At 43.9% G+C, this 55,981-nt stretch carries 55 protein-coding genes, 21 tRNA genes, 1 rRNA gene, 1 pseudogene, 4 riboswitches and 1 other annotated feature (1 of these 83 cut by a window edge); of the genes and pseudogenes, 16 read left to right on the top strand and 62 right to left on the bottom strand.

The window, feature by feature from the left end; translation table 11 throughout:
- Positions 1-823 carry the 3' portion of a BaiN/RdsA family NAD(P)/FAD-dependent oxidoreductase gene (locus ACFSCZ_RS08555; RefSeq protein WP_380773462.1) on the top strand. 446 nt of this gene lie to the left of the window's left edge, so the window shows 823 of its 1,269 coding nt (coding positions 447-1,269); its start codon lies off the left edge, out of view; the stop codon is at positions 821-823.
- 23 nt (positions 824-846) lie between these two features.
- Here ACFSCZ_RS08555 and ACFSCZ_RS08550 read toward each other — a convergent pair whose 3' ends face one another.
- The 4 genes from ACFSCZ_RS08550 to ACFSCZ_RS08535 form a co-directional block, all read right to left on the bottom strand.
- Complete coding sequence (locus ACFSCZ_RS08550; protein ID WP_380773461.1) at positions 847-1,029, bottom strand: sporulation protein Cse60; 183 nt, start codon at positions 1,027-1,029, stop codon at positions 847-849.
- 76 nt (positions 1,030-1,105) lie between these two features.
- On the bottom strand, positions 1,106-1,420 hold the full coding sequence (locus ACFSCZ_RS08545) for a rhodanese-like domain-containing protein (protein ID WP_380773537.1): 315 nt from the start codon (positions 1,418-1,420) through the stop codon (positions 1,106-1,108).
- A gap of 253 nt (positions 1,421-1,673) precedes the next feature.
- Positions 1,674-4,088, bottom strand: a complete 2,415-nt coding sequence (leuS, locus tag ACFSCZ_RS08540) for a leucine--tRNA ligase (RefSeq protein ID WP_380773460.1) — start codon at positions 4,086-4,088, stop codon at positions 1,674-1,676.
- A 51-nt stretch (positions 4,089-4,139) separates the two neighbouring features.
- Positions 4,140-4,378, bottom strand: a binding site (T-box leader).
- A 137-nt stretch (positions 4,379-4,515) separates the two neighbouring features.
- Positions 4,516-4,806: a YtzC family protein gene (locus tag ACFSCZ_RS08535; protein WP_380773459.1), complete on the bottom strand. Its 291-nt coding sequence runs from the start codon at positions 4,804-4,806 to the stop codon at positions 4,516-4,518.
- Positions 4,807-4,919: 113 nt separating this feature from the next.
- Between ACFSCZ_RS08535 and mnmM the strand changes: the two genes are divergently transcribed.
- A complete protein-coding gene (gene mnmM, locus ACFSCZ_RS08530; RefSeq protein WP_380773458.1) occupies positions 4,920-5,492 on the top strand; it encodes a tRNA 5-(aminomethyl)-2-thiouridylate-methyltransferase MnmM in 573 nt (190 codons plus the stop codon).
- A 239-nt stretch (positions 5,493-5,731) separates the two neighbouring features.
- On the opposite strand, the gene ACFSCZ_RS08525 is transcribed toward mnmM, so the two are convergent.
- Positions 5,732-6,841 carry a tetraprenyl-beta-curcumene synthase family protein gene (locus ACFSCZ_RS08525; protein WP_380773457.1) on the bottom strand — a complete coding sequence of 370 codons (1,110 nt, stop codon included), beginning with the start codon at positions 6,839-6,841 and terminating at the stop codon, positions 5,732-5,734.
- Entirely contained in the window at positions 6,798-7,649 is an 852-nt protein-coding gene (locus ACFSCZ_RS08520) for an alpha/beta hydrolase (protein ID WP_380773456.1), read from the bottom strand. Before ACFSCZ_RS08520 ends, ACFSCZ_RS08525 begins: the two co-directional genes overlap by 44 nt.
- A gap of 206 nt (positions 7,650-7,855) precedes the next feature.
- On the opposite strand from ACFSCZ_RS08520, the gene ACFSCZ_RS08515 reads away from it, so the two are divergent.
- The gene (locus ACFSCZ_RS08515) at positions 7,856-8,392 is read left to right on the top strand and encodes a gamma carbonic anhydrase (protein ID WP_380773455.1); all 537 of its coding nucleotides are present in this window, start codon (positions 7,856-7,858) and stop codon (positions 8,390-8,392) included.
- 63 nt (positions 8,393-8,455) lie between these two features.
- A complete protein-coding gene (locus ACFSCZ_RS08510; protein WP_380773454.1) occupies positions 8,456-9,283 on the top strand; it encodes a C39 family peptidase in 828 nt (275 codons plus the stop codon).
- Here ACFSCZ_RS08510 and asnB read toward each other — a convergent pair.
- Positions 9,274-11,166, bottom strand: a complete 1,893-nt coding sequence (asnB, locus tag ACFSCZ_RS08505) for an asparagine synthase (glutamine-hydrolyzing) (RefSeq protein WP_380773453.1) — start codon at positions 11,164-11,166, stop codon at positions 9,274-9,276. The genes ACFSCZ_RS08510 and asnB overlap by 10 nt on opposite strands.
- A 173-nt stretch (positions 11,167-11,339) precedes the next feature.
- Complete coding sequence (gene metK / locus ACFSCZ_RS08500; protein WP_380773451.1) at positions 11,340-12,545, bottom strand: methionine adenosyltransferase; 1,206 nt, start codon at positions 12,543-12,545, stop codon at positions 11,340-11,342.
- 322 nt (positions 12,546-12,867) lie between these two features.
- Positions 12,868-12,989: riboswitch (SAM riboswitch) on the bottom strand.
- 261 nt (positions 12,990-13,250) lie between these two features.
- On the opposite strand from metK, the gene pckA reads away from it, so the two are divergent.
- Both pckA and ACFSCZ_RS08490 read left to right on the top strand, forming a co-directional pair.
- The gene (gene pckA, locus ACFSCZ_RS08495; RefSeq protein ID WP_380773450.1) at positions 13,251-14,840 is read left to right on the top strand and encodes a phosphoenolpyruvate carboxykinase (ATP); all 1,590 of its coding nucleotides are present in this window, start codon (positions 13,251-13,253) and stop codon (positions 14,838-14,840) included.
- A gap of 199 nt (positions 14,841-15,039) precedes the next feature.
- Complete coding sequence (locus ACFSCZ_RS08490) at positions 15,040-16,041, top strand: aromatic ring-hydroxylating dioxygenase subunit alpha (protein ID WP_380773449.1); 1,002 nt, start codon at positions 15,040-15,042, stop codon at positions 16,039-16,041.
- A gap of 243 nt (positions 16,042-16,284) precedes the next feature.
- Here the strand turns inward: ACFSCZ_RS08490 and ACFSCZ_RS08485 are convergent, their stop codons facing one another.
- The 24 genes from ACFSCZ_RS08485 to ACFSCZ_RS08370 all read right to left on the bottom strand — a co-directional run bounded on the left by ACFSCZ_RS08485 (position 16,285) and on the right by ACFSCZ_RS08370 (position 39,155).
- On the bottom strand, positions 16,285-17,637 hold the full coding sequence (locus ACFSCZ_RS08485; RefSeq protein ID WP_380773448.1) for a uracil-xanthine permease family protein: 1,353 nt from the start codon (positions 17,635-17,637) through the stop codon (positions 16,285-16,287).
- 540 nt (positions 17,638-18,177) lie between these two features.
- Complete coding sequence (gene purU / locus ACFSCZ_RS08480) at positions 18,178-19,047, bottom strand: formyltetrahydrofolate deformylase (protein ID WP_380773535.1); 870 nt, start codon at positions 19,045-19,047, stop codon at positions 18,178-18,180.
- A 208-nt stretch (positions 19,048-19,255) separates the two neighbouring features.
- Positions 19,256-19,606, bottom strand: a complete 351-nt coding sequence (locus ACFSCZ_RS08475; protein WP_380773447.1) for an iron-sulfur cluster biosynthesis family protein — start codon at positions 19,604-19,606, stop codon at positions 19,256-19,258.
- 299 nt (positions 19,607-19,905) lie between these two features.
- A riboswitch (glycine riboswitch) is annotated at positions 19,906-20,006 on the bottom strand.
- 41 nt (positions 20,007-20,047) lie between these two features.
- Complete coding sequence (sdaAA, locus tag ACFSCZ_RS08470) at positions 20,048-20,953, bottom strand: L-serine ammonia-lyase, iron-sulfur-dependent, subunit alpha (RefSeq protein WP_380773446.1); 906 nt, start codon at positions 20,951-20,953, stop codon at positions 20,048-20,050.
- A 5-nt stretch (positions 20,954-20,958) separates the two neighbouring features.
- Complete coding sequence (locus ACFSCZ_RS08465) at positions 20,959-21,453, bottom strand: serine dehydratase beta chain (RefSeq protein WP_380773444.1); 495 nt, start codon at positions 21,451-21,453, stop codon at positions 20,959-20,961.
- A gap of 27 nt (positions 21,454-21,480) precedes the next feature.
- The gene (gene glyA, locus ACFSCZ_RS08460; RefSeq protein ID WP_380773442.1) at positions 21,481-22,731 is read right to left on the bottom strand and encodes a serine hydroxymethyltransferase; all 1,251 of its coding nucleotides are present in this window, start codon (positions 22,729-22,731) and stop codon (positions 21,481-21,483) included.
- 90 nt (positions 22,732-22,821) lie between these two features.
- A riboswitch (glycine riboswitch) is annotated at positions 22,822-22,900 on the bottom strand.
- A 3-nt stretch (positions 22,901-22,903) separates the two neighbouring features.
- A riboswitch (glycine riboswitch) is annotated at positions 22,904-23,008 on the bottom strand.
- 103 nt (positions 23,009-23,111) lie between these two features.
- Positions 23,112-24,050, bottom strand: a complete 939-nt coding sequence (locus tag ACFSCZ_RS08455) for a DMT family transporter (protein ID WP_380773440.1) — start codon at positions 24,048-24,050, stop codon at positions 23,112-23,114.
- A 232-nt stretch (positions 24,051-24,282) separates the two neighbouring features.
- Positions 24,283-25,629 carry a 5'-deoxyadenosine deaminase gene (locus ACFSCZ_RS08450; RefSeq protein ID WP_380773438.1) on the bottom strand — a complete coding sequence of 449 codons (1,347 nt, stop codon included), beginning with the start codon at positions 25,627-25,629 and terminating at the stop codon, positions 24,283-24,285.
- 18 nt (positions 25,630-25,647) lie between these two features.
- On the bottom strand, positions 25,648-26,796 hold the full coding sequence (locus tag ACFSCZ_RS08445; protein ID WP_380773436.1) for a M20 family metallopeptidase: 1,149 nt from the start codon (positions 26,794-26,796) through the stop codon (positions 25,648-25,650).
- Positions 26,797-27,417 carry a DUF1989 domain-containing protein gene (locus ACFSCZ_RS08440; RefSeq protein WP_380773434.1) on the bottom strand — a complete coding sequence of 207 codons (621 nt, stop codon included), beginning with the start codon at positions 27,415-27,417 and terminating at the stop codon, positions 26,797-26,799.
- 28 nt (positions 27,418-27,445) lie between these two features.
- On the bottom strand, positions 27,446-28,129 hold the full coding sequence (locus tag ACFSCZ_RS08435; protein ID WP_380773432.1) for a cyclase family protein: 684 nt from the start codon (positions 28,127-28,129) through the stop codon (positions 27,446-27,448).
- 16 nt (positions 28,130-28,145) lie between these two features.
- Positions 28,146-29,957, bottom strand: coding sequence for an adenine deaminase (locus tag ACFSCZ_RS08430; protein ID WP_380773430.1), 1,812 nt, complete (start codon positions 29,955-29,957; stop codon positions 28,146-28,148).
- A gap of 22 nt (positions 29,958-29,979) precedes the next feature.
- Entirely contained in the window at positions 29,980-30,243 is a 264-nt protein-coding gene (locus ACFSCZ_RS08425; protein WP_380773428.1) for a EutN/CcmL family microcompartment protein, read from the bottom strand.
- The gene (locus ACFSCZ_RS08420) at positions 30,194-31,012 is read right to left on the bottom strand and encodes a hypothetical protein (RefSeq protein ID WP_380773426.1); all 819 of its coding nucleotides are present in this window, start codon (positions 31,010-31,012) and stop codon (positions 30,194-30,196) included. Before ACFSCZ_RS08420 ends, ACFSCZ_RS08425 begins: the two co-directional genes overlap by 50 nt.
- Positions 31,013-31,014: 2 nt before the next feature.
- The gene (locus ACFSCZ_RS08415) at positions 31,015-31,296 is read right to left on the bottom strand and encodes a BMC domain-containing protein (protein WP_120118712.1); all 282 of its coding nucleotides are present in this window, start codon (positions 31,294-31,296) and stop codon (positions 31,015-31,017) included.
- A 43-nt stretch (positions 31,297-31,339) separates the two neighbouring features.
- Positions 31,340-31,840 (bottom strand): BMC domain-containing protein, encoded by a 501-nt coding sequence (locus ACFSCZ_RS08410; protein ID WP_380773424.1) that lies wholly within the window; start codon positions 31,838-31,840, stop codon positions 31,340-31,342.
- A 21-nt stretch (positions 31,841-31,861) separates the two neighbouring features.
- On the bottom strand, positions 31,862-32,827 hold the full coding sequence (locus ACFSCZ_RS08405; protein WP_380773423.1) for a hypothetical protein: 966 nt from the start codon (positions 32,825-32,827) through the stop codon (positions 31,862-31,864).
- A 16-nt stretch (positions 32,828-32,843) separates the two neighbouring features.
- Positions 32,844-33,107, bottom strand: coding sequence for a BMC domain-containing protein (locus ACFSCZ_RS08400; RefSeq protein ID WP_380773422.1), 264 nt, complete (start codon positions 33,105-33,107; stop codon positions 32,844-32,846).
- Positions 33,108-33,136: 29 nt separating this feature from the next.
- A complete protein-coding gene (locus tag ACFSCZ_RS08395) occupies positions 33,137-34,474 on the bottom strand; it encodes a UbiD family decarboxylase (protein ID WP_380773420.1) in 1,338 nt (445 codons plus the stop codon).
- Positions 34,461-35,027, bottom strand: coding sequence for a UbiX family flavin prenyltransferase (locus ACFSCZ_RS08390; RefSeq protein WP_380773419.1), 567 nt, complete (start codon positions 35,025-35,027; stop codon positions 34,461-34,463). The genes ACFSCZ_RS08395 and ACFSCZ_RS08390 overlap by 14 nt, the downstream gene beginning before the upstream one ends.
- Before the next feature lie 24 nt (positions 35,028-35,051).
- On the bottom strand, positions 35,052-35,645 hold the full coding sequence (locus ACFSCZ_RS08385; RefSeq protein ID WP_380773418.1) for a cysteine hydrolase family protein: 594 nt from the start codon (positions 35,643-35,645) through the stop codon (positions 35,052-35,054).
- A gap of 17 nt (positions 35,646-35,662) precedes the next feature.
- The gene (gene allB, locus ACFSCZ_RS08380) at positions 35,663-37,156 is read right to left on the bottom strand and encodes an allantoinase AllB (RefSeq protein ID WP_380773417.1); all 1,494 of its coding nucleotides are present in this window, start codon (positions 37,154-37,156) and stop codon (positions 35,663-35,665) included.
- A gap of 267 nt (positions 37,157-37,423) precedes the next feature.
- Positions 37,424-37,786 carry a Na-translocating system protein MpsC family protein gene (locus ACFSCZ_RS08375; protein WP_380773415.1) on the bottom strand — a complete coding sequence of 121 codons (363 nt, stop codon included), beginning with the start codon at positions 37,784-37,786 and terminating at the stop codon, positions 37,424-37,426.
- Between the two features lie 577 nt (positions 37,787-38,363).
- Entirely contained in the window at positions 38,364-39,155 is a 792-nt protein-coding gene (locus tag ACFSCZ_RS08370) for an alpha/beta hydrolase family protein (protein WP_380773414.1), read from the bottom strand.
- A 105-nt stretch (positions 39,156-39,260) separates the two neighbouring features.
- Here ACFSCZ_RS08370 and ACFSCZ_RS08365 point away from each other — a divergent pair, with 105 nt between their 5' ends.
- The 3 genes from ACFSCZ_RS08365 to ACFSCZ_RS08355 all read left to right on the top strand — a co-directional run bounded on the left by ACFSCZ_RS08365 (position 39,261) and on the right by ACFSCZ_RS08355 (position 41,977).
- Entirely contained in the window at positions 39,261-40,259 is a 999-nt protein-coding gene (locus tag ACFSCZ_RS08365) for an ABC transporter substrate-binding protein (protein ID WP_380773413.1), read from the top strand.
- Between the two features lie 151 nt (positions 40,260-40,410).
- Positions 40,411-41,184 carry an ABC transporter ATP-binding protein gene (locus ACFSCZ_RS08360; protein ID WP_380773411.1) on the top strand — a complete coding sequence of 258 codons (774 nt, stop codon included), beginning with the start codon at positions 40,411-40,413 and terminating at the stop codon, positions 41,182-41,184.
- On the top strand, positions 41,168-41,977 hold the full coding sequence (locus ACFSCZ_RS08355) for an ABC transporter permease (RefSeq protein ID WP_380773409.1): 810 nt from the start codon (positions 41,168-41,170) through the stop codon (positions 41,975-41,977). The genes ACFSCZ_RS08360 and ACFSCZ_RS08355 overlap by 17 nt, the downstream gene beginning before the upstream one ends.
- A 398-nt stretch (positions 41,978-42,375) precedes the next feature.
- On the opposite strand, the gene ytkD is transcribed toward ACFSCZ_RS08355, so the two are convergent.
- Positions 42,376-42,852 carry an RNA deprotection pyrophosphohydrolase gene (ytkD, locus tag ACFSCZ_RS08350; RefSeq protein WP_380773407.1) on the bottom strand — a complete coding sequence of 159 codons (477 nt, stop codon included), beginning with the start codon at positions 42,850-42,852 and terminating at the stop codon, positions 42,376-42,378.
- A 96-nt stretch (positions 42,853-42,948) separates the two neighbouring features.
- On the bottom strand, positions 42,949-43,278 hold the full coding sequence (locus ACFSCZ_RS08345) for a hydrolase (protein WP_380773405.1): 330 nt from the start codon (positions 43,276-43,278) through the stop codon (positions 42,949-42,951).
- A gap of 154 nt (positions 43,279-43,432) precedes the next feature.
- Between ACFSCZ_RS08345 and ACFSCZ_RS08340 the strand changes: the two genes are divergently transcribed.
- Positions 43,433-43,687 carry a DUF6154 family protein gene (locus ACFSCZ_RS08340; RefSeq protein WP_380773404.1) on the top strand — a complete coding sequence of 85 codons (255 nt, stop codon included), beginning with the start codon at positions 43,433-43,435 and terminating at the stop codon, positions 43,685-43,687.
- A gap of 145 nt (positions 43,688-43,832) precedes the next feature.
- Here ACFSCZ_RS08340 and ACFSCZ_RS08335 read toward each other — a convergent pair whose 3' ends face one another.
- On the bottom strand, positions 43,833-44,291 hold the full coding sequence (locus ACFSCZ_RS08335; protein WP_380773403.1) for a Dps family protein: 459 nt from the start codon (positions 44,289-44,291) through the stop codon (positions 43,833-43,835).
- 121 nt (positions 44,292-44,412) lie between these two features.
- Between ACFSCZ_RS08335 and ytzI the strand changes: the two genes are divergently transcribed.
- The 3 genes from ytzI (at position 44,413) to ACFSCZ_RS08320 (ending at position 45,059) form a co-directional block, all read left to right on the top strand.
- Complete coding sequence (gene ytzI, locus ACFSCZ_RS08330) at positions 44,413-44,577, top strand: YtzI protein (RefSeq protein WP_380773400.1); 165 nt, start codon at positions 44,413-44,415, stop codon at positions 44,575-44,577.
- Positions 44,578-44,592: 15 nt separating this feature from the next.
- Positions 44,593-44,823 carry a membrane protein insertion efficiency factor YidD gene (gene yidD / locus ACFSCZ_RS08325; RefSeq protein ID WP_380773399.1) on the top strand — a complete coding sequence of 77 codons (231 nt, stop codon included), beginning with the start codon at positions 44,593-44,595 and terminating at the stop codon, positions 44,821-44,823.
- Between the two features lie 74 nt (positions 44,824-44,897).
- Positions 44,898-45,059, top strand: coding sequence for a DUF1540 domain-containing protein (locus tag ACFSCZ_RS08320; RefSeq protein WP_380773397.1), 162 nt, complete (start codon positions 44,898-44,900; stop codon positions 45,057-45,059).
- 43 nt (positions 45,060-45,102) lie between these two features.
- On the opposite strand, the gene ACFSCZ_RS08315 is transcribed toward ACFSCZ_RS08320, so the two are convergent.
- The 5 genes from ACFSCZ_RS08315 to ACFSCZ_RS08295 form a co-directional block, all read right to left on the bottom strand.
- Positions 45,103-46,569: an o-succinylbenzoate--CoA ligase gene (locus tag ACFSCZ_RS08315; RefSeq protein WP_380773395.1), complete on the bottom strand. Its 1,467-nt coding sequence runs from the start codon at positions 46,567-46,569 to the stop codon at positions 45,103-45,105.
- 71 nt (positions 46,570-46,640) lie between these two features.
- A complete protein-coding gene (menB, locus tag ACFSCZ_RS08310; RefSeq protein ID WP_380773394.1) occupies positions 46,641-47,459 on the bottom strand; it encodes a 1,4-dihydroxy-2-naphthoyl-CoA synthase in 819 nt (272 codons plus the stop codon).
- A gap of 16 nt (positions 47,460-47,475) precedes the next feature.
- Complete coding sequence (gene menH, locus ACFSCZ_RS08305) at positions 47,476-48,303, bottom strand: 2-succinyl-6-hydroxy-2,4-cyclohexadiene-1-carboxylate synthase (protein WP_380773392.1); 828 nt, start codon at positions 48,301-48,303, stop codon at positions 47,476-47,478.
- Entirely contained in the window at positions 48,300-50,054 is a 1,755-nt protein-coding gene (gene menD / locus ACFSCZ_RS08300) for a 2-succinyl-5-enolpyruvyl-6-hydroxy-3-cyclohexene-1-carboxylic-acid synthase (protein WP_380773391.1), read from the bottom strand. The genes menH and menD overlap by 4 nt, the downstream gene beginning before the upstream one ends.
- Positions 50,051-51,448, bottom strand: a complete 1,398-nt coding sequence (locus ACFSCZ_RS08295; protein ID WP_380773389.1) for an isochorismate synthase — start codon at positions 51,446-51,448, stop codon at positions 50,051-50,053. The genes menD and ACFSCZ_RS08295 overlap by 4 nt, the downstream gene beginning before the upstream one ends.
- A 321-nt stretch (positions 51,449-51,769) precedes the next feature.
- Here ACFSCZ_RS08295 and ACFSCZ_RS08290 point away from each other — a divergent pair, with 321 nt between their 5' ends.
- From ACFSCZ_RS08290 to ACFSCZ_RS08280, 3 genes and pseudogenes are all read left to right on the top strand, one after another.
- Positions 51,770-52,522: a TraR/DksA C4-type zinc finger protein gene (locus ACFSCZ_RS08290; RefSeq protein WP_380773387.1), complete on the top strand. Its 753-nt coding sequence runs from the start codon at positions 51,770-51,772 to the stop codon at positions 52,520-52,522.
- A gap of 160 nt (positions 52,523-52,682) precedes the next feature.
- Positions 52,683-52,838, top strand: coding sequence for a hypothetical protein (locus ACFSCZ_RS08285; protein ID WP_380773386.1), 156 nt, complete (start codon positions 52,683-52,685; stop codon positions 52,836-52,838).
- Positions 52,823-53,447, top strand: a pseudogene (locus ACFSCZ_RS08280) (transposase); the annotation flags it as partial. The gene ACFSCZ_RS08285 and the pseudogene ACFSCZ_RS08280, both read left to right, overlap by 16 nt.
- On the opposite strand, the gene ACFSCZ_RS08275 reads toward ACFSCZ_RS08280, so the two are convergent.
- The 22 genes from ACFSCZ_RS08275 to rrf form a co-directional block, all read right to left on the bottom strand.
- Positions 53,445-53,516: transfer RNA gene (locus ACFSCZ_RS08275), tRNA-Glu, on the bottom strand. The pseudogene ACFSCZ_RS08280 and the gene ACFSCZ_RS08275 sit on opposite strands and share 3 nt — an antisense overlap.
- 8 nt (positions 53,517-53,524) lie before the next feature.
- A tRNA-Ser gene (locus ACFSCZ_RS08270) sits at positions 53,525-53,615 on the bottom strand.
- 27 nt (positions 53,616-53,642) lie between these two features.
- Positions 53,643-53,714, bottom strand: a tRNA-Asn gene (locus tag ACFSCZ_RS08265).
- Between the two features lies 1 nt (position 53,715).
- Positions 53,716-53,792: transfer RNA gene (locus tag ACFSCZ_RS08260), tRNA-Ile, on the bottom strand.
- 5 nt (positions 53,793-53,797) lie between these two features.
- A tRNA-Gly gene (locus tag ACFSCZ_RS08255) sits at positions 53,798-53,871 on the bottom strand.
- Between the two features lie 11 nt (positions 53,872-53,882).
- Positions 53,883-53,957, bottom strand: a tRNA-His gene (locus ACFSCZ_RS08250).
- A gap of 31 nt (positions 53,958-53,988) precedes the next feature.
- Positions 53,989-54,064: transfer RNA gene (locus ACFSCZ_RS08245), tRNA-Phe, on the bottom strand.
- An 81-nt stretch (positions 54,065-54,145) separates the two neighbouring features.
- Positions 54,146-54,221: transfer RNA gene (locus ACFSCZ_RS08240), tRNA-Asp, on the bottom strand.
- Positions 54,222-54,231: 10 nt separating this feature from the next.
- Positions 54,232-54,305: transfer RNA gene (locus ACFSCZ_RS08235), tRNA-Met, on the bottom strand.
- A 15-nt stretch (positions 54,306-54,320) separates the two neighbouring features.
- A tRNA-Ser gene (locus ACFSCZ_RS08230) sits at positions 54,321-54,413 on the bottom strand.
- A gap of 13 nt (positions 54,414-54,426) precedes the next feature.
- Positions 54,427-54,503: transfer RNA gene (locus tag ACFSCZ_RS08225), tRNA-Ile, on the bottom strand.
- Between the two features lie 6 nt (positions 54,504-54,509).
- Positions 54,510-54,586 (bottom strand) — tRNA-Met (locus ACFSCZ_RS08220).
- A 25-nt stretch (positions 54,587-54,611) separates the two neighbouring features.
- A tRNA-Ala gene (locus ACFSCZ_RS08215) sits at positions 54,612-54,687 on the bottom strand.
- A gap of 6 nt (positions 54,688-54,693) precedes the next feature.
- Positions 54,694-54,770, bottom strand: a tRNA-Pro gene (locus ACFSCZ_RS08210).
- Positions 54,771-54,791: 21 nt separating this feature from the next.
- Positions 54,792-54,865: transfer RNA gene (locus tag ACFSCZ_RS08205), tRNA-Arg, on the bottom strand.
- Positions 54,866-54,877: 12 nt separating this feature from the next.
- Positions 54,878-54,963 (bottom strand) — tRNA-Leu (locus tag ACFSCZ_RS08200).
- Positions 54,964-54,972: 9 nt separating this feature from the next.
- Positions 54,973-55,044: transfer RNA gene (locus ACFSCZ_RS08195), tRNA-Gly, on the bottom strand.
- Between the two features lie 7 nt (positions 55,045-55,051).
- A tRNA-Leu gene (locus tag ACFSCZ_RS08190) sits at positions 55,052-55,133 on the bottom strand.
- A 3-nt stretch (positions 55,134-55,136) separates the two neighbouring features.
- Positions 55,137-55,212 (bottom strand) — tRNA-Lys (locus ACFSCZ_RS08185).
- 52 nt (positions 55,213-55,264) lie between these two features.
- Positions 55,265-55,340: transfer RNA gene (locus ACFSCZ_RS08180), tRNA-Thr, on the bottom strand.
- Between the two features lie 6 nt (positions 55,341-55,346).
- A tRNA-Val gene (locus ACFSCZ_RS08175) sits at positions 55,347-55,422 on the bottom strand.
- A gap of 40 nt (positions 55,423-55,462) precedes the next feature.
- A 5S ribosomal RNA gene (gene rrf / locus ACFSCZ_RS08170) occupies positions 55,463-55,578 on the bottom strand.
- Positions 55,579-55,981: the final 403 nt, after the last annotated feature.

Below are 55,981 nucleotides of genomic sequence, written 5' to 3'. Positions count from 1 at the left end.
AACAGGAGAGACAATAAAAAGCCGGGCTGTCGTTGTGGCTGTCGGCGGAAAATCTGTTCCACAGACGGGTTCGACAGGGGATGGCTATCCATGGGCGCAAAAAGCCGGCCATACCGTAACCGAACTTTTTCCGACAGAGGTCCCGCTTACTTCTGATGAATCTTTTATTATAGAAAAGACGCTGCAGGGACTTTCTTTAAGGGATGTTGCACTAAGTGTCCTCAACCCCAAAGGAAAACCGCTTATTACCCATCAAATGGACATGATTTTTACCCATTTCGGTATTTCAGGACCGGCTGTTTTGCGATGCAGCCAATTTGTTGTTAAGGCCAAGAAAAAATGGGAATTAGCTAAAGTGGTCATGAACCTTGATGCACTTCCGGCCATCAATCAGGAGGAACTTTTTCAAAAGCTGGTCAAGCTGGCAAAGGACGAGCCCAAAAAGGCGCTCAAAAATGCCTGGAAAGGCCTGCTTCCGGAACGGTACCTGCTATTCCTGCTGGAACAAAGCCACCTGGACCCCTCGGCTCCATGCACAACTGTTTCATCCGAGAAAATTAAAAACTTCACACAGGTATGCAAACAATTCAGATTTACCGTAAATGGAACGCTGCCTCTTGAAAAAGCCTTTGTGACCGGCGGAGGTGTCTCTATAAAAGAAATCGAACCAAAAACGATGGCCTCCAAGAAAATGCCGGGGCTCTATTTTTGCGGAGAAATACTGGATATTTATGGATACACTGGAGGTTATAATATTACAGCGGCACTTGTAACAGGACGCCTGGCAGGAGTAAACAGCGCTATGTACAGCCAGGAAAAATAAAAGGGCTCCGTGCGTTGGAGCCCTTATTTTATATACATAACCATAGCGCTGAAACAGTAAATTTGTTCGTCCGTCCCTTCGCGAAGGGCAGCGATGTTATATTTTATATCCACCACTTGCTTTTGTTCCAGCCCGCCGATGAATTGATTGATTTCTTCTTCTAAGTCTTTTTCATGTTCACAATCAAACAGCTTTACCTGCAGCATGGCACCCACCTCTCCGTTTTTAACCACAGTATAGACGGGCAGAAAAGATTTTATACAATTGAGAATTTTTCATTTCCTATTGTTTCGGCTTGGTTTCGCCGTTCCAGTCGTCCATACCGCCCACCATGTTCACTGCCTTATATCCATGGGCTGTGAGATATTCGCAAACTCTATGGCTTCGGCCGCCGGCTTTGCAAATAATAATATATTCAGTCTCCTTATTGAATTGATCGAGGTGCCCAGGAATGTCCCCCATACGAATATGAACAGCCTCGGGAATCATTCCTTCCCTCACCTCCTCATTCTCACGTACATCTATTAAGAAAAGTGTCTCACCGTTTGCCAGCTTGGTCTTGACCTCATCGGCTTTAATTGTTTTAACCTCCATTATTGATCACCTTTCATTAAAATTACTTACTCATTATAACAAAGCTTACTGAATCATCATAGAAATTATGCAGCGGAACCAAAGTTTGCATTTACCGCCAATCAGCTTGTATGGACTCAACTTGCCGACGAACCTAATGGATAGGCAATCGGAGGCAGCAAACTTCTTTGAAAAAGCCATATTGGCAGTGAAGGACTGTCCCAGCTAATAGAAAACGGCCGTCATCAATTGTGATGACGACCGAAAGTACAGCCTTTTAGTTTGCTACCACATTTACAAGTTTTCCTGGTACTGCAATGACTTTACGAACCGTTTTTCCTTCAATAACGGATTGGATTTTTTCATCTTTCAACGCAAGTTCTTCCAATTCTGCTTTACCGGCTTCACGGGATACGACCAGCTTGGAACGAACTTTCCCATTCACCTGAACGACAATTTCCACCTCGTCTGCGACAAGCTTGGATTCGTCGTAAACAGGCCAAGATTCATACGTAATTGTTTCATGATGGCCCAGCTTTTCCCATAATTCTTCAGCAATATGAGGAGCAATGGGGGACAACATTTTAACAAATCCTTCCATATATTCCTTAGGAAGTACGTCCGTTTTATAAGCTTCATTGATAAAGACCATTAATTGCGAAATGGCCGTATTGAAATGCATCGCTTCATAGTCTTCTGTTACTTTCTTGACCGTTTGGTGATAGACCTTTTCAAGGTCACCGCCTGTCACCTCTTTGACTTTACTGCTCAGGTTTCCGTCATCGGCAACAAGCAAGCGCCAGACTCGATCAAGGAAACGCCGTGCTCCGTCCAAGCCTGTTGTGGACCATGCAGCTGAAGCTTCAGGCGGCCCCATAAACATTTCATATAAACGGAGCGTATCTGCCCCATGGCTTTCTACGATATCATCCGGATTGACGACATTTCCTTTGGACTTACTCATTTTTTCATGATTTTCCCCAAGAATCATTCCCTGGTTAAACAGTTTTTGGAACGGCTCTTTCGTTGGGACAACGCCGATATCATATAAAAATTTATGCCAGAAGCGGGCATAGAGTAAGTGAAGTACGGCATGCTCAGCACCGCCGATATAAATATCAATCGGCAGCCATTCCTTCAATAACTTTTTATCTGCGAGCTCTTTTCTGTTATGCGGATCAATAAATCGTAAGTAATACCAGCAGCTTCCCGCCCACTGCGGCATTGTATTCGTTTCACGGCGTCCTTTTCTCCCGGTTTCCGGATCTTCCACGTGCAGCCAGTCTGTAATATTGGCAAGTGGAGATTCTCCTGTACCTGAAGGCTTGATCTCATCCGTTTCAGGCAATAGTACCGGAAGCTGGTCCTCTGGAACAGCAGACATCGTTCCATCTTCCCAATGAATGATTGGAATCGGCTCTCCCCAATATCGCTGGCGGCTGAACAGCCAGTCACGGAGCCGGTAAGTAATCTTCTTCGTACCGCAGCTTTCTTTTTCAAGCCATTCAATCATCGCAGAAATGGCGTCATCCTTGTTCATCCCATCTAAAAACCCTGAATTTACATGAGGGCCGTCTCCAGTATAGGCTTCTTCATTGACATTGCCGCCAGCCACTACTTCTCTGATTTCTAGGCCAAACTTTTTCGCAAATTCATAGTCGCGCTCATCGTGTGCAGGAACTGCCATGATGGCCCCTGAACCATAACTCATCAACACATAATCCGCAATCCAAATTGGAATCCTTTCACCATTTACCGGATTGATGGCATAAGCCCCTGTAAACACCCCTGTCTTCTCTTTCGCAAGGTCTGTTCTTTCCAGGTCGCTTTTTGACTTGATTTGATCAATATAGGCCTGAACATCCGACTTTTGTTCAGGAGAAGTAATTTTTTCAACTAATGGATGTTCCGGAGCAAGGACAGCATACGTCGCTCCAAACAATGTGTCAGGGCGGGTTGTAAAGACATCAAACGATTCCGGGTGCCCATCGATGGCAAAAGTAACTTCCGCACCCTCAGAACGGCCGATCCAATTTCTTTGCATTTCCTTGATACTCTCCGGCCAATCAAGGTCTTCCAGGTCTTCCAATAGACGGTCTGCATATTTCGTTATTCTTAAAATCCACTGTTTCATGGGGCGGCGTTCCACAGGATGTCCGCCACGCTCACTCTTTCCATCAATGACTTCCTCATTTGCCAGTACCGTTCCCAATGCCGGGCACCAGTTCACAGGGACTTCATCAACGTACGCAAGACCATGCTCAAACAATTTTAAAAAGATCCATTGCGTCCATTTGTAGTATTCAGGATCTGTTGTATTGATCTCCTTGTCCCAATCATATGAAAAACCGAGAGATTTTATTTGGCGGCGGAACGTTTCAATATTATGTGCAGTAAATTCAGCAGGATCGTTTCCGGTATCGATAGCGTACTGCTCTGCCGGCAAACCAAATGCATCCCATCCCATCGGATGAAGTACATTATATCCCTGCATGCGTTTCATGCGAGCTAGAATATCGGATGCCGTATATCCTTTGGGATGCCCGACGTGAAGCCCGGCTCCCGACGGATACGGAAACATATCCAGCGCATAGAATTTTTCTTTCTGTTCATCATCTGTCGTTTTAAATGTTTTATTTTCTTCCCAATAGTGCTGCCATTTTTTTTCTACTTCCTTATGGCTGTAACCCATGAAAATGCCTCCTGACTTGTTCAATTAAAAAAACCCCCATCCCCAAATAAATCCTGGGACGAGAGGTTGTTGTCTCCCGCGGTACCACCCAAATTAGTGAAAAGGCCACTCGCTTCTTGATCTTTAACGCAGAAAACGGCAAGCATTACAAGAATACTGCCGATAGCGGCAAGCTTCCTTCACACCTGCAGAATAAAAGGGGAGTTCATGATGGTCCCGGCCGGCTCCCACCATCCGCCGGCTCTCTGAAAACAGGATGACACCATTACTGGTCCTTTTTAACCGTTAGTATATATAAGTCCTTTATTCCCCATTGTAGACAATTTTAGACATGTTTTCAAGATGATATCAACCAGAAAGTCTTAAGCCTGTTTTAAAACAAAACAGCCTGCAGAGACATCTCCTGTTCTCTGCAGGCTGATCTAACTTAGTGCCATGTGCTGTAGATCGGTCTGTCATGGTCCAAAAGAATCATTTTGTTTTGAAGCTGTTGTACCTTAAGGCGAACCCGGTGAAGCTGTTCCCTTTGCTGCGCATTGGCACTGTCGGCCATTTTTTGAATCTGTTGGGTCATGGACTCCAGCTCATGCAAAGCATCACTATATTCCACGTCATGATAGTGCTCTTGCCGTCTCCCTTGCTCGTACTGCTCCTCGGCATATAAAATGGCCGATTCACATTTATTGATAAAAGAATCAATGGACTCCCGTGTTGTCAAAACATCCTCCCCTTTTCCTATGGCTTGGCGTTACACCTGCCATTTATAGTTTGTACTCTCTTCTGTACAGTTATGATACAATTTCTTGTAGAAAAAGAAGGAGGTCAACCGTTATGAACATTGAAGGGGTACTTTCGCATGCCCGTTCCCTGATGCAGAGGGTAGTCAGACCCGGCGGAAACGCCATTGACGGGACTGTCGGCAACGGAAACGATACCTTGTTCCTCGCCAAGCTTGTCGGGAAAAACGGCCGTGTATTTGGTTTTGATATCCAGCAGCAGGCCATCCAAAATACCACTTCGCTTCTGGAGGAAAACGGCGTTGCTGACAGGGTGACCTTGTTTCAGAGAGGCCATGAAACTCTCACGGAGTCCCTGCCTCAAGAGACACACGGCAAAATCAGTGGAGCCATGTTCAATCTCGGCTATTTGCCGGGCGGTGACAAAACGGTTGTCACTCAACCTGAAACAACGATTGCTGCCATCACTCAACTGTTGTCTGTGTTAGAAAAAGGAGGCGTTCTGTGTCTTGTCATCTATCCCGGCCATGAAGAGGGGGCCCTTGAACGCGATCACGTGTTAGCTTTTGCTAAAGATTTGGACCAATCCAAAGTCCATGTCCTCCAATATGGTTTTATTAACCAAAAAAATAATCCGCCATTTTTATTGGCATTTGAAAAAAAATAATTCCAACTCCGCTACCCAGCAGGCACCTGTTTTTGGTGATTGGTTTTCACGCAAGGGTTTTTGGCAAAAGCCCCTTGCGTGAAATATAGAACTTCGGGAAGGCACGTTAGAGGCGCAGAACATCCAGGTGTTACACAAGTCTATCCGCTTTCCAATGGTATGACAGGTTTCCAATGAATGACTGGCAAACAAACAGACTTCTGGCAGATAGGATTTGTTTAAGGAGTCCTCTGTACATATTATGATTTAACGGGAGCAGAGACCCACTTTTCCGATCCGGCAAACATTCGTTGAAATGCCCGGTAGGCTCGTCCGTTCCAATAAAAGAAATAACTGATGAGTCCGCCGCGTTTGATCAATTTTTTGGCGATTGCCCTCACATCGGCCTGTTCCATTACTTTCCGGTCGGAAAGATATATACCGAGCAGCCCTCGGTGGATCAGCTGATGAAACCTCCCGTCCGGCAGATTATTTGTATGACGATCAGCCTCTTCCATGAAATGAATGAAACGGTTAAGCATTTCTTCATTATTTTTATAGTAAAAGCAGAAATTTAAATCCCCGCCTTCACGATCCTCTTCCTGATCAATGAAGTAATCAAGCAAAATGTGAAGCCCCTGTATGTAAGGAAAATAACCTTCACGAATAGTCCTTGCATGCTTTTCCTCCATATCACCTCTGAATCCGTAGGAAACAAGGCAAAATATCCCGAGTGTGGAGCCGGAGCATGCTGAAAATTCATGCCACTCCATTTTGGGAAGAATCCGTTCATGCTGTTTAAACCATTTTTCGAGACGTTCCTCGCGCTCTTCGATGGATACGTGCTTATGTACTTGCAAATCACAATAATACTTGCAAAGCTCAAGTAAAAAGGGCTTGATCACCTCATAGTCCGGTACTTTTTCCAAAACGGCCTGGCACGTTCTTTTTAATTCTGCCAGATACCCTGCATCCTCCCGTTCTTCTCTATAACGATAATAATCACGCTCAGGCGCGCCAAGGGTCAAGGCATCTGCCATGGATTCGTGCAAAGCAGCAAAATCCTTTGGGTCCATGGAAGTGCTTCGGTCGCATAAGTTATCTAGATAATCGCTGATCGTTTGATAGGCCACTATGAATGTTATGGCTTCTCTTTGATGTTCTAAAGCGGTGAGAGCCATGATGGCTCCTCCTTCGCAATGAAAGGTTTTATCACGGATACTTGCAAGGGCCTGCTGCCTGAGCTCTTTATCGGGAATAGCGGATGCCCTTTCTTTCCAATAGGACAACTCTTGATGAACTGCAGGCAGAACTTCCTTGTATACTTTATTCATGAGTGATAGGGGATGGGTTGGCAACACGAGAAACATCACCTTGCTTTAGTTGATCTAACAGCCGAACCTGCAGGTCTGTGAAATTTTTGGCATAGTCGAAAATTACGTATCTTTCCGGCTCGTTGAATATCTCATGATAACATGCCGGCCATTCCTTATAAAGTTTCTCGGATAGAGGCAGCCCATTAAACCATCTTTGGACATCGGCTTTCTGGACAATTTTGTCATCCCCGCCCTGCATAACTAAAAGAGGTATATCTGGAAAGTTTGAAATGTTAGCGAAAGCATCTTTCATCGCTTTCAATAATTCCCGATACCAGCGGATAGATACTTTAGTCACGTACAGACTGTCATTCAGAGCCCGGTCTTTCTCATCCGCATTACGCGTGGCCAGATGGATATCCAATTGACTTTCCACTTTCAGCTCCGGAGCAATCCAATTTAAACCGACGGACAATGCATTGACGGGCATGGGCGGATAATGGACGAGCCCAAGGCAGGGAGAGGATAAAACAACTCCCGCAATATTTTCATTTTCTTCCTGAAGAAGGCGGATAACGGTCAAGCCGCCCATACTATGTCCCAGGAGGAAAACGGGCAATCCATACTCTTCTGCTTCTCGGAGCCACTTTTTTACTTCCACCACATATTCTTTGAATGAATCAATGTGCCCTCTGTGAGATCTTGTAGTCAACCCCTGACCGGGCAAGTCTCCTATGACAACGTGATATCCGTTTAAAACCCACATTTCACGGAGCCACTTGTATCTGCCCTGGTGTTCCATGGCCCCGTGTACAATGACCATCACACCCTTGGCCTTCCCTGCTGCTTCCCACCTCCGCATATCTATAACTCCCCTTCTTATTTCATTTCTCTATTTATTTTACCCTTTTTTCACCCTGGAAATCTTGCCTGGAGGCGGAAAAACTTCATTTTCAAACCATTCGACATATTCCGGGGCGTGCCAGGCACCTGTCGAATGAGGAGTGACAACAACTTGCCGAAAGCGCTATGATAGGTTTAAACGATTTGGCTGAAAGGGTGTATAGGGTGTCTGTGTATTCTTATAAAGGGAAAATTCCACAAATCCCTTCTTCTGTTTTTGTTGGAGATTATTCGACCATTACAGGCGATGTGATGATTGGAGAACAGTCCAGCATTTGGTTTAACTGCACGATCAGAGGAGATGTTGCTCCGACCATTATCGGAAAGAAGGTGAACATTCAAGATAATTCTGTTCTGCATCAAAGTCCGGGTAACCCGCTGATTATTGAGGATGAAGTGACCATTGGGCATCAAGTCATACTGCATAGTGCCATCATTCGGAAAAAAGCCCTGATTGGAATGGGGTCAATTATTTTGGATAATGCCGAAATTGGGGAAGGAGCCTTTATCGGTGCCGGCAGCCTTGTACCCCAGGGAAAAATCATTCCGCCTCATACAGTAGCTTTCGGGCGCCCGGCAAAAGTAATCCGTGAAGTCAATGAACATGATCGTTCAGAAATGGAGCGTATCTCCAGGGAATATGCCGAAAGAGGCCGATACTATCAAAATTTGCAAAAACAAAATAAGCGATTGAAACAGTAAAATTTTTACCATTCGAGCCGATGTTAACCATAAGAGATTTATTTTAAAAAAGGAGATCATCTTATGAATGCATGGCTGATCATTGGGATTGCCCTTTTGATAGTGCTTGTCCTCATTTTATTTAGAAATAGAAGCAGTTCGTTCAAGTCTTTATTATCCTTTTGGATGGCTGCTTTCATTTTTACTATGGTTTTATACAATACAAGTACTGATTCAGATCATGAGGTTGCCTCTGCTTTACAAGAGGTGAACCGAACAAGTGAATTTCAGCTGATCGAAATTAAGGACAAAGTACTTCTTGATCTTCCTGTCGTTCATCAACTGCCGGAACTGCCGCGCGGCTGTGAAGTGACATCACTTGCCATGCTGCTGGAAAGTGCAGGGACGAGTGTTGACAAAATGGAACTCGCCGAGAAAGTAAAAAAAGATTCTTCTCCATATGTTGTGAAAGATGGCAAGGTCTACTTCGGCAACCCTCATCATGGGTTTGTCGGTGATATGTACAACTTCGATAATCCCGGTCTCGGTGTTTATCATGGCCCCATTATGGAGCTTGGAGAAACTTATTTATCCGGAAGAATGGTCAATTTAACCGGAGAATCTTTTGAAGAGCTAAAAGTTCCGCTTTCTGACGGAAGGCCTGTATGGGTGATCATCAACGCAGAATATCGCGAACTGCCGGATTCATATTTTGAAGTTTGGGAAACGGCAAGCGGTCCGGTGAAAATTACAAAGAAAGAGCATTCCGTGCTGATTACCGGCTATGACCAGAATTACGTTTATTTCAATGACCCTTTAACAGGAAAGAAAAATAAAAAAGCACCCATCAATGACTTTAAAAAGTCATGGGTGCAAATGGGCAGCCAGGCCCTCACTTATACTCAGGAGTGAGCCGCGGCTGCCATTTCTTGTTCAAAATCATACCGATCTTCTACAAAGACAGCATGCCATACCATGAATACCAGCACTGTCCAAATTTTACGGCTATAATCCATTTTGCCTTGGCAATGATCCTCCAATAGATTTAACACATATTCCTTATGGATTAAATGATCGGTATCGCTTGTTTTAATCATGTCCTTCGCCCAATCATACATTTCGTTTTTCAGCCAGTGGCGGATCGGAACGGGAAATCCGAGCTTTTTCCGATTCAACACATGGTCAGGAACAATGCCTTCTGCTGCTTTCCTTAAGACATATTTCGTTGTCCCTTCAGCTGTTTTTAAGCTTGTTGGAATTGTTGATGCAACTTCAAACACTTTCGTATCAAGGAAAGGAACTCTAAGCTCGAGCGAGTGGGCCATTGTCATCCGGTCAGCTTTAAGTAAAATATCCCCTCGCATCCATGTATGGATATCAATATACTGCATCCGCTCAACAGGGGCATAGCCTTTCGTTTCTGCATAAAGAGGTTTGGTCACATCAAGATAATGGACATCCCGATGATAATGATTTAACAGTTCTTTCTTTTCCTCTTCCTCAAACATTTTAGCGTTACCGATGTATCTTTGCTCAAGAGGTGTCACTCCGCGTTCAATAAAACTTTTCCCTTTCACTCCCTCAGGAAGAGTTTTGGCCAGTCCCCGCAGCAATGCTTTGCCGACTTGAGGAATTTTATTGAACATTTCAAGAGACTGCGGTTCTCTGTAAATATTATAACCGCCAAAAAGCTCATCTGCTCCTTCACCGGACAATACAACTGTTACATGCTTTCTAGCTTCTCTGGCTACAAAATAAAGTGGGACGCAGGCAGGATCAGCCAATGGATCATCTGCATGCCACATGATTTTTGGTAGTTCTTTCATATATTCTTCCGGACTGATGACGTAACTGATATTTTCCACGCCCAGCCTGTCAGCCGTCTCTTTTGCAACATCAATTTCACTAAACCCTTCACGCTCAAAACCAACGGAAAATGTTTTGATTTTCGGGTGAAATTGTTTGGCAATAGAAACAATGATTGACGAATCGATTCCTCCTGACAGAAATGAACCGACCGGAACATCGCTTCGCATATGAAAGTTAACCGAATCGAATAAGACCTCTCTAATTTCTTTGATAAAATCTTCTTCTGTCTTATGAACATCCGGTTTGAAGCTTGCTCTCCAATAACGCTGAATCTGAATGGGCTCACCAGGCTTCTGAGTAAAATAATGGCCAGGCTCCAGCTTCTTGATATGCCGGGTCATTGTTTCCGGCTCGGGAACAAATTGGTAGGTCATATACTGCTGGAGAGCTTCTGTATTGAGCTCTTTTTTATCTAAAGCAAGTAAAATACTTTTCTTCTCGGAAGCAAATAAGGTCCTGTCTTTTTCTTCAATATAAAAGAAGGGCTTTATGCCGAATGGATCTCTGGCACCAAATAATTCTTTTTTCTCTTTATCCCAAATTAAGAAGGCAAACATGCCTCTCAATTTCTTTACCGCTTCTTCCTTCAGCTCGCTATATAAAGCAACGATTACCTCTGTGTCTGAACCTGTTACAAACACCAGTCCTTTTTTCTCAAGTTCTTCACGGAGCTCTACAAAGTTATAGACTTCTCCATTGAAAATAATCCAGTAACGCTCATTTTCAAATGAAAGAGGCTGGCTGCCGCTTTCAATGTCAATGATGCTGAGTCTTCTAAATCCAAATTGGACATGCTCATCTTGATAATACCCTTTATCATCTGGACCGCGGTGAGTAATAATATTGTTCATTTCCATCAATAACTTCTCATTTGTTTTTGCCTCATCTGTTGGATGATGATGCATACAACCGATAAAACCGCACATTTATGTGTTCACCTACTCTAATAAGGATTCAAACTATTTAAAAGGCATAACTGCACACCTTTTTTATATTATCATTATTTGTTGAAGTTTGGCAGGTATATTGCAACAAATATTTTATTTCTTTCACAACGGGAAAAAGGCGGAGATGCCCATGCATTCCCCGCCATCCTTTCTTATTTTTCATTTGTTGCAGATTGAAGCAGCGCTTCCGCCTTATCTGTTCTTTCCCATGGCAAATCAATATCTGTACGGCCGAAATGACCATACGCTGCTGTCTGTTTGTACAGCGGCTTGCGCAGATCGAGCATGAGAATGATTCCGGCAGGACGCAGATCAAAGTTTTCTCTGATCGCTTTAACCAGTACCTCCTCTGAGACCTTTCCTGTGCCGAACGTATCAACAGAAATGGATACAGGCTGCGCGACGCCGATGGCATAAGCCAGCTGCACCTCACACTTATCAGCGAGACCAGCGGCTACAATATTTTTAGCCACATACCTTGCTGCATATGCAGCCGAGCGGTCTACCTTTGTCGGGTCTTTTCCAGAAAAAGCTCCTCCCCCATGCCGCGCATAACCGCCGTATGTGTCTACGATAATTTTTCTTCCTGTCAAGCCGGCGTCACTTTTTGGACCGCCGATGACAAATCGTCCAGATGGATTAATAAAGTATTTAGTTTGATCATCCAAAAGCTCTTTGGGAACTACAGGTTTGATCACATGTTCTTTAATATCTCTCTGGATCTGTTCCAGGTCTATTTCAGGATGATGCTGTGTAGAAAGCACGATCGTGTCAATCCTTATCGGCTGTTGGTTTTCATCATATTCGACTGTAACCTGTGTTTTTCCATCGGGACGCAAATAAGGAAGAATAGACTCTTTGCGGACTTGAGCAAGCCTTCTGGACAGATTATGGGAAAGAGAGATGGGAAGCGGCATGAGCTCTTCGGTCTCATTACAAGCAAAACCAAACATAAGACCTTGGTCTCCTGCACCAATCGCCTCAATTTCTTTATCGCTCATGGATCCCTCCCTTGCTTCCAGCGCTATATCAACGCCTGCAGCAATATCCGGTGACTGCTCGTCAATCGAAGTGATGACTGCACAGGTTTCCGCATCAAAACCATATTTTGCCCGAGTGTAGCCAATATCTTTAATGGTTTCTCTGACAATTTTGGGAATATCAACGTAAGTCGTGGTCGTGATCTCTCCGGCTACAAGAACGAGTCCTGTTGTAACGGAAGTTTCACAGGCAACACGTGCATTAGGATCTTCAGCAAGTATGGCATCCAATATCGCGTCAGATATTTGGTCGCAAATTTTATCTGGATGTCCTTCTGTAACAGACTCTGATGTAAATAAATGCCGATTTTGGGACATCAAAGCTCCTCCTTTAATATGTTATGTTCAGTATAGATCCACAACGGTACTCTGTCCTTGATAGAAGCACATCCTGATAAAATGGTTACGATTAATAAGAAAAGCGCTAGGCGCACGCTCAACGGCCAAAAGCACAGAGCGTTCCCATGAGGCAGCTATACAGCCACAGGGGGAAAACAGTTTGTGATCTCTCTTGCCGATGGCGCCTGAAGCTAGATCGAACCTTTTCCCCGAATTTTTATTTTGTCTTATCCTTTAATGAAAAAACCTTTCCTTGACCTAAAACGAGGAAAGGTTAAGTTGATGTGTTCCGAGCCTTTCACTCTTATCGCCCAAGGCCGTCAGCCTTGCAACAGGTAAGCACCTTTCTGTCTGCATTTTTAAGCGGACAGCAGGTTGCCGGGCTTCAAAGGACCTGTTTCCTCCACCATCTCAGAATAAGAGTATCCGTTCAACTCAAAATCATAACTCAAATAATAAATCAATGTCAACCGGGTACGTTAATAATAGTAAGAAGCTGTAATGGTATGTGAACCGCTTACCCTTAAATCCAACATGGCAATATATCCATATAATGTTCCCTGGAAATCTGTTTATACAAGTTCAAGAAATATTCAAAAATAGTATAGACTATTCAATTAAATGTGTTATACTAATTCTCAAGTGTACAATTTGCAAATTTTAATACAAAGGAAGGGTAAACATATGAGTTCAGTAGGCATCAAAAGCGAATTAAAGCAATTATTGAATGGACAGAACGTTCATATACAGCTTTCAGTTCCACAACTTGTTGAAAAGGTTTTGAACCGCGAAGAGGGAGTCTTGACAACTTCTGGTGCCGTTCGTGCCGCAACGGGAAAATATACAGGCCGCTCCCCCAAAGATAAATTTATTGTGGATGAACCTTCTGTCACAAATAAAATCGATTGGGGTTCAGTCAACCAGCCGATTTCGTCTGAAATATTTGAAAAACTGTATTCAAAAGTGATTTCCTATTTAGAGGAAAAAGAAGAAATTTTCGTTTTCAAAGGCTTTGCAGGTGCGGATGAAAAGTATCGCCTGCCGATTCAGGTAATCAACGAGTATGCCTGGCACAATTTGTTTGCCCATCAATTATTTATTCGTCCAAAACAAGAAGAATTGGCAGATCATGATGCAAAATTTACGGTCATTTCTGCTCCAGGGTTTAAAGCGGACCCTAAAGTGGACGGAACAAAATCCGAAACATTCATTATCGTTTCGTTCGAACGCCGGATAGTGTTAATCGGCGGTACAGAATATGCCGGTGAGATGAAAAAATCCATTTTTTCTGTCATGAACTATGAGCTTCCCGAAGCAGATATTTTATCCATGCACTGCTCTGCTAACGTCGGAGCTGAAGGAGACGTTGCCCTCTTCTTTGGATTATCCGGAACAGGTAAAACAACTCTTTCCGCTGACCCGAACCGCCGCTTAATCGGTGATGACGAGCACGGCTGGTCGCCAAACGGTGTATTTAATATAGAGGGCGGATGCTACGCAAAAACAGCAGGCTTATCTTATGAGAAAGAGCCACAAATTTACAATGCCATCACTTTTGGATCCGTACTGGAAAATGTCGTTGTAGACCCGGATTCACGTGAACCACTTTATGACGATACATCATTGACAGAAAACACAAGAGCTGCCTATCCAATTCAAGCGATTGATAATATCGTGGAGCCAAGCATCGCAGGACATCCGTCTGTGATTGTCTTCCTGACTGCTGATGCGTTCGGTGTACTGCCTCCAATCAGCAAACTAACAAAAGAGCAGGCTATGTACCACTTCCTGAGCGGGTTTACATCAAAACTGGCTGGAACGGAACGCGGAGTGACTTCTCCTGAAGCTACTTTCTCCACATGTTTTGGTGCGCCATTCCTGCCGCTGCCTGCTGCACGCTACGCTGAAATGCTCGGCAAGAAAATTGATGAGCATGGCGTTCAAGTGTTTTTGGTCAATACAGGCTGGACCGGAGGCCCATACGGAATCGGCAAACGAATGAATCTTGCCTATACTCGCGCGATGGTGCAAGCAGCTTTAAATGGTGAGCTGGACAATGCAGAAACAGTGAAAGACGAAGTATTCGGTCTTTCCATCCCACTTCACGTACCAGGTGTACCTGATGAAGTATTGCAGCCCATCAAAACCTGGGACAACAAAGAAGCTTATAAAGAGAAAGCCAATGAACTTGCTGAGAAATTCAAAGACAACTTTAAGAAGTTTGGCCATGTAGATAAAACGATCGCCGAATTAGGTGGACCAACGGTTAAATAAGAATTTTATATAAAAACTGCACCTTGCATGATATGTTGAAGGGTGCAGTTTTTTATTACTACAAATATCATTTGAATATAATTTAAAAGGTAGTATAATTATATAAAATAGTCTAAATTTACAAAATGTTCAGGTTAGTAACACTGTAATCTAAGGAAAATATGAATTTAAAAATCCTAGTAATATGGGAGGGGAATGTATGGCAACTAACTTATTGCGCAGTAATTTGCTGGAGGATAAAGTGCTCCAGCAAGACTGGCTTGTTGCTTGTCGGTCTGAAGACGTAAAGGAAGAGCCTATTCAAATTACATTCATGGGCGAAAGAATTGTTATTTTTAGAAACAGCAAAGGTGTACATGCTTTTAAAGACCTATGTTGTCATCGTGGAGCCGCATTATCTCTGGGCAAAGTAAAAAATGATTGTATTGTCTGTCCCTATCACGGTTGGGAGTACGATGACAGCGGAGCTTGTGTACATATTCCTCAATTGCCGGAAGGCAGAAAAATCCCTACACAAGCTAAAGCAGTAAAATATAGTTGTACGGAAAAGTATGGGCTCATTTGGATTAACCTGGCTGGAAATGAACCTGAATTATTCCGGCATACGGAATCGGAAGATGATACTTTTTATCATGTCATTTGGGGACCGCAGGAAGCATTGGCAAAGCCGCCCCGAATTGTGGAAAACTTCTTGGATGTGGGACATCTTGCTGTATTGCATGAAGGGTTTTTAGGGGATAAGAAACATCGGGTCATACCGGACTACAAGGTACATCACGAAGATGGAAGAATATTCTCGGATGAAATAGAAGTCTTCCAACCAGATGCAGATGGAACAGGAAAGGAAAAATTTGTCTACTATACTTACGAGATTCTTCGGCCGCTCACTGTAAAATTCTCTAAACGAGACCCTGACAATAACTCAATTATGTCGATTGTCTTGACTGTCCGGCCCATTGATGAAACCAAATCAATGGTCTATGGTATTGAATCATTTAATTATGATACGGGCTTAACGGATCATGAGATCATTGCTTTTCAGGACAAGATTTTCGAACAAGACAGGCCTATTGTGGAAAATCAAAAACCTGAAGAGCTCCCCCTCGATTTACAAGTAGAAATGTCTTTGGTCTGTGACCGTATGAGCATCGCGTATCGGCAATATTTGAAAAAACTCGGTGTAACACTAGGAACGGAATAACTATAAAACGATCATCTGACCGGGGTGGCTACAAGCCATCCCGGTTTTACCATTCCTTTTGTAGTGATGATCGTTAATTAGCCGGAATAAATTGTACTTTTCCTTTGCCCAAAGTTTGAGGCTGGGGTACATGATAAACCCTGCTGCAATCCCTATCACTATATTGGATGATAGGGGCATTGTCATAATGACCGCAAAAGCGGGAATTGTTTCATCGAACTTCCTACAGTTAATACAAGCACATTAGCCCGTACCTTTTTTATATAAAGCATCTTCCCTCTCCGTTTGCATTTTCTTCTCTTTTGGAATGACCAAGTTTAGAATGAGAGTTGCCAATGCACCAACTGCAATACCGGATGATAGAATATAATTAATCCAATCAGGAACTGCGAATAGGACATCTTGTGGTAAAAAGACTGCAGCCAACGTAAGCAAAATAGGAATTCCGATGATAATCATGTTCCGATCATCGATCGTAAAGGGCTGTATGACCTTCATTCCGTTCGTTACAATTGCAACACAGACCATCCCGAAAATAGCGCTTATCACAGGACCAGGGATACAGGTAATGACTGTTGACAATTTAGGAATTAACCCCAGGCAAATAAGAATCACGCCTGCTGCCAGAATAGGACCTCTGCCAGCAACACCTGTAATGGCCAGCAAACCTGCATTGGACGAGTATCCAGTAACAGGAGTACCTCCAACAAGCGATCCTGCAAGACACCCTAATCCCTCACCTACAGAAGCTTTGTTAAGGCGTTTATCATCCAGTTGTTCACCGGTAACGGACGAGACAACAAACCATGTGCCTGTAGTCTCAATTAATATAATTAAATAAACAAAAACCATTGTAATAATAGCTCCGATGTCAAAAACAGGTTTACCAAACGGGAACAAGGCAGGAAATGCAAACCATGGAGCATCTTTAACAGGAGAAAAATCCACATCTCCCAGAATTGTCGCTGTGATCGTCCCCACTGCGATGGCCAAAATAACGGATACTAAGCGAAAAAACTTACCTATGCCGCGCAGCCTGCTTCCAAGCATCATAAATAAAATCAATGTCCCAATGGATACGCCGGCGATAGCTGTGTTGTGTCCCAGACTTCCTTCAGCATTGTAAACACCATTAATGGCTGTAGGCATTAAGCCAATCCCTACAATAATAATAACCGTACCCGCAACAATTGGCGGCATAAACTTTCGGACCCATTTTGCAAACCATTTTAGTGGATAACCTACAATAGCGATGATAATTGCACCCGGAATTAAACTTCCCGTAATTCCACCAAGACCTAATTTCCCTCCAATTGCAGCAATGGCTCCTATGGGCACATAAGATGGTCCTTGAACTACAGGAAGCTTGATTCCGGCACCCGTTTGAATTAAAGTGGCAATACCGGTTGCCAAGAAACACATTTGTATAAAAAACGAGGTGTTCTCAATACTTAATGAAAGCAGACCTGCAATAATAAGTGGCGCGATGTACAGGTCCATTGCCAGTACATGTTGCAGTCCAAGTACGGTTGCTTTCGAATAACCGACTTTATCATTTACACCGATAAGAAGGTTGTTATCTGAACCTTTTTTCAATTTTACACACCCTTCCACACCATATTTAAGCGCTTACATTCATTTGCATCTAAAGGTTTTATATTTCTTTAGTCAGCTTTTCCATGTTTGACCTCTTAGTATAGAAAATGCCTTTCAAACCCAAAAATTTGCTTAAACTATAAATGTTTGCAGATCTGGGAGGGCAATACCAGAATATCACTTCTTCCAAATACTAAACGAGTCTATCGATATAGATAAAAGGAACGACATCTGCAACACTATAACAACTATGACAAACGAATGGCGCCAGGATGCAAGGGTGCTTATGAAGTCTAATCGACATATAGGCTCCTTATAAGATCTCTCCCCTCTATATTTTTTAATAATATATTATATTCTTTAAATTGTTAATTATCACATAACTATATTATAACACCATTTTCACATAAATGAACAGTAAGTTTGTTAATGAAAATTCGGAAGAATTTACAGGTTACGATGTTCTGTTTATCGAAATAAACTGTCTTCCAGGTGTTCATCACTAAAAAAGCACGCCTATCGACGTGCTCTGCTGCCTTGCTACGGAAATATAATCGTTTTATTTCCATGTACAATCACTTTATTTTCTACATGCCAAGCAACAGCATGGGCAAGTACATGTTTTTCCACGTGGCGGCCGGCTACTTTTAAGTCTTCCGCTGTATAGCGATGGGTCACCCGAATGACATCCTGCTCGATAATCGGACCTTCATCCAAATCATTGGTTACATAGTGTGCAGTTGCCCCGATCAATTTTACGCCGCGGTTAAAGGCGCGAACGTATGGGTTGGCTCCGACGAAAGCAGGCAAGAACGAGTGATGAATATTGATAATACGGTTTGGAAATCTGGCAATAAACTCAGGAGAGAGAATTTGCATGTAACGGGCCAGCACAATAAAGTCTACTTTTCCCTCGATAAGTGCCAATGCCTTTCTTTCCGCTTCATCTTTTGTTTCGGGAGTTACCGGGATATGATAAAAAGTGATTCCCTGATTCTCCACTACTTCCCTCAGATCGTTATGGTTGCTGATTACCATTGGGATATCAGCATCGATTTCACCCGATTTCACTCTCCAGATCAATTCCATCACACATGATTCCTGTTTCGTAACAAAGATGGCCATCCGCTTTCTTTCCCTTTTGCTGTTTAGCTGCCACTTCATCTTGAAGTCTTCTGCCAGCAGCCTCATGTCTTCATGCAATTTGTCATAAGATGCATCAAAATCACTTAAATCGAACTCAATTCGCATAAAGACCATCCCTGCTTTCGGATCAGTCGTATGCTGGTCAAATTGCACGATGTTTGCTTGGTGATCCAATAAAAAATTGGATACTGTTGAGATAATCCCCGGCTTTTCCGGGCACGAAATTAATAAAGTCGCTCTGTTGTTCTTTGATTCTGCAGCCATCGTTACTCCTCCAGTTTTTCTATTATTCCGCTTTATACAAATCCCATTCCAGCGGTTGTGCTTACCTGAAATCTTCCCTTTTACAGTTATGATGATTGGATCCTGGTGCCCCCAATCGGTGACAGTAACACCCGTCTTCAGTTCAAACGTTCTGATCCAAATACTCCGCCGTCCATAATCATAATCGTTTTTGGAAGATCTGTCATTTTTAATGAATAGTATGTTCACCATCTAAGGAACCTTCTTGACTGACATTATTTGATTCAATTGCACAAGCACCTGACGAAAATCCTTCCCCAACGATAAAACCGCTTTTTTCATTGTAATCCACCTGTGCATCCTTATTCAAATATCGCAATGTTAACCGATCCATCGCAATTTGTATACCATTGTACTGGAACACATGGTCATTTCTTCGCTTCTCATCGATGAAAAACTTGAATGAAACCGCCATGCCGCACCCGCCGGAAATATTTGCATCCATACGGGGAATATGGCCATCTTTCATTTTCATGTTTCTAAGTTTATTTACAGCTGCTTCCGTGAGCCTAATAACCATTTTTCTTCACTCCTTCACATAAGAAAGCGCAAGGCGCCCTCTATCTGCGACAAGCAAAAACAAATTGGGAGAAGTCGGCTTTTCAGCCGCCAATTGGGGTATACCTCGAACCGATGGCGTCTGGAGCTAGATAACACTACCTTTTAAAGAAAAACTCAGTATAAAGGTTTTTTTATTTATAAAAAAAGACAGAAAAAGGGATTGAATCCCTTCTCTGTCCTTGTACCTGAGAGTTTAACTCCGATCACTTTCGGGCTTGCTCCTTTGGTGGCGTTTTTAAAGCGCTCTCTCCAGAGATGCGTCGGATTGTGGTTCATTTGCCTGAGAGATTGGTTCCAATGGTTTTTTTGGACCTTGCTCCTTCGGCGGCTTTTATACAGCACTCTCCCATAATCTTCATCCGCATATTTTGATTGTTAATCTTTTCTCATAGACGGTTCATCATCCAGTATTTTTAGCGCTGTTCCGGCAAGGTTTGGCCATTAATTTTCTCTTTAAATCCTCGCCGGTGGGCGTTGCTGCCAGTCCTCCAAGAGACGTTTCTTTCAATGTGCGCGGCATGCTGCTGCCGATATCATACATGGCACCTATTACTTCATCACAGGGTATTCTGCTTTTGATTCCGGCGAGCGCCATATCTGCAGAAGCAAAAGCAATAGCCGTGCCAATCACATTCCGCTTGATACAGGGAACCTCAACCAGGCCTGCAACAGGATCGCATACAAGGCCAAGCAAAGATTTAAGGGACATAGCAGCTGCATGGACAGCCTGTTCAGGAGTACCGCCCCTCATTTCAACAATCGCTGCGGAGGCCATAGCGGTGGCGGATCCTACTTCAGCTTGGCATCCGCCTGCTGCACCTGATATAAAAGCACGATTGGCAATAACATAGCCGATGGCACTTGCCGTAAAAAGCCCCATGACCAGATCGTCAGTGGAAATATCAGTGTTATCTTCCAAAGCAAATATACAGCCGGGAAGGATGCCTGCTGATCCCGCGGTAGGTGTCGCGACAATCACTCCCATCCGGGCATTCGTTTCAGAAGTGGCAAAAGCATATTTCATGGCATCTGTTACTAAACCGCCTGTCATGTAGTTTCCTTTATCCTTATATTCTTTCATTAAATGCGCATCTCCACCGGAAATACCACTGGGTGAAGGTGACGGATCCGTGATTCCTTTCTCAACTGCTTCCTTCATTTTAAAAAGCCGTTCTTTCATCATGGTAAAAATTTCATCGCTGCTCTTACCTGTTTTCTTTTCTTCCGTTTCCATCATCAGCCTGCCCATCGTCATTTCTTTTTCCTCGCAGAGCTGCAACAGATCATTCATTGAATGAAAATCCATTCCTATCATCTCCGATCGTGAAGATACCTTTCTCGCATTGATTCCATATCTAACTTGGAGTTTAATAAAATATTTGCCGGCTGTCCGTTGATCAGGAATATTTTCGAAACCCCGCCCCCTAAAGAAACGCCTCCAATTTCAACAGAATTTTCTCTGCTTTTCATACTGATAAGAAGGGTATTGGGATGGTCATAGTACGGGCATCTCTCTTCAAATTCAAAAGAAATGTTCATTCTTTCCTTTTCCGCCAGCTCAAAGGCATGCTTTATCTCCGGGTTATCCGTTCCCAGTCCGAGCAGGCCGCCAATCACGGCTTTATCTGTTCCGTGCCCTTGGTAAGTTTCAGAAAATGAATCATAAAATGTAATGTTTACGGACTTCGGTATTTCACCGAGCAAGTCATGGCCAAACTTTCCAATGGCAACCACTCCGGCTGTATGAGAGCTGGACGGCCCTACCATCACCGGACCGATAATATCAAAGCAACTGTTAAAAACCATGAGAACACCTCCATAACACCTCCATCTCTATCTGACCAACTGTTTTTGATAAAGTGGGTATGTGCGGCATAACCTCTGAATCTCTTTTCTTACTTTTACCTTTTCCTTGGAGTCCCCTTGGCTTTGTAAAATATCTGTCATATAACCGGCAATGGCTTCCATGTCCGTTTCGTTCATCCCGCGGGAAGTCAGGGCAGCCGTGCCAATCCGAATCCCGCTCGTAACGAATGGGCTTTCGGGATCATACGGAATGGTATTTTTATTGACTGTCATTCCGGCTGCCTCCAACAGATGCTCGGCTTCCTTTCCTGTCAGTTCCCACGGCCTGACATCAACTAATATGAGATGATTGTCTGTTCCGCCGGAAACAATGGCTGCTCCCTTGTCTTTCAAAGATGCTGCAAGTCTGGATGCATTACTGATAACCTGCGAGATATATTTTGCAAAACTCGGCTCCATAGCCTCCTTGAATGCTACAGCCTTTGCCGCGATGATATGCATGAGCGGACCGCCTTGTATTCCCGGAAAAATGGCTTTATTGACTCTCTTGGCAATATCCTCATGGTTGGTTAAGATAATCCCTCCCCGCGGACCCCTAAGTGTCTTATGGGTTGTGCTTGTAATGACATCGGCAAATGGAACAGGTGAAGGGTGAAGTCCAGCAGCGACCAGCCCTGCAATATGCGCCATATCTACCAAAAAATAGGCACCCACTTTATCAGCGATCTCCCTGAATCTTGCAAAGTCAATCACCCTCGGATAAGCACTTGCCCCGGCAATGATCAATTTAGGGCGTTTCTCCAAAGCCATTTTCTCTACTTCATCATAGTCAATCAAGTGGGTATCTTCTCTCACACCATAGGAAACAATGTTAAACCATTTCCCTGACATATTGACCGGGCTCCCATGTGTCAGATGGCCGCCATGGGATAAATTCATGCCCATAATCGTATCCCCAGGTTCGAGCAAAGCGAAAAAAACGGCCATATTTGCCTGTGCTCCTGAATGAGGCTGAACATTTGCATATGGAGCTCCAAATAATTCCTTCAAACGCTCAATGGCCAAATTTTCTACGACATCCACGTGCTCGCATCCGCCATAATAACGCTTTCCGGGATACCCTTCCGCATACTTATTAGTTAAGACAGAACCCATGGCCTCCATCACATCTGTACTTACAAAGTTTTCTGAAGCGATAAGTTCCAGCGACTGATCCTGCCTTTTCCGTTCTTCCTTAATCGCCTGAAAGATTTCCGTGTCTGCATGAGCTAAACTCATTGATTCGTCCTCCTTTTTGCCTACCCTTCCCTTGTCATCTCCCTGAAACACAAAAAGGACAGGGGAAAGATAGATCATCATCTACCCTTCCTCTGTCCTTTTACCTGAGAGTTTAACTTCAAGATTGAAGTATTCCCCTTGGGTGGCCTGTAGAAGGCGCTCTCCAGAGACGCGTCCAAACGCGGTGCTTTTACCTGAGAGATTGGATCCCATGGATTTTTTGGGACTTGCTCCTTCGGTGCTAAACAAATTGTTTAGTCTCTCCCGCGATTGTCATTCGCAAGCATTTTGTTTTTTTATAATATACCATTCAAACGTGATTATTGTCAATCATTTACTCGAATTTTTTGATTATTCCACCACACTGCCCGTTACTTCGATTATGTGTGATGATAGTTTGCTTCAAGTCCGGGACGCGTTCCTTTGAATAGCTTGATATTTGCTGTCAGCACCACGCCCAAAATCATTAAAATGCCCCCGATTACCTGGGAAACCAGGAGTTTCTCATGAAGAAACAGGATGCTGAAAATCGTAGCAAATAATAATGTAAAATTCAAAAAGACCGAAGCTTTGGATGGCCCCAGCATAAGAAGCGCCTTGTTCCATAAAACAAAAGAAAGTATAGAGGGAAAAATTCCGAGATACAACAAACTTATCACTTGTGGCATTCCCAGTTGCAGTGGTGCAGGATCTCTATAAAATTCCCAGGCTGCAAACGGTGCCAAAATGATAAGTCCCACAAAGATCGTACTAATAAACAAAGCCATTTTCGGTAAACCGGCAGCCGCAGCCTTCATGTAAATAGAGTATATTACCCATGCAAGGACTCCAAACAGCATAATCAAATCCCCATTGTTGAAAGCAAGTGTCATAAATGTATGAATACTGCCCTGTGTCACAATCCATAGCACGCCAATTAACGAAATAATAACACCAGTTAATTGGATTTTTAACATTCTTTCCTTAAGGAAAATAAATGACATTAGAATAATGAGTCCCGGAGCCAGTCCGTTCACAAGAGAAGCGTTAATAGACGTGGTATATTGAACAGCAACATAGGAAAGTGAATTAAAGGCTGCTATACCCGTTAAAGATAAAATACCAATGATTTTCCATTGCTTGATCATGAGTTCCTTCGCTGTATGATACTCCTTCCATACAAACGGCAGTAGTATAAGCAAGGCGATAAACCACCGGATAAAAGACATGGTAAATGGAGGAACATCATGAACCAGAGCTCTTCCAACTGCAAAATTTCCGCCCCAGAACATTGTAGCGAGTATTAACCATAAGTAAGGCGATGATAAACGTGAAATCACACAATGTTTCCCCTTCCAAATTGAAGAAATATAAAAGCCCTCAAGCTGTACTCATATAATCATCATATCTTACTATTTTCAAAAAATAAATACTTAAAACTTTAGAAGATTTTTGATATCTGCTCAATCCATTTCCTATGTCTTTTCGTCAATAAAAAAATCCTGCCATTCGATTATAAAAGGGAGCAGGATTTTTTCATATTTCCAGCAACGCCGTCTACATTTAAACTTGTCAGCCCGGAATTTTCATAATAGACGGAATTCTTTTTAGAAGCCTTTGGATAGATTTATTCGCTTCATGAAGAACGATCTCTTTGTCTATCGTTTTAACTGTACCATTTTGCATGACTATTTTTCCGTTAATCATCGTAAGATCAACATCCGCTCTTGTTGCAGAGTATACAATCCTGGAAATGGGATCTACTTCTGCAGACGGAAAGGTATGGAAATTATTCAAATCCAGCATAACAAGATCTGCTTTTTTACCTATTTCAATACTGCCGATCTGATCCTCCATCCCGACGGCCCTCGCCCCGCCAATCGTAGCCATCCTGAATGTCGTCCGTGCATTCATTGCGGTTGGCCCATGTTTCGGCTTTTGAATCAAGGAAGCCATTCTCATTTCGTTGAACATATCCAGGTTATTGTTACACGGCGCACCATCCGCACCCAAACTAACATACGCCTGCATGTCAAGCATATCCGGTACATCCGCAATACCCGATGACAGTTTCATGTTGGAGCTTGGACAATGACTCATTTTGATTCCCCGGTCTTTAATAATCCGCTTCTCCTCATCATCAAGCCAGACACAATGAGCCAATATTAAATTCTCGTTTGCCAAGCCTATATGATCCAGGTATACGATGTTCCGCATTCCTCTTTGCTGCTCAACAATTTCAATTTCTTTCCTGTTTTCTGAAGCATGCGTATGTACTTTCACATGATAATGATTGGACAGTTCACGCACTTGTGTGAGCAGTTCTTCCGTACAGGAGACTACAAACCTCGGGCAGAAAGCGTATTGGATCCGCCCGTTATCATGCTGATGCCATTTTTCCAGCAAATCTACACTTTTCTGAATCGAAGCAGCTGTATCTTCCCTTAACAAATCAGGAACATCGTCGCCCATGTCCATCATCACTTTCCCGGCCAAAACGCGTATCCCGCTTTGCGCCATCGCACGGAAGGCAGCATCTGTATGGTTCACCGTTTCCATATCTACGATGGTTGTTGTGCCGCTTTGAATCAGTTCACCAAGACCGAGCATAGCAGAATAATAGCTTGATTCTTCATCATGTGAAGCCTCAAGCGGCCATATTCTTTTTTGAAGCCAATCCATCAGTTCCATGTCATCGGCTTGGCCTCTAAATAGTGTTTGGCAAAGATGGATATGCGTTTGGATAAATCCTGGGATGACAGTTTTATCTGTCGCATTAATCACTTGATCCGCCTTATGCCGCAAGTTTGTCCCAATGTTTTTTATTTTATCATCCTCGATCAATAAATCGCCTTGGATAATCTCCTCTTGAGCGTTCATGGTAATAATTTGCGCATTTTTGATCAATATGGTGGGCATATCTATTCCCCTCTTTCTTTATCTATGAAAAGAAGCCGCTCTTCCTTCTTCAGAAAGCTTCACTGCCAACTCCCTGTAAAAATCAATGGACCGCAAATAAGCTTGGATTTCAACATATTCATTTGGCTGATGCGCGAGCTTTTCATCACCAGGCCCGTAAATAAGCGTCGGTACTTCACTATTCGGATTTAAGACGGCAGCATCTGTATAATAAGACACTCCATATAATGAGGACTGATCATTCAAATCCAAAGCCAGCCGGATCAGTTTTTCTGTTGGTTTGGTTAAAATAGCCGGACGGTCAAGAAGAAGATTTACAGAAAAATCCGGGGAGTTTTCATATGAGAATAATTCCTCGAGACCTGTATTGATTTCAGCAAGTAATCGTTGGTGGGATTGTGGAGGTACAGACCTGATATCTACTGACAGGCTGCAACGATCCGGAATTACGTTTGTTTGGATTCCTCCATGTATTTGTGTGACCGCCAAACTGCTTTGTCCCAATGGTTCGGCAGTGATTTTCCACTTTTTCTTGAATGATTTGAGCATTTCCATAATCTTGTTCATCGATTCAACAGCATTAATTCCCATTTCCGGCATGGAACCGTGTGCAGTCTTTCCAATGGTTACAATCTCAATCCACAGGGCTCCCTTATGCCCGACGACCACCTTTTCATTCGTCGGCTCCCCAATAATCAGCGCTTCAACATCCTGCATTGTCTGTCCTTCTAAATATTTTCTAGCCCCGCAGCTATCGACTTCCTCACCGGCTGTAGCCAGAAAGACGATTTCCTTCGGGAGAAGTTTCCCTTCCTTAAACAGAGATTCAATTGCCAAATACATGGCGGCTAGACCGCTCTTCATGTCGGATGCTCCGCGGCCGTATATCTTGTCGTTAATGATTTTTCCTGAAAAAGGCGGATAGCTCCATGGCTGTTCACCGGGCAGCACTGTATCCATATGCCCGCAAAATATAATCTTTCCGGTACCTTCCCCTTTTAAGCGTATCTCAAAGTTGCTTCTTCCCGGCTCAACTTCCGTTATTTGAAAAGGAATGCCGGCTGCCTTGCATCTTTCAGCCAGCATAAGGGATACCCGATTTTCATTTCCGGGAGGGTTGGAGCTGTCAATTTGTATCATTTCCTGCAAAAAACGGACAGCTCCCATTTAGTTCGCCTCCACGATTTGCATTTTAAGTGACGTTACTTTATACCCATTTACCGGAGCCATGTCCTGGGAACAGGTGGAACAGGCTATAACCACCTCTTCAAGAGCTCTCAAACGGACATAATCACCGGGTTTGGACAGCGGTTCATGTATTTCATAATCTCCCTGATCATTCAATACGTTGTTCATAAAGAAATTGATTGGATCAGGAACCGGCTCTTTCCCCAGCCCATAGGATGCCAGCGCTCGGTTTAAATTATCATGGCAGTTGGGATGGTCTTCCATGCCAAAATCTATTTTATAACGATAATAATCACAGGCAGGAAAAAAGAAATCATGTTTTCCGACTGTATCTTCAACAAATGTCATTAAAGGACGCCGTCTGTTGCTGTACAACCCATCACCCGGTTTAAGTCGGATGCTGCTGAGGGAAGCTCTCATATGGACAGGTGATACAAACTCTTTGGGATCTTTCCGATTAAAACAAACAAAATCACCGACCTGTTTCCCTTCCATATCAATGATGACCAGTTCTTCGCCTGGGTTCAGTACAGCGCTTCTGCCTTCATATGGGGGGATGATAATTTCTTCCCGAATCCTTTCTCTGGCTGAATTTACCATATATCAAACACCTCTTTCTCTCGCTTAATTAATCGATAAACAGGGCAACAGCTCTGATAGGTGAACCCGTCCCTTCCCTGATTTTTAAAGGCAATCCGAAATAGAGAAAACGCATTCCAGCCACCTGATCCAGGTTGATGAGATTTTCCGTATTTGATATTCCGTACTCCCGGCATACTAAATGTCCGGAGTAACGTTCATCTTTTGGATTATCTACAGAAGGGGAATCCACGCCAATGTTCACCACACCTTTTTCCGCCAGCCATTTAGCTCCCTCGTAATTGAGACCGGTATAACGCGTCAGCCATTCATCAGTACCAAATTTCCGATTGTAATGGCCTGTATATAATAAAACGATGTCACCCTTCTCCAGTACCTGCCCGGATTTATCCAGTGCCTGCTCCAGATCCCTTGGGGTAATATAACCGTCAGGAGACACATGTGACACATCCAAACAAACCGCCGGTCCATAAAAGTATTCCAGCGGCATATCATTGATATATTTACCGTTTGGATCAAATTCGTACGTGGCATCGGTATGTGTGCCGCCATGTTCATTGATTAAAATATTGTTCGTCGCAAATTCAAATCCGATCTTTTTCAAGCTTTCTTCATGAGAAATGTTCTGCCAAATATGCGTTGGCTGGTGCAGCGGAAATATTGGCATCCCCTGATAAATTTCTTGTGAAAGGTCAACTAATCTGATCCCCATGTCATCCGCCTCCCTCTTACTCTATCACCGGGGAAAGTACTTCAAAGCGATCTACATCGATTAACCCCATATCCGTTATTTTCCACTCGGGGCTTGTCACGAGTGACCAAAAAGACAAGTGCATGAAAGGTACAGGAATACCGCAGCCCAACTCTGTCTCTGCCAGCCTTGACAGCTCAGCGATCTTTTCACTGACTTCCTGCCCGCTCAGTTCATCTGTTATCAGTCCGCCCACTCGTAATGGCAAATCCCCTACCACCTTGCCGTCTTTGATCATGGCAATTCCGCCGTCCATAGATATAACACGATTCACGGCTGTTACCATATCTTCGTAGTTCGTCCCTGTTACGATAATATTATGTGTATCATGGGCCACGCTCTCTGCGATGGCTCCACTTTGAAGCTTAAAACCATTCAAAAAGGCCTTACCGATGTTTCCGGTTCTCCCATGTCTTTCTACCACAATTAAAGGAAGTACATCCTGCTGCAGACATGGCTGAACAACCCCGCCCGACACGTTTAAATCAAATTCCTGCGCGCCTGTCAGGTTTTGAAAGGGAATAGCGACAATGGAGCGGACACGGGCACGGCTGCCATTTGCGGTAATGTGGAGATCCTCCACTTTAACCGGTCCGCGTTTCACTGATTTTTTTACGCTTTCAGGATATGTGTAAGAGCCGAGATCCAGAGTCAATTGACCTTTTTCAGCAGCCAGGATTCCGTTCAGGTAAACCTGGTCAATTGTCATTTCATTTAAGTTGCTGATTACAGCTATATTTGCACGCTTCCCTGGTGCAAGGATGCCGACATCTTTGAAACCAAAGTGCGTTGCCGGATTGATCGTGGCCATTTGAATAGCTTCTACGGGATCAACACCTTGTCCAATGGTCCGCCTGATAATGTCGTTCATGTGACCGTCTTTCAGCAGGTCCTCCGGGACCATATCGTCGGAAACAAGTATGGCACGTCGGGAATCCATTCCTTCTTCTGTAATGGCACGGATACATTCCGCCATGTTTCTTTGAGAGGACCCCTCTCTCATAAACACACTCACACCATAGCGAAGTTTTTCCATCATTTCTTCTTTTGTCGTTGTTTCGTGGCAGGATACATGGCCGCCCCCGCTGATAATATGTGCAGCCAGTTCTTTTCCGAACAATGCCGGTGCATTTCCTTCAACCGTTTTGCCAATACTCTCCGCGTAGGAAACAGCAGCAACCAGGTCATCGATCAGTTCAGGAGCATTTTCATACACTGGGCCGATGTTGCTAAAGCTTTGAATTTCACCGATACCCTGAACATAAGGATCGTTTAAAAGTTTTTCCATGTGGGTGGAGTTTACATTAAATCCTGCGGTTTCCAAGCCCGGTGCATCCGGTACTGCAGCAGGAACTGTAAAATAGATTTGATTCGGGAGTGTTTTGGCCTCCTTAATCATTTCTTGCATCCCATGAACTCCCAATACGTTTCCTATTTCATGCGGATCGGCTACAATAGTTGTTGTACCGGTTGGAATGGACAGTCTGGAAAATTCCGTACAGGTCAGCATGGAGCTTTCAAAGTGCATATGTGAATCGATAAAGCCCGGTGAGATAAATTTTCCTCTGACATTCTCCACTTTTGTTTTGCTGCCTATTAACTCACTTGCGTCTCCAACCATTAGTATGTACTCACCTTTGATCGCTACATCCGCCTCATAGATCTCTCTGGTCACTGTATTGATGACATATCCGTCCTTCAGTACAAGATCTGCATGCTGATGGGAGTCCAGCAGAACATCGATCAACTTCCTATACTGAACGGCTTTTTTTATATTTTCAGCCTGCATCCTCACTCATCACCCTTTCCCTCTATTCCATACTGTCAATAATTCCTACAATGGCCGCATCTACAGGGGCATCTTTATTTTGGATCGCCCGAGATGCCATGCTTCCCTTTACAAAGATGACCTGTTCACCAATGCCCGCTCCAACTGTATCAACGGTTATAATGGGCTGAGAATCCAAGGGGGTACCGTCAACTCCGATGGGCTGTGTAATCAGCAGCTTAGTGCCTACCAATCTATCATCTTTTCTCGTTGCTGTTACTCTTCCAACTACGATTCCCATTTCCATAGATTGCTCCCGCCCTTTTCTCGTTGATTTCAATGTCATATTCCCGGGCAACATCCCGTGCAAGTGGTGTTATGATTGCTCCATGTCTTACATCGATCCGCTGTTCTCCAGCATCTGCATACTGCTGAATCGTTTCTGCTGTTATAAGTTGCTTACTCCCGCTGATAACAGCAGAGTTTATGTAATAAGATAACTCATGATGATGATTAAGCAGATCGATTCCGATACTTTTTAACTTTTGGAGTTGCCCCTGCATGTCGTGTTTCAAAAAAGAAGTCCCCCGGTCCATTCCGGCATTTTTCCAAATGGGATGGTACGGGTCGGCCCCTGCTGTGTAGGCACTCACCTTCTTGCCGCTCATCAACGCCCAAAGCAACAGTCTGATCTCTCTGTGTCTGTCATTGAAATGCAATAAATCTGAAACAACAGAAAATGGCAAGATCGGTATATATACATAATCGATGCGGCTTATTTGCTGCTCAGCCTCGTCCAGAGAGATCCAATCATCCGTGCCGGCTTTGGAGGCAAGATCTATTTTGTCATAATACTCAAGAATGGAATGATCGGGGCATAAACGTATCCGCAAGTTTCCACCAGAGCATGCGTGCAGCTCTTTAATGGTTCCTAAGCCTTCGTCCATTCCATTCATGTGATAAAACAGCAGAGCAAGCATTGTTTTCTGGCGTTTTCCTTCCTCCATTACACGATTACGAAAGAGCAGCTCCTGTAAAATAGACTCCGCCAGATAACTTTGCCTGTTGAGATACATACTTATTCACCTTTGGATAAGAGTGCTCGTTCAACCTCACTGTGAGGTCTGGGGATGACATGGACGCTGACTAATTCTCCTACACGGCTTGCTGCATCTGCCCCCGCATCCGTTGCTGCTTTGACTGCTCCTACATCTCCACGGACCATGACAGTAACAAGACCGAATCCAACTTTTTCGTAGCCGCAAATTTCCACATTGGCCGCTTTTACCATGGCATCTGCTGCCTCCACAGCTCCGACGAGTCCTTTTGTTTCAACCAACCCTAATGCTTCTCCACCCATTTTGAAACCCTCCTTATAAGGTTTAAATTCATGTATATCCTAACTACTTTTCATCATTTTCAGTATTGAGATCATTTTTTTTCATTTCGTTTTCATCTGCAGCAGCAGTACTGCTGTCTTTTGCCTTTGAACGTCCCTTTCCTGTTTTTGGTGTACCTGTAGATTTCGCTGACTTGCGCACTTCCTTTATCGGTGCTTCAGACGAAGAGACTGCCGGTTTTGCTTCCACTTGACTGTTTTCCCCGGCCTGATGATCCAACATGAACTTGCTCAGCAGCTTAAGATTCACCTCTGAATGCGCTCTCGGAATCACGTCGGTAGAAATGACTTTTCCTACAAGCTCGCCCTGTTCTCTCCCTGCTTCCACAGCTGACGTAACAGCCGCAACATCACCGGTAATATGGATGGTTACTCCAACATATCCGCTGACACCAATTACTTTTTCCATACCGATAATTTCTACATCAGCCGCTTTGACTGCTGCGTCTGCTGCCGAGACAGCAGTCGTATATCCCACCGTCTCAATCAGTCCCAATGCAAACAATCACCCATCCTCCTTTCTGAATTACACCATTTGATCCGTACCGGGGAGTCTTCCTGCCTCTTTCTTAAGCTCGGTTACAAGCTCGGACACAACATGATAACTTCCTTTCAGAAGCACATAATTTTCGGCAATTTCATAGTCAAGGCTGGTATTGTCAAATTTCCTCAGTAAAGAATCCATTAATAGAATTCCGGAATAATAGGAAACGCCTTCTAACAGTCCAATAGCATCCACCGACAAGCTGATGTTCAGCTGTTTGGTCAGCCACGGGCTCGGGGAGATGGCTGTATATGTTTCAAAGCTTTTTAAAGAGCGCCTGTTAAGCTTTTGATACGCTTCATTCATAACCTTTTCAAGCCGATCCACATCATCGTCATAAAATTCGGCAATGAAAGGTGCATCACCAGCCTTTTCCCATGATATGTAAAACTTTATGTCCTGATGATCCCGGATGATTTCATTCACAAGCAAAAGATAGCTTGGCCAACATACAGGCATTTTGATGACCCCAACAGCTGCTCTGTTTAACGGACGCTGAAAGCTTCCCATCAGTTCCTGGGGAAGGTTCGGAAAAAACCAGACACAGCCCCCGTTGCGTACTTTCCCAATGATCTTGGAGGATCTCACTCCCCCGTGGTTGTCTCCTGCAACACCTGTCCCTCTTCTGGACACTTTCCCCTGAGCCATGGAGATCGACCGTAACTTGGAAATTGATTCTTCATTAAAATGCTTGTCAGAAAGCGCAGAGGGCCTGTTTTTCCGTTGAGAATTCTGGCGTACGGGACGGACAGGCGTTGAGGAAGACGCCCTTTGTTTTCCCAGTACCGACAGTCTCTGATCCTGTTTTAAGCGTTGGTAGTTCGGTCTGTCAATTCCATCCAAAGACGTGTTGGCAGAAGGTTTGCCCCTCTGCTTGTGGCCGCTTGTAATGACGGTTGTATTTCCGCGAAGGACTTCCTGTACCACTTGCTTCATTACATCTGACAATCTGAGTCACCTCCCGTTAGAGAATTTTTTTCAACTCGGAGTGCGGTCTTGGTATCACGTTTGAAGAAATCAACTCTCCGCCGGCGATATCCGGCGCAAGCCGTCCAATATCTACAGCCGCGCTGACATCTGCTACATCTCCTTCAATGATTACTGTTACAAGACCTGAGCCGACCCTTTTCATATCAACCAATGAGATATTCGCAGCTTTCGCCATAGAATCCAGCGCCTCGATGGCTGCGGTCAACCCTCTGGTTTCCACTAAACCAATTGCACTCATTCAAACTCACCAGCCTTCGCTTAATCAGCTTATAAATAGTCATTAAGATCAATTTCAATCGGGACGGACGTTCTTCTGAACATCTCTTTTTCTGAAATCGGGTACGTGGCGTCTATACCCATTTTGGCTGTTACTCCTCTGAGATTATGAGAGGATTCCAGCGGGGAGCCTTTTGCACCTGGAATAATAAACACATCCTGATCTGCCTGGCATCGGGTGGCAATGGCCCATTCGACATCCTCGTGATTAAAAATATCTACATCGTCGTCTACAACAACTACATGTTTTAAATCTTTATCACTGGCAAAAGCAGCCAATGCCGCCTGCTTGGCGTCACCTTCTGTCTTTTTTTCAATTTGAATAATCGCGTGAAGCCGTGCAGCAGCAGCCATTGTTACATGAACCGCCTTCACATTCTCAACGGTTTGCTTGACTGTACTTAACAGCGTCATCTCACGCACTAGACACATCGGCAGTCTTTCTTCTGAACTGGAGGGAAAAATCGTTTGGGAAATGGGGTTATTTCGGTAAGTGATTGCTGTCATTTCAACGACTGGCTGAGGGGCATTTCCTCCATAGTAGCCGCCCAGCTCACCGAAAGCTCCCTCCGGATCCCTTTCATGGGGGACAATTTTTCCTTCTAAAACAATTTCAGCTTCAGCAAGGACCTCCAGATCAACTGTTTTACATTGAACAACATCCAATGACTCTCCGAGCAGCGCCCCGGACACATCCAGTTTATCTGCATGGAATAAATGCGTGCTGAATTGAGAAGCCAACACTACTGCCGGCACCACCCCAAACATGACAGCCACTTCCATCGATTCTCCTCTTTCTTCAAAATAGGCAACCTGTCTGTTTAATTCGGAAGAAGTGATGACAATATTCGTTCTGTTTCCGCCGATAAACTTCATTCTTCTGATCGATGTATATCTCTTTCTTCCTTCTACATCTTTCACGACCAGTACTCCCGAAACATAATAAGGACCGCAGTCTTCTGTATGAAACGTCGGAACCGGAAAAAAGTCATCCAAATCAAACGGAGGCAAAACTACATTTTCATGAACCGGGCCCGTCGGAACTAAATTTGTAGGCAGGGGGTTGATCAGAGAATCTACCATTTTCGGCAGCAATTCATTGACTTCAAGCCCCATACTGTCAGCCATTAATTTACGGCTTCCCCCCAAACCGGCAGCCATCGGGACGGAATATCCCTGCACATTTTCAAACAGGAGAGGCTGCTCTCCCTTTAAAGCTCTTATGACTGCCCCTAATTCATAATCCGGACTCACTTCTTTATGTATCCGGTTCAATAAACCACGCTTGTCCCAATCCTCCAGTAAATCTCTCATATTAAGGGGATTCATTCTTCTCACCCCATCTCTCTATCAGATCATGTTCTATTTTCAGCTCGTCCAATATTCGGGCAACAATAAAGTTCACTAATTCCCAGATTTCCGTTGGACGATGGTAGAATCCCGGACTTGCAGGTAATATACTGACACCTGCTTCAGCAAGAGTTGTCATATTGCGCAAGTGAATCACATGAAAAGGGGCTTCCCTGGGCACTACAACAAGGTTTCTTCTTTCCTTCAATACAACACTTGCTGCTCTGCTTAACAGCGTATCCCCTACTCCGTTTGCGATGGCACCCAACGTGTTCATCGAGCAAGGAACGATCACCATGCCATCCGTTTTGAATGAGCCGCTCGCAATGGAGGCAAATAAATTTTGATTGTGATGGACTACCGCATATTCTTTTAAGTCCTCTATCTTAACCCCGCATTCGAATTGCATGACCTTTACTCCCATTTCGGTTGCAACGACATGCGTTTCAATTCCTAATTGATGGAGGGCGCGGACCAGTGTATAAGCATACAACGATCCGCTTGCTCCCGTTATGCCGACAATGATTCTCATCTCTCACCCACCGGAACTTTTATTCTAGACCGTCTGTGTATCTTGGGAGAATTTTTTCTTTGCGGCTTCTATATATTCATCTGTAGTCATAATTTCACCGAAAATTCCTATATCACGCAGACCTCCACGGTGCATATCTTCATCCTTGGATGCAGTTCCATCAGACAGAGCAATGACATTATATCCATGGTACAACGCGTCGGATGCGGTACTCCTTACACAGACATTTGTCCATACACCAGTCAGCACGACTGTATCAATTTTTTCTTCTCTTAAGAAAAGGTCAAAATCTGTATAGCTAAAGGCACTATGACGGCGCTTTTGAACAACATAATCTCCTTTGTCCTCATCGGGCTGCAGCTCATCGATAAACTGCGATCCCCAAGTCCCTTTAATGGCATGAACGGGACGCACCCTGAAATCCGCATCGTTTTTGCGGTGAGCCTCTTGAATGTGTACCACTTGAATTCCGTTATCATGACAGAAGTCAATGGCTTCTCTTATTTTGGGCACAATTTTCTCCCCATTTTCACATCTCAACACAGCTTTCTCACCAATAAAGTCATTGAGCATATCGATGATCACCAGTGCATGCTTTTCCCCTTTTAACTGTTTCATGAAAAAAACTCCTCCCTTTAGTTCGTTATTAAATCTCTTTGAAGAGCCTTTTCTACCCGAGGCTTCTCTTCGGCTTCTTTTGCTCCTTCTTCATATGTTTCATATTTAATGACACGTTCCAGCCTTTGAATGCTCTGCCTCTTGACGTATTCTCCATAGCCGGCCTCGCCTATAATTCCGCCATTGTCTTCGTCATACACGACTCTGCCCCTGACAATTGTCTGAATGGGTTTCCCTTTGAGCTTAAGCCCATGAAGCGGGTTATATTTTGCCATGGATTCAGTCTTTTTCTCGTCAATTGTATACTCCCGCTCCAGATCAATCACTGTAAAGTCAGCATCACTGCCGATCTCCATGGAACCTTTTTTCGGGTAGATTCCAAAATGGACTGCTGCATTTCTGCTCGTTACCTCAACAAATCTTGACAGTGAAAGACGTCCTTTATTCAGCCCTTCACTCACAAGGATCGGCACCATTGTCTCAACCCCCGGTATTCCCGGAAAGCTGTTCCAGATGGTGGAATCCTGTGCATTTTTTTCTGTGGCAATTTCATACGGGGCATGGTCCGTTCCGACAAAATCAATTGTTCCGTCAGCCAGAGCCTGCCAGTGGACAAGATTATCTTCTTTTTCACGCAGCGGAGGAGCAATTTTGGCAAAAGTGCCTCTTTCCGACATCGATTCTTCGGCATTGAGCATTAAGTAATGCGGACATGTTTCCGCTGTAACTTTAACGCCCCGTTTTTTGGCTTCTCTTACTAGTGTTACGCCTTCTTTTGTACTCATGTGCACGACATGCACGCGTGCACCCGTTGCTTCTGCAAAACTGATAATGAGCTGAATTGCAGTCTTTTCGGCAAGCGCCATTCGAGCTTCTGCCCAAGCCGGTCCATCAAGCCTTCCTTCCTTTTTAAGTTTTTCAGAATAGAAGGTACAAATGTCATAGTTTTCAGCATGAACGCCAATCGGCATTCCTGTTGGAGCGATATGGCTGAAAATTTCCAGCATCTCTGCATCAGAGACTTTGGGAAATGTAGGAACGGAAGGGGTCATATAAACTTTAAATGCAACAACGCCTTCATCTATTTGGGGCTGGATATTATGAAGCAGTCCCTCCCGAACATCTTCACCTGTCATTCCACCCCAAAAAGCAAAGTCTATGTATGCTTGTTCTTTTAATGGGGCCAATTTTTTGTGGAAACTTTCGGCATCGCGGACGGAAGGCTTGCTGCAGCAAGGCATATCGATATGTGTGGTCACCCCGCCTGCGGCAGCTGATCTTGTGCCGGTTGTAAAAGTTTCGCGGTGAGTGAAACCAGGATCCATAAAGTGCGTATGCGGGTCAATACAACCCGGAACAACAAGATTTTCTTTCATGTCAATGACTCGATCAGCCGTCAAGCCGTTGAGTGCCGCTGTATAGCCTGCAATTTTTCCCTGATCGACTAATATGTTCGTTTTTACCTTTCTGTCCCCTTGAGGAATCAGTGCATTTTTTAAAATTAAATCCATAACTCTCTCTCCTTTCAAAATCATTCATATGCAAAGTGATATCTTTGTAGAATTAAAGCAGGTGTCCGTTTTTTCTCCCATCACCTCCCTGATATAAAAAACCGCAGATTCAAAATACTCCTTCACCAAAAGGAATAGCCTGAATCTGCGGTTCAACCAATCTCCGTTTAACAGAGACTTATGTAACCGTTCCAATTCTGTCTTGAATGAAAACGAGCCTGCGCTTTCATCCCAGAGTGCTTCTGTAAATGACCGGAAACGATTGCTCTATGTAATTTTCTGATCAAATATGATTACACAAACTGCTTCTTCTGAATCGGGATCGTAGTCCTTGAGTACAGATAAGACCTTCATTCCCGTTACGTCTTCAATAATCTTCCTAAATTTAGCTTTAAATTCTACAATCAAGGCAGCATCAGCATACGTTGTCAATTCCCAAAAATTTTGGCTCAATGCTTTAAAAGCAGTGACACGTTTATGCTTTGCAAAAATGATCACCCTGTTTTCTTGGATATCTACCCTTTGGCTTCGGACCCCCGTAGCATAAAACTCCTGGTTCACCCGATTATATACTTGGGCTATATCTCTTTTTAATGTTCTGATCTCTATCTCTGTCGAGGTTCCATTCACCTTGATAACCCCCTTGCACCTATAATATTAATGAATTCGCTTACAACTGTCAAGATATTTTTGAGAATATTTGGTCTTGACACAATTCATTGAATGATTATATTATTTTATACTTTATTTTACTTTTTTTACCGATTTTACAAGGCATCAGACCTATCCGAGATTAACCGTTTCACAGCGTTTTAGACAGTTGCTTTCGTATTTCCGGTTGGGTCATTGTACAGCTGCCGCAGCGATTCCTGCCATTTTAATATCACTGTGGGTGAACAAAACCCAAGGCACATCTTAAACGACAAGCTACAAGCATGATGAGTAAGCTTATTTGACATAGTATTATGCAGCTGAACTGTATTTCATCATGGGCTACATATAATCCAGTTCCTTTCGGCTTTGCAACGAGCTGAATGGCTCCATTTGAATTAGCGCGTACAAGGGGGGGATTCTCCCGCGTATCATGCAAAAACCGCCCGCTCAGGACCCGCGTCGTATCCACTCCATACATAAGTATTACAAAGCAAAGATCCTTTCCCATTAAAAACATCCTTCCATTGGTCTCACAATCCAATGGAAGGATGTTTCACTTCTTACCTGTCTTTCTCATCCAGGTACACATATCATGAACGACCTTGCGGTTTAATTCAGGAGGAAAATAATGACTTACGTGTTCAAAGTACCATGTTTCTACCGGCTTTTGAAGAGACAACAGCCTTTTTTCCAGCCGGTAGGCATGATCGACCGAAACATTTTGATCCTTCCTCCCATGAATGATTAAAACGGGGATTTGAAGTTTTTCCAAATCATATAAAGGCGTGCGGAATTTGTATTGATCAAAAGCGGTTTTTGGAGAACCGCCAATCACACGCTTCATCATTCTTCTTAAATCCTTTCTCTCAACATAGGTCAAAACCATATCAGACACACCGCCCCATGTGACAAGAGAAGCTGCTTCCTTAAACTGAATCCCTGTCAAAAGGGCCATTACTCCGCCTCGGGAAAAGCCAAAAATATGAATCCGGTTATCCAGCACGGAAGGGTGCTCCCTTAAAAGCCGGAAAGCAGAAAAAGCATCTTTCCTGTCTTCCCCTGCAAAATCCTCGTTTCCTTCACCTCCCCTGTTTCCCCGATAAAATGGGGCAAATACAATAAAACCCTCAGAGGCGAATTGGGCAATCCTTGCAGGCCTGACCATACCAACACTTTTAATTCCGCCTCTTAAATACAATATGCCTTCATATTCGCCTTCTTGTACGGGTTCTGCCAACAGCCCTTTCACCCTTAATCCGGATGAAACATATGTTATTAAAAACATGCGGATATGAGGATTCGGTGAAGGAAACTGAAATTTATCCAAAATGTTAATCTGATCCATAATCATCTAGACCCCTTTTCAAGTAATCACACATCTTCATGCTTTTCATACGATATGTTAGCCCAAATTACTTAAGTCCTGCAAGACTTGACAGGAGGTATCCGCATGAAACGCTGGTTAAAGATCGGAATGTTGATGGTTGCTGTTTTCTTGTTAATGTTTGCATCCGCCTGCTCACAGAAAGAAGAGCGCACAAAAGTGAGCTTGGCGGAAGTGACCCGGTCTGTATTTTATACTCCTCAATATATAGCTCTGGCCAACGGATATTTTGAAGATGAGGGATTGGATGTCGAATTAAAAACAACATGGGGCGGGGATAAAACGATGACCGCCTTGCTGTCGGATGCAGCCGATATTGCCCTCGTCGGTTCTGAAACGTCCATTTACGTATATGCTCAAGGCACAAATGATCCTGTTATCAATTTTGCACAATTAACCCAAACCGACGGAACCTTTTTGGTTTCTCGGGAAAAAGTTGACGATTTTGAATGGGATCAGCTCAAAGGCTCAACATTCCTGGGACAACGGAAAGGCGGAATGCCGCAAATGGTCGGTGAATTTGTATTGAAAAAACATGGGATTGATCCTCATCAAGACCTGGAATTAATTCAAAACATTGACTTTGCGAACATTGCCAATTCCTTCGCCTCGGGAACCGGTGATTATGTACAATTGTTTGAACCGACTGCCTCTGTTTTTGAAAAAGAAGGAACGGGTTATATCGTCGCTTCATTTGGCGAAGAATCCGGTCACGTGCCTTATACCACATTTATGGCAAAGGAAAGCTATATAAAAGATAACGAAGAAACAGTGGAGAAATTTGTGCGTGCCCTATATAAAGCCCAACAATGGGTAGAAAAAAGCAGTGGAGAAGACATTGCCAAAGTGGTACAGCCATATTTTGAAGACTCAGATGTAGAGACTTTAGCCACGGTTATAGAAAGATATAAAAATCAAGGATCATTTGCAGAAAAAATGACATTAACAGAAGAAGGCTGGGAGAACTTGCAGAACATCATGGAAGAAGCTGGAGAACTTCCTGAAAAAGTGGACTACGATACTCTTGTCAATACGGACATTGTAGAAAAAGTCATGAATGAATAAGAAATGGTTTAGGCAATATCTCATAAAAGAAACAAAAAAAGCTGTCAGTTTTTACAAGAGAGATATTTTAAATATAGACCAACAATGGGAGAAAGGCTGCAATTAGCAGCCTTTCTCATCAGTACTGGCTTGAAAGGAGGCCGAAAACTTCATGAGCTTTTTAACAGCAGAGCATGTTGGACACCATTACTTCTCCCCATCCTCCGTTACCACCGCTTTAAAAGACGTCTCATTTTCTGTAGAGGAAGGAGAGTTTATCTCTCTTATCGGTCCATCGGGATGCGGAAAAACTACTCTGCTTTCCATCATGGCAGGTTTGCTTACCCCCACAGACGGACAGGTAAAAATTGATGGGCAGCCTCCTGATTTGCAGAAAAACCTTATCGGCTACATGCTGCAGCAGGATTATTTATTCCCATGGAAAACCATTGAAGAAAATATTCTCATTGGTCTGAAACTCAACCGGTCTCTTACCCCGGAGTCAAAGGAAAAAGCTTTATCCTTTTTGGAACAAATCGGACTAAAAGGAGTTGAAACACAATTTCCCCGCCAGCTTTCAGGAGGAATGCGCCAGCGTGCTGCTTTGGCCCGTACCATGGCAGTAGATCCAAAGCTTTTATTGCTGGATGAACCGTTTTCGGCACTTGATTATCAAACAAAATTAAAGCTGGAGAACCTGGTTTTTGAAATATTAAAGTCATATCAAAAGACTGCTGTTTTAGTGACACATGATATTGGTGAAGCTATTTCGATGAGTGACAGAATTTTACTGTTTGCTGCGAAACCCGGCAGAGTGCATAAAGTGTTTACAATACCGGATGAATTACGACATTTAACTCCTCTAAAAGTTCGCAGTCAAGATGCTTACTACGATCTATTCAGCACCATCTGGAAGGAGCTGGAAACTCTTGAAGAAGAACAATGATCCCCAATTCCTTCATCATCAATATAAGCAACAACTTGCCAAAGAAAAACGCTGGACTCTCTTTTATCAGCTGCTGATTGTCACGTTATTTTTTTCTCTCTGGGAGGCTGCCAGCCGCAGCCAATGGATTGACCCGCTGATTTTCAGCTATCCTACAAAGGTTTGGGCACTGCTCGTTGAAAAAACAGCGGATGGATCATTATTTTCCCACCTCGGTATAACGGTTTTTGAAACCGTGTCAGGTTTCATACTAGGCACTCTTCTCGGCACCATTTTTGCAGCAATCCTATGGTGGTCGCCGTTCCTGTCCAAAGTACTCGATCCCTATCTTGTTATCATGAATGCCATGCCGAAGGTAGCGTTGGGACCTATTCTTATCGTCGGGCTCGGCCCGGGACTTACCTCCATCATTGCGATGGGTACAATCATTTCCGTAATTATTACAACCATTGTTGTCTATTCTGCTTTTCGGGATGTGGATGAAAATTATATAAAAGTCATGCGCTCTTTCGGAGCTACGAAAAGACAATCATTCCAGGAGGCTATTTTGCCTGCCTGCTTTCCAACCATTATATCTACTTTAAAAGTGAATGTCGGTTTATCCTGGGTTGGAGTCATTGTCGGCGAATTTCTAGTATCAGCCAAAGGTCTTGGCTATATGATTATTTACGGATTTCAAGTGTTCAATTTTACCCTTGTCATGCTTTCGTTATTTCTGATCGTTATCTTTGCGACCATTATGTATCAGCTTGTCGAGTGGCTTGAGAAAAAACTCATTAAGGACCCTGTCTGATCTGCAGGCTGTTTCTATTTCTCCTTTCAGGACTTCGTAAGATCATTTGCTGATTCGCCGATGGCGGTGTTTTCCCGGATTGTCCGGCTGCACCGCCTTTAGTACTTGACGATCCATTTTTTCCAGTCCTTTGAGCCATTCGGAGCTATGAACACTTTTAACGACCAGCTTAAGCGTGTGGGCGGGATGAAACCTTTCTTGGTGACCTATTTACACCTTAGGCTCATATTTTGGCTCCTTGAACCTGCCTTGCCGACCAATCCCGAACCTTCCTGCTAATTTCGGGAGCCATGAACTTTCCTTCGCCACCGTGATGTCACCAGCTATACGTCGGCATATGCCAATGTCTTCGGATCCCTTGAGCCTCAGTGAATCTAATCTCTATTTTATACAATACCCTAAAGCAACCTTCGATCCCATATTTTCCGAAGAGCCGTTGGAACTACTTTATCTTTCATAATAAAGCTGAAGTCGCTTCCTTGCAGCCTGGAAGTGAGATCTCCCTTGATCAGCACAGGACCTTCGGTTTCTAAATAATGGTCCTTTTTCTCCAACTGATAAATCTCTGCTGCAAGAATTGCTTTGACGAAAGGGCCTTTTTCTTTGTCCACTACTTTGTATTCTCCGAGATAATCGAGAATAGATGCGTGGCCTCCCGTCTCCTCGAATACTTCTCTAATCCCGGCTTCTTCAACTGTCTCACCTTCTTCCACTTTTCCGCCCGGAAATTCCAGTCCACGCGCGGGATGATTGGTTAACAGCCAGGATGATTGATATTTGCAGATGACCAATACATGCCCGGGCATCATTTCAAAAGCGTGCTTTTGAAATGAAAGTTGAACTTCATTTTGACAATTATCCAAAAATGTAATCATAAAAAATCTTCCTTTTTGAAAATGAAAAACGCGCTGGAAATATCTCCAACGCTTTTAAAATATACTATTATTCACATTCAATTCAACTGAATTGATTTATTCACTTCTAAATCCGTCAAGAATGCCCATACTTTCTATATGGTCACGTGCCTCTTGATCCCCCAGTTCGTATATCATGTGATATACCCTGTACAAATTAGAGTCATGCTGATCATTGGTAGAGTCATTTGAATACTCTACATAAGGCACGTGTGCCCTAAAAAAATCACCGATGCTGTTTACTTGGCTGGAATCAAATATTGCCCGAAGTTTTGTAATTTCCTCATCGTTTGCCTCAATCTTAAATTGCCAGGGCGATGCTGAAGGAGTGGTTAAAATTTCTCCCGGGCCCACAGATATATAATATGTTTTCTTTTGATCGTTCAATGGAAATAGCTCCTTTAGCAATTAGTTATGTATAGTGTGCATGGTATCTATCTGTTTTATTCCAGACAATAAAATATTAATTATATTTGATTGTTCTCACCATTAAAGGGTATATATATACTAAGAACAAAACGCTGGCGAAAGGGTGAATGAAATGAAACTGATCGATGAATTATTTGAATTGTACCGTGATAAGCTGACTGGCGATGAAGAAGATTTAGACATGATTACTTTCGCTGTATTGGAAGGGTATGATCACGAAGATTTAATAGAAATTGTAAAGGAGATGAACGAATATGAACTACACTACTTTATTCGGTTATATATGCTGGAAACGCTAAAAGGGAAATTTGCGCAAATTGAAGGCAGAAAAGAAAACGGTCCCGACTATTATAAGCCTTTGCACTAAAATATACATATATGGAATTCCGCGTTTATTATATCAGAAGGCGGAAATTTCAGAATAGCTGGTTTCATACTTTTGAACAGGCGGCCATTCTTTTGGTACTAATTCAATCATCGAAAAAGCCTGGATTTGCTCCAGGCTTTTTACTTTATTGGATTTTTTCTCCCAGGAAGGCCTTAAGCATCCAATTATGCTTTTCCAAACTTTGATGGATAGACAGCAGCATATCACCTGTTGTCTCGTCACCTGCATTGTCAGCAAGTTCTATGCCTTTTTTCAATTCCGCTATAAGTGTTTCAAAATCACTAACCGTATCCTGAACCATTTCTTCAGCCGATTTTTTGCCTTCAGCTTCTTGAACGCTTGCCAGCTCGAGTGATTCTCTTAAGGTCGCAACCGGCTCTCCGCCTAATGCCAACAATCTTTCAGCAAGTTCGTCAATGTGGAGGGCTGCCTCATTATATAGTTCCTCAAATTTTTCATGCAGTGTAAAGAAATTTGGCCCTTTTACAAACCAGTGGTAATTATGTAGCTTCGTGTAGAGTACTGTCCAGCTTGCCACCTGTTTATTGACCAGCTCGATCAATTGTTGGTTTTCTGTAGACATTTTATCAACCTCCTGTATATACCTTACCCTATTGTAACAGCATCCAAACAATGATATGTTTTCCTACGGCAATCAAAATTATGCTACAATAGGCTCATATAGACAGGGGGATTGGAAAGCCATGATGTTCATGATCATGATCATTGCTGTAATCATTTGTATTGCCGTGATAGCAGTTACCGCTTTGGTTACGTCTAAAGCTTATAAAGTAAAACATACCGTTGACCCGATGCCAACTAAGCAAGAACATGCCTCGGCTGAGGAAACCGGTTATTCCAAGCGATGAAAGAAGCTATTCAAAATGAAGCAATTATTTATTTTCATTATCCGTTTTTATCAAAAATTGATCTCTCCGATCAAGCCTCCCACGTGCAGATTCTATCCGACTTGTTCTCAATACGGCTTGGAGGCCATTCGGAGGTTTGGTGCCATTCGCGGAGGATGGATGACATTCAGGCGAATTATAAAATGCCATCCATTCCATCCGGGGGGGATTGACCACGTCCCGGAGAAAATTAAAAACGAAAATTGACGTTTCTTTCCTCACATACTTCATGTCATTTAAGCTGAAAATACTCCTGTATCAACTGACAAGGAGTGATACGCATGGCTGAAGATGTTCTTTGTGAAGTAAAGAATTGTCATTTCTGGCAAGAGGGAAATTTATGTGCAGCAGACCGTATTTATATTGTGAGCCATACGGGGCAAGAAGCAGACAACGAAAAAGAAACGGATTGCCAGACGTTCGTTCATAAACAAATGCAGTAATGGAAGGAACGGGGATCATGCTGTCCCCGTTCCTTTGGTTATTTTATAATAAATCTTTAAGCAGGCGTCTCATAAGTTTATTCGCACCGTTTCTGGGAAGCTCGGCCACCTTAAGAATTCTTTTGGGCACCTTATAGGAAGCCAGCTTCTGGCGGCAATACTCAATTAATTCTTCTTCTTTCACATCTTCCGTCGCAACTACAAATCCATAAGGCACGCTCCCCCACTTGGAATCTTCTATTCCTGTCACCCCTGCTTCTTCAACGGACGGATGGCTGACCAGCACTCCTTCCAGTTCAGCCGGATATATATTTTCTCCTCCAGAAATGATGAGATCAGAACGCCGGTCCAAAATGTAAACAAACCCGTCCTCGTCTTTATATCCAATATCTCCTGTTGAAAACCAGCCATCTTTAAAGGAGATTCGATTTGCGTCATCCCTGTTTAAATAACCGGGGGTTACATTGGGGCCTTTTACAAAAATTTCTCCTTCCTGCATGGGTTTTGCTTCCTGGTCAGAATCCGCCATAACTTTCAATTGCGATGGAAATAATGGTTTTCCCGCGGAGCCCAGTTTGGTCAAACTGTCTTCAGGAGAAAGTGTGACAATTTGAGAAGAAGTTTCAGTCATTCCGTATGTCTGGAACACCGGAATACCTTGATCCTTACATGCTTTCAACAGCGGTTTTGGCACTGGACCTCCGCCTGCCAATAAACATCGGAATGCCGGATGATAAGATTGTTCTCCTTGTGCAGTTAACATTCGTGTGATCATCGCGGACACAGCTGACATGATCGTTACCTGTCCTGATGATAAAAGCTGGTTGACGATCCTTTCGTCAAACTTTTCCATTAAGATGACGGGAAGGCCATAAATGATGCTTCGCATTAAAATAGAAAATCCGCTAATATGATAAATGGGCACTGTGCACAGCCATGAATCATTTTTCTCCAGCCCTATATTCAAGATGGATCCAGAAGCACTCCACCAATGATTTCCGTATGTTTGTAAAACTCCTTTTGGGTTTCCTGTTGTTCCGGAGGTATACATAATAGAACAAACATCATCAAGATGAATCTCTTTCTTATAAGGCATTTTTTGAATAGGACGGCTGACCAATTCTTTTACCGAAACAACGGCAGGTTCCAAGGAAGGCTCTAATTTCACCAGTGTATGAGCATTAGGGCTGTCATAGATGATCAATCCAGGCTTGCTGTCTTTGATTTGAAAAAGGAGTTCGTTTGCCGTTAAACGGCAGTTTAAAAAAACAGTTTCAAGACCAAGCTGTTGAATCGCGTGGATAATCCAAACGCTCTCCGGCCTATTGTTTAAAAGAACGGCTACACGATTGCAGTCTCCGGGGACCAAATCTGTCATTTGTCCGGCGGTCTTTTGAACCAGTGTAAACATCTCTTGAAAGGTCCAAGATTGGTCTTTAAAAACAAGTGCTGTACGATCAGGTGATAAGTCCACTCTCTTTTCCAGCCAATTTGGAGTAGTGATTGCCATATTAAAACTCCTTGCTTTCTCATTGATAAAAAGACCCGATGGATGTCCACCAGGTCCTTTAACTTACATTTTTATGGAAAACGCGGGAATTGGCCAAAGTCAGGCTTGCGCTTCTCTTTGAATGCATCCCGTCCTTCTTTTGCTTCATCCGTTGTATAATAAAGGAGCGTTGCATCTCCAGCCATTTGCTGGAGCCCCGCCAATCCGTCTGTATCCGCATTGAATGCAGCTTTTAAGAAGCGAAGTGCAGTCGGGCTCTTTTCAAGCATTTCTTCACACCATTTCACGGTCTCTTCCTCAAGCTGGTCAAGTGGAACGACTGTATTGACCAGTCCCATTTCGAGAGCTTCCTGTGCATTATACTGACGGCACAGGAACCAGATTTCCTTAGCCTTTTTGTGGCCGACGATTCGGGCCAGATACCCGGAACCATAGCCGGCATCAAAACTGCCTACTTTCGGACCTGTCTGGCCAAACACAGCATTATCTGCTGCAATCGTCAAATCACATACAACATGCAATACGTGCCCGCCACCTATAGCATATCCTGCTACCATGGCCACCACAGGCTTCGGTATTACTCTGATCAACCTTTGCAGATCCAACACATTCAGACGCGGAATATTGTCTTCTCCAACATATCCTCCATGACCTCGGACTTTTTGGTCACCACCCGAGCAGAATGCTTTGTTCCCTGCACCGGTAAGGATAATCGCTCCAATTTTTTCATCATCGCGGGCATAAGCGAAAGCATCGATCATTTCAGACACAGTTCTTGGAGTAAATGCATTATGTACTTCCGGACGGTTAATGGTTATTTTTGCAATCCCATTATACGTTTCATATAAAATTTCGTCATAGTCTCTTTCCTTTGTCCAAGTAATTGCCATAAAAGGAACCTCCTCCTTATGATATATGTTCCAACTCGTACAGAAACTCCATCACTATTGTAACAAACTTTTCGGGTACTTCCACATGGATTGCATGACCTGCATGTTGAAATTTCACTAACTCAGCACCTGGGACAAGTTCATTCATTTCTTTGGCAATGGTGCAAAACTTCTGATCGAGCTCCCCGTACATGATTAATACAGGGATGCTCATGCTTGACAGCTCCCCCCACAGAGAAGGCTGCTTTCCTGTACTAAATCCTATTAAACTGTTGGCAAGTCCAATCGGTGTATTTTGAAGTCTTTGTGTTCTTATTTCATTTTTTATATGATCCGGAAGCCTTTTCTGAGTCTGAAATAATGGGATATTCTCCCAAAAATCAACAAAATTTATAATACCTTCTCCCAATATCCTTTTTGCCAAGGTTTCATCATTGCGAATCCGAGCAAGCTTTTCACTTTCCGTTTTCAAGCCCGGGGAAGTGCTTTCCAGCATTAGGCTATTCAGCCTTTCCGGATACATAACCGCAATGCCTAAGGCCAATCTTCCGCCCATGGAATAACCAAGCAGGTGAGCTTTTGGTATACGCAGTTCATTCATGATATAGATAATATCTTTTGCAGCCTGATCCATCTCATAACGCTTAGGGTCCATAGGAGCATCGGTTTGGCCATGCCCGAGCAAATCGATGGAAATCACATAGAAAGACTTTTCTAACGCTTTCCTTAAATAATGCCATGTCGTATGATCACCAGTAAACCCATGCAGAAGAATTACAGGCGCACCATCTGCTTTCCCTTCGGCTTCTACATTGTACGAAATCCCTTCGACATATATCCTCATTGTTCGTCACTTCGGAGATATTTGTTTATTTCCTGGGAAACCTGTTCCCATAACGCCCGGTGTACGTCCAAGTTCCTTGTCCTGTCAGTTGGAATTTCGATAATATTTAAACCTTCATTGGAAGCTGCTTCACGAATCGAAAGATCTAAGTCTTCCCAGTCCAAAACCTTTGTGTACTGTCCGTTATACAGCATAGCAGCATACTCGTAATTCAAACCAGTCGGAGTCCCAAAAATCAATTCAAAATCTTTTTCACCTGCTTGCGGCAAATGCGAGAAAATCCCCCCGCCGTCGTTGTTCAATAAAATAATATTGATATTAATTTTATGGAGCTTTGCAGCAAGCAGTCCGTTCATGTCATGGAAAAAGGATAAATCTCCAATTAGCAGAAAAAGTGGCCGTTCATGTACCGCAGCACCTACTGCAGCTGACACCACTCCATCAATTCCGTTTGCTCCGCGGTTCCCCATCAGTCGGATATTGTTTTCATTGGTATGAAAAAAGGTGTCCACATCCCTGATCGGCATGCTATTGCCAATAAAAAGCGTGCTTTCCGGCGGCAATACATGACTCATTAGATAGACTGCCTTACCTTCTTCCATGTCGGAAATTGACTCCATAAAGGAATGTATGACGCTTTTTGCCTGATCGTTGACCCTCGTCCATAAATCACTCCATGATTGGGACTGCTTTTTTTCCGCAAGTTCCTGCAGCTGGCGGCAAAAAACTGTCTCATTACTATGGACCATATGAGTGCTAAGACGGTAAGGGTCCCTCCAGCCGCCGTTTCCATCAACAATAATATGTTCCACAGATTGTCTTATGGTTTTTAAAAACAGGGACAGCGGCTTAGAAACCGGCTGGCCGCCAAATTGAATAATAATATCAGGTTTGAGCCTTTCTTTTACAAAGTTGGACCGCAAAAAGGTGTCATAGCAGTCAATGACAGCCTTCTTATCAAATGATCCGCTCCTAAGCTGTGACAGTGGATCTGCTAATATGGGATACCCCAATGTCTTGGCAAGTTCTACTACAGCTTCGGGAAATTTTTTCTGATCAATCGTTCCGCATATAATCAAGCCTTTTTCGTATGATGAACACTTTTCTGCTATTTCCCGGCAGATTTCAAGCGGAACTTGCAAGTGGCCTTCAGTACTAAAAGGAAGGGTGGGTCCAGGATTCTTTTCATTAAAAGGATAAGGTTCTAACAGAGGTACCAGAGGCTCCCTCAAAGGAAAATTGACATGTACCGGTCCGGGCAGCAAACCTCTCGAAACAGAGGCAGCCCGAATCGCCGCTGTTTTTGCATATTTGATCATGTCCTCCCCCGTCTCCGGAAGAGCCATGTCTGCAAACCATCTGACATATCGGCCATACAGATGGAGCTGATCAATGGCCTGAGGAGCACCTACATCTCTTAATTCATGCGGACGGTCAGCAGTCAAAACAATTAACGGCACTCTTGATAAACTAGCTTCAATTACAGCAGGAAAATAATTGGCGGCAGCAGTACCTGAGGTACAGAGCAAGCAAACAGGCCGTCGGGATGCTTTTGCCAGGCCCAGTGCAAAAAAAGCTGCAGAGCGCTCATCGATATTCATATACACTTTCATGTCCTGATGTTCGGCAAGCAGCATTGCCAAAGGAGTGGACCGTGATCCCGGGCTGATTACCACTTCATCCACTCTGGCCTGTACGAGACCCTCAATAAAACCTGCTGCATACTCCGTTAATGTTTTCTGCCAGTTCATTCAAAACTTCCTCCCATTGCCTTTAACATTGGTTGAAATTTGATTCCCGTTTCTTTTAACTCTTCTTCTGGATCCGAATCTGCAACGAGTCCGCACCCGGCATATAAAAAGGCTTCCTGATTCTTGATCAAACCAGAGCGGATGGCTACGATAAACTCTCCGTTCCCCCGATAATCGGTCCATCCGACCGGAGCTGCATAAAAACCCCTGTCCATTTTTTCCTGATCCCTGATCATTTTCATGGCTTCCCTGGTAGGTACGCCGCCAAGAGCTGGCGTGGGATGCAATTCACCCACAAGATGAAAAATAGATGTTTCGGGCCTTGCAGTACCGGACACCGGCGTATAGAGATGTTGGATATATGGGGTCTTAAGCAGGATAGGCTCTTCAGGAATGTGGAGTTCCTTACAATAAGGCTGCAGAGCACGCCTGATCATTTGAACTACCAAAGCATGCTCATAGCGGTTTTTTTCATCCTTCAAAAGCCAATCTCCCAATTTTTTATCTTCTTCAGGTTCTACGTGTCTCCCGATAGAGCCCGCCAAACTGGTGGATAACACAAGATCGTCTTTTTTCTGAACAAGCCTTTCCGGAGAAGCCCCGATAAAGCCCCCATCTGCTGTTTCAAGGAGGAAGATAAAACTGTTCTTCTGTTGAACACGAAGCTCCTTCAATACATAATCCGTAAGAACAGGCTGAGAAAAGCCAAGTTTCAGCTTCCGCGCCAAAACAACCTTATCGACGGTATCAGTTGTTTTCAACTTGTTGATCACGGTTGATACAGAAGTGAGCCATTCAGGAACAGAAAGCTCTTCCTTGCTGCTTATAGACGGTGCTTGTACATCATATGAATCCGCATTTTTTAGGAACAGGTCAAACATTTTCTTAATCTGATTGGATGAACGGCTCATTTCACTGTTTTCAAACTGGTTTACAGTTATATAGCAGTCCTCATTAAGAATGGTTAACATGTATTCAGGCAAATAAAACAGCGTATCCCCAAATGGCTGCCACATTTCTTCTTTCACACTGTAAGGATCAAAAGAAAAACCGCCAAATAAAAGCGGTCCCGTTCCCTCCGTCCGGGTGGGGTTGTCAATGACAGCACGAGAAAGGAGTTCACGCCATTCTTTTTCTATTTGTGAAAAACGATCGTCTGCTCTATGGTTTAGAAATGTACGAAGCAGGCCAATCCCCACGATGGTCATAGGATCATCCGGACTTTGCCAAAAGAACCGTTCTCCAGTATAAACAGACCGGTTCATTTGAAAAAAACCCACCGGATCGATCTTCTTCACCTTTCTCGTATAGCTGACTAACACTTTATTCGTTTGGTGTTCTTTATGCTTCATAGTATCAACAAATTTGGTGTGATACGGTGAATGAATCAACATCAATCTCTCCTATAAGCAATAAGCTTAATCTCTACCTTATTATATATGATGGATTGCATGAAATGTAGTAAAACAGCTTTTTCTCACCTATCCTTTTGACCCTGCTGTCTGGACAGGAGTAAAATGAATTGCCCCCAATTTGTATAAGTGAATGTAGCATGTCTCCCGATAACTTTTATTATAACCGGATCCCATCGTACCGCTCATTTTTCTTTCAGGTTTAGACTGATCAAAATAAAGGAAAATAAATACCACGATCATTTTTATTATTACACCAAAAATCGATCATACTAATGATAAACTGCAAAGGGAAGTGAACACATGCTCACAAAGAAGCAATTAGATACATTAAAAAATCTGTTACTGGAAGAAAAAGAAAACTTATCAAGAACAATCCAAGCGGATGAAGGCATTTTAGCACGTGAATCTGAAAGGGACCGCCATGAATTATCCGCATATGATAACCATCCCGCCGATCTGGGATCGGAATTGTATGAAAGGGAAAAAGATATGGCTCTGTCCGTCCATGAAGAAGACCAGCTGGGAAAAGTAGAAGCAGCTCTTACAGCGTTAGAAGAGGGAACATACGGGAAATGCAGAGTGTGCGGCCAAGAGATCAACTATGAGCGCCTGGAAGCAATACCTTATACGGACACATGTGTAGCGCACTCCGCTGAAAATTCAATTGAACAAGATCGTCCGGCAGAAGAGGACTATTTAAAACCTGCCTATGACAACACATTTGCTGATCGCCATGATCGACAAGGCGTTCGGGATTATGAAGATACATTCCAGGATGTGGCGAGATTTGGGACATCTGAAACCCCTTCTGATTTTGAGGGAGACTATGACAGTTACCAAGACTTATACGAAAATGAGATAAGAGAAGGTTTTACCGAAGAATATGAAATGTTTACCGGAAATGATGCAGAATTAGAGGAAGTAGAGGTATTTCAGACAGATACGGAAAGGAAATATGAAGAAACATTGGAGGAGGAAAATATCGATGCACCATTTGGAGATCTGCCCTTCCATGAAACAGACGGATATGTAGATCGGGATAAAAAAAAGTAACAAAAATAAAGAGGCTGGGACAAAACCCAGTAAATAAAAAGAGTGGCATCCACCAACATAGTTGGTGTAGATGCCACTCTTTATGTGTTTTAGCGAGTAAAAAAGATACCTTCTGATAGAATTAAAATCACCACAACCATAATAATTCAGAGGTATCCTTATGTTTAAAGATTATAACATGAATCAGGTTGTTTTGCCGCTGGATTTGGAAATAAAACTACAGGAAAATGACATTGCCTATGCCGTCCACGATGTGGTGGAAAGCATACCAGATGAAGCATTCACTGACTTTATGCGTATGAAGATGATTACATGAAAAACGGTCAGCTATAAGCCGGCTATAATGTGCAGGTTAACGACCGAGGGCCAATATGTGCTCGCTTATGATGTTTTTCCAAACCCGACGGATACACGCACCCTCATTCCTTTTTTGAACAAGATCGAAGAAGGCTTTTTGACCTTATATCCTACATCGTCGCCGATGCAGGCTATGGCAGCGAGCAAAATTACGAAGACGTGGTCACCAGCCGAAACGCATTCCGCTCATTACCTACAATACATACCGAAAAGAGAAGATAAAGAAATTTAAGGACAACCCCTTCCATTCCGCCAACTGGGAATACGACAGGGAAAGAACTGGGGAGATCTACGTAAATCGCAAAATCGACGTGGAGCCAGTCTTCGGATTCCTGAATGCTAATTTGCGTTTCACCCGTTTCTCCGTAAGAGGGAAAAAGAAGGTGAACAATGAATAGGGATTTGCGCTTATGGCAGTAAACTTGAAAAAGTTCACCGCTATGAGCACCTAAGGCGATCTGAAAGAGCAAAAGCCAACGAAAAAGGTTCCGGCCATCAAAAACAGATGATCGGAACCTTTTTCCTTTCTGTGTGGCTAGTTATGTCCCAGCCTCTTTTTTATAGATGACCCCTACGGGATTCGAACCCGTGTTACCGCCGTGAAAGGGCGGTGTCTTAACCGCTTGACCAAGGGGCCATAGGTAATGGCGGAGAAGGAGGGATTTGAACCCTCGCGCCGCTTACGCGACCTACGCCCTTAGCAGGGGCGCCTCTTCAGCCTCTTGAGTACTTCCCCTCTATAAGAAAAATATAATGTAAAAAACTCCGCAGGTAGGATTCGAACCTACGACCGATCGGTTAACAGCCGATAGCTCTACCACTGAGCTACTGCGGAATGGTGGGCCTAAGTGGACTTGAACCACCGACCTCACGCTTATCAGGCGTGCGCTCTGACCAACTGAGCTATAGGCCCATCATTGGAGCGGGTGATGGGAATCGAACCCACGACAACAGCTTGGAAGGCTGTAGTTTTACCACTAAACTACACCCGCATAACCTGTAATGGGGCGACTAGTGGGAATCGAACCCACGATGTCGGAGCCACAATCCGATGCGTTAACCACTTCGCCATAGCCGCCATGAAAGGACATTCTATACAAATGTCTAAATGGTGGCTCAGGACGGAATCGAACCGCCGACACAAGGATTTTCAGTCCTTTGCTCTACCGACTGAGCTACTGAGCCTTATGTAATACGTGCTATGAGAAGTATAAAAACAGCCCCAGCAGCATCCAAGTTCAGCAGCTGCCTTTTGTCAAATCATAATGGCGGTCCCGACGGGAATCGAACCCGCGATCTCCTGCGTGACAGGCAGGCATGTTAACCGCTACACCACGGGACCTTTAAGTTGATTGCGGGAGCAGGATTTGAACCTGCGACCTTCGGGTTATGAGCCCGACGAGCTACCAGACTGCTCCATCCCGCGATAATAGAAAGTAGATGGCGGAGGAAGAGGGATTCGAACCCCCGCGCGGTTTGACCCGCCTGTCGGTTTTCAAGACCGATCCCTTCAGCCAGACTTGGGTATTCCTCCCGAAAAAGTAAAATGGTGGACCTTGTAGGACTCGAACCTACGACCGGACGGTTATGAGCCGTCTGCTCTAACCAGCTGAGCTAAAGGTCCTACAATTGGTAGCGGCGGAGGGGATCGAACCCCCGACCTCACGGGTATGAACCGTACGCTCTAGCCAGCTGAGCTACGCCGCCCAAATCCAAATTCTAATTATGTTAATGGTGGAGCCTAGCGGGATCGAACCGCTGACCTCCTGCGTGCAAAGCAGGCGCTCTCCCAGCTGAGCTAAGGCCCCATAACGTGGTCGGGAAGACAGGATTTGAACCTGCGGCCCCTTGGTCCCAAACCAAGTGCTCTACCAAGCTGAGCTACTTCCCGTTACATATATAGTAATATGTACGCGCCCGAAAGGAGTCGAACCCATAACCTTCTGATCCGTAGTCAGACGCTCTATCCAATTGAGCTACGGGCGCAATAAGCGGAAATGCCGAGGACCGGAATCGAACCGGTACGGTAGTCACCTACCGCAGGATTTTAAGTCCTGTGCGTCTGCCTGTTCCGCCACCCCGGCAAAATAAAGAGCGGAAGACGGGATTTGAACCCGCGACCCCCACCTTGGCAAGGTGGTGTTCTACCACTGAACTACTTCCGCGTAAAAATGCGGGTGAAGGGAGTCGAACCCCCACGCCTTACGGCACTAGATCCTAAGTCTAGCGTGTCTGCCAATTCCACCACACCCGCAAATGGTGAGCCATGCAGGATTCGAACCTGCGGCCCTCTGATTAAAAGTCAGATGCTCTACCGACTGAGCTAATGGCTCTTAATAAGTATATTCCGGTCACTCGACATATTCAGACATCTAGTATACATAATGGTGCCGGCCAGAGGACTTGAACCCCCAACCTACTGATTACAAGTCAGTTGCTCTACCAATTGAGCTAGGCCGGCATATAATGGTGGAGGATGACGGGTTCGAACCGCCGACCCCCTGCTTGTAAGGCAGGTGCTCTCCCAGCTGAGCTAATCCTCCAAAGTATAGGATGATGACATGTCATCCTTATGAGTAGTTTGCCTGGCAGCGTCCTGCTCTCACAAGGGGAATCCCCTCACTACCATCGGCGCTGAAGAGCTTAACTTCCGTGTTCGGGATGGGAACGGGTGTGACCTCTTCGCTATCGCCACCAGACTTGAATATGCTGGCTTCTGCATTCTCACAGGACGTGAGCGTTTCTAGCAGAAGATCCTTTTGCGACATCTTTTATTATACTTTGTTTTATGTATTTTTCAAGAGAAATTTTTCATTCTCTCAAAACCAGATAAGAGAAGATACCAAGAATTGTTCAATCCAGCTACGGCTCCTTGGTGCTCGAGGTCGCTTCACTTCCTCTGTCAAAGCCTGCCGGCTTTTTCGCCGGAAGCTCCAGCGCTTGTCGCACCAGGTCAGTCGCCTGCGCTTTTTATTCAATCCAGCTCCGGCGCCCAGCCCCTCGAGGTCACAAGTCACCTTGGACCGGACGGGCGCTTCCGCCTTTTAATTTTGATTAAGCCCTCGATCGATTAGTATCCGTCAGCTCCATGTGTCACCACAC

Source organism: Siminovitchia sediminis (assembly GCF_042680885.1).
Classification (GTDB): Bacteria; Bacillota; Bacilli; order Bacillales; family Bacillaceae_C; genus Siminovitchia; species Siminovitchia sediminis.
This window is presented reverse-complemented; position numbering and strand designations above follow the sequence as displayed.

What these genes read in the sequence shown, in the direction of transcription:
- ACFSCZ_RS08550 (WP_380773461.1), bottom strand. Translation starts at nt 1,029, where the DNA reads ATGCTGCAGGTAAAGCTGTTTGATTGTGAACATGAAAAAGACTTAGAA.
- leuS (WP_380773460.1), bottom strand. Translation starts at nt 4,088, where the DNA reads ATGGGTTACAGCCATAAGGAAGTAGAAAAAAAATGGCAGCACTATTGG.
- mnmM (WP_380773458.1), top strand. Translation starts at nt 4,920, where the DNA reads ATGAACATTGAAGGGGTACTTTCGCATGCCCGTTCCCTGATGCAGAGG.
- ACFSCZ_RS08525 (WP_380773457.1), bottom strand. Translation starts at nt 6,841, where the DNA reads ATGTTTCTCGTGTTGCCAACCCATCCCCTATCACTCATGAATAAAGTA.
- ACFSCZ_RS08520 (WP_380773456.1), bottom strand. Translation starts at nt 7,649, where the DNA reads ATGCGGAGGTGGGAAGCAGCAGGGAAGGCCAAGGGTGTGATGGTCATT.
- ACFSCZ_RS08510 (WP_380773454.1), top strand. Translation starts at nt 8,456, where the DNA reads ATGAATGCATGGCTGATCATTGGGATTGCCCTTTTGATAGTGCTTGTC.
- asnB (WP_380773453.1), bottom strand. Translation starts at nt 11,166, where the DNA reads ATGTGCGGTTTTATCGGTTGTATGCATCATCATCCAACAGATGAGGCA.
- metK (WP_380773451.1), bottom strand. Translation starts at nt 12,545, where the DNA reads ATGTCCCAAAATCGGCATTTATTTACATCAGAGTCTGTTACAGAAGGA.
- pckA (WP_380773450.1), top strand. Translation starts at nt 13,251, where the DNA reads ATGAGTTCAGTAGGCATCAAAAGCGAATTAAAGCAATTATTGAATGGA.
- ACFSCZ_RS08490 (WP_380773449.1), top strand. Translation starts at nt 15,040, where the DNA reads ATGGCAACTAACTTATTGCGCAGTAATTTGCTGGAGGATAAAGTGCTC.
- purU (WP_380773535.1), bottom strand. Translation starts at nt 19,047, where the DNA reads ATGGCTGCAGAATCAAAGAACAACAGAGCGACTTTATTAATTTCGTGC.
- ACFSCZ_RS08475 (WP_380773447.1), bottom strand. Translation starts at nt 19,606, where the DNA reads ATGGTTATTAGGCTCACGGAAGCAGCTGTAAATAAACTTAGAAACATG.
- sdaAA (WP_380773446.1), bottom strand. Translation starts at nt 20,953, where the DNA reads ATGGATTTTCATTCAATGAATGATCTGTTGCAGCTCTGCGAGGAAAAA.
- ACFSCZ_RS08465 (WP_380773444.1), bottom strand. Translation starts at nt 21,453, where the DNA reads ATGGTTTTTAACAGTTGCTTTGATATTATCGGTCCGGTGATGGTAGGG.
- glyA (WP_380773442.1), bottom strand. Translation starts at nt 22,731, where the DNA reads ATGAGTTTAGCTCATGCAGACACGGAAATCTTTCAGGCGATTAAGGAA.
- ACFSCZ_RS08450 (WP_380773438.1), bottom strand. Translation starts at nt 25,629, where the DNA reads ATGCCCACCATATTGATCAAAAATGCGCAAATTATTACCATGAACGCT.
- ACFSCZ_RS08445 (WP_380773436.1), bottom strand. Translation starts at nt 26,796, where the DNA reads ATGGGAGCTGTCCGTTTTTTGCAGGAAATGATACAAATTGACAGCTCC.
- ACFSCZ_RS08440 (WP_380773434.1), bottom strand. Translation starts at nt 27,417, where the DNA reads ATGGTAAATTCAGCCAGAGAAAGGATTCGGGAAGAAATTATCATCCCC.
- ACFSCZ_RS08435 (WP_380773432.1), bottom strand. Translation starts at nt 28,129, where the DNA reads ATGGGGATCAGATTAGTTGACCTTTCACAAGAAATTTATCAGGGGATG.
- ACFSCZ_RS08430 (WP_380773430.1), bottom strand. Translation starts at nt 29,957, where the DNA reads ATGCAGGCTGAAAATATAAAAAAAGCCGTTCAGTATAGGAAGTTGATC.
- ACFSCZ_RS08425 (WP_380773428.1), bottom strand. Translation starts at nt 30,243, where the DNA reads ATGGAAATGGGAATCGTAGTTGGAAGAGTAACAGCAACGAGAAAAGAT.
- ACFSCZ_RS08420 (WP_380773426.1), bottom strand. Translation starts at nt 31,012, where the DNA reads ATGTATCTCAACAGGCAAAGTTATCTGGCGGAGTCTATTTTACAGGAG.
- ACFSCZ_RS08415 (WP_120118712.1), bottom strand. Translation starts at nt 31,296, where the DNA reads ATGGGTGGAGAAGCATTAGGGTTGGTTGAAACAAAAGGACTCGTCGGA.
- ACFSCZ_RS08400 (WP_380773422.1), bottom strand. Translation starts at nt 33,107, where the DNA reads ATGAGTGCAATTGGTTTAGTGGAAACCAGAGGGTTGACCGCAGCCATC.
- ACFSCZ_RS08395 (WP_380773420.1), bottom strand. Translation starts at nt 34,474, where the DNA reads ATGAATCCCCTTAATATGAGAGATTTACTGGAGGATTGGGACAAGCGT.
- ACFSCZ_RS08390 (WP_380773419.1), bottom strand. Translation starts at nt 35,027, where the DNA reads ATGAGAATCATTGTCGGCATAACGGGAGCAAGCGGATCGTTGTATGCT.
- ACFSCZ_RS08385 (WP_380773418.1), bottom strand. Translation starts at nt 35,645, where the DNA reads ATGAAACAGTTAAAAGGGGAAAAGCATGCACTGGTGATCATCGATATG.
- allB (WP_380773417.1), bottom strand. Translation starts at nt 37,156, where the DNA reads ATGGATTTAATTTTAAAAAATGCACTGATTCCTCAAGGGGACAGAAAG.
- ACFSCZ_RS08370 (WP_380773414.1), bottom strand. Translation starts at nt 39,155, where the DNA reads ATGGATCAGATTAACATTTTGGATAAATTTCAGTTTCCTTCACCGAAT.
- ACFSCZ_RS08365 (WP_380773413.1), top strand. Translation starts at nt 39,261, where the DNA reads ATGAAACGCTGGTTAAAGATCGGAATGTTGATGGTTGCTGTTTTCTTG.
- ACFSCZ_RS08360 (WP_380773411.1), top strand. Translation starts at nt 40,411, where the DNA reads ATGAGCTTTTTAACAGCAGAGCATGTTGGACACCATTACTTCTCCCCA.
- ytkD (WP_380773407.1), bottom strand. Translation starts at nt 42,852, where the DNA reads ATGATTACATTTTTGGATAATTGTCAAAATGAAGTTCAACTTTCATTT.
- ACFSCZ_RS08340 (WP_380773404.1), top strand. Translation starts at nt 43,433, where the DNA reads ATGAAACTGATCGATGAATTATTTGAATTGTACCGTGATAAGCTGACT.
- ACFSCZ_RS08335 (WP_380773403.1), bottom strand. Translation starts at nt 44,291, where the DNA reads ATGTCTACAGAAAACCAACAATTGATCGAGCTGGTCAATAAACAGGTG.
- ytzI (WP_380773400.1), top strand. Translation starts at nt 44,413, where the DNA reads ATGATGTTCATGATCATGATCATTGCTGTAATCATTTGTATTGCCGTG.
- yidD (WP_380773399.1), top strand. Translation starts at nt 44,593, where the DNA reads ATGAAGCAATTATTTATTTTCATTATCCGTTTTTATCAAAAATTGATC.
- ACFSCZ_RS08320 (WP_380773397.1), top strand. Translation starts at nt 44,898, where the DNA reads ATGGCTGAAGATGTTCTTTGTGAAGTAAAGAATTGTCATTTCTGGCAA.
- ACFSCZ_RS08315 (WP_380773395.1), bottom strand. Translation starts at nt 46,569, where the DNA reads ATGGCAATCACTACTCCAAATTGGCTGGAAAAGAGAGTGGACTTATCA.
- menB (WP_380773394.1), bottom strand. Translation starts at nt 47,459, where the DNA reads ATGGCAATTACTTGGACAAAGGAAAGAGACTATGACGAAATTTTATAT.
- menH (WP_380773392.1), bottom strand. Translation starts at nt 48,303, where the DNA reads ATGAGGATATATGTCGAAGGGATTTCGTACAATGTAGAAGCCGAAGGG.
- menD (WP_380773391.1), bottom strand. Translation starts at nt 50,054, where the DNA reads ATGAACTGGCAGAAAACATTAACGGAGTATGCAGCAGGTTTTATTGAG.
- ACFSCZ_RS08295 (WP_380773389.1), bottom strand. Translation starts at nt 51,448, where the DNA reads ATGTTGATTCATTCACCGTATCACACCAAATTTGTTGATACTATGAAG.
- ACFSCZ_RS08290 (WP_380773387.1), top strand. Translation starts at nt 51,770, where the DNA reads ATGCTCACAAAGAAGCAATTAGATACATTAAAAAATCTGTTACTGGAA.
- ACFSCZ_RS08285 (WP_380773386.1), top strand. Translation starts at nt 52,683, where the DNA reads ATGTTTAAAGATTATAACATGAATCAGGTTGTTTTGCCGCTGGATTTG.